This window comes from Rahnella sp. ATs2 (assembly GCF_051851855.1).
GTDB classification, from domain to species: domain Bacteria; phylum Pseudomonadota; class Gammaproteobacteria; order Enterobacterales; family Enterobacteriaceae; genus Rahnella; species Rahnella variigena.
The window spans coordinates 1-54,533 of sequence record NZ_JBLYPL010000022.1 but is presented as its reverse complement, the minus strand read 5'-3'; the positions used below and the strand labels follow the sequence as shown (position 1 = coordinate 54,533).

Genomic DNA, 54,533 nt, shown 5'->3' with positions numbered 1-54,533 from the left:
TTCGGGCATCAAGATACACAGCGCGCGGGTCCTGTTTGTTCATCCAGAACATCCGGGATCCGCAGCACATATCGAGGATTGGTTTGCTGGTTGCCTCAGTCATGGAGTAACCCCTTAACGTTAGCCTTAACGAGTGCACAGGCCTCTGTGGGGCAAACTGAATTACCACAGCGCGCTACCTGGTCTTTCTGGGATATCTTTTCCCCGTCTGGACCGCGATCGATAATGTAGTCAGCCGGGAATCCCTGCGCGTTATACAGTTCTCGCGGGGTAAGCATACGCATACCGATATCGACGATCTGATAATCGACCCCCTCAACCGTGACCAGACCGAACCGGTCATTGGTTGTGACGGTGTGCAAGGGCTCGTTCAGGCTGACGCCTTCTTTTTCATTGCCGTAATACTTGAGCAGAAAAGCCCGCACCTCGCCGATGTGCAGGCCGCCGGCCGTAATGGTCGGGGCTGGTTCGGTGACTGGCTGGCCGTCCTTGCAGGTGCCGCGAAGTTTGATGAGGTTGGAGGTAACCAACGCATGGTGATCGGTAGTAGTGACGGTGTGCACCGGTGCATCCATCGAGGCGCCAGCCCCGGTGTAATTACCGCCGAAGTGTTTTGCGAGGAACGCGGTGCATAACTGGCTTTTACCGCCACCGCCCGCAGTGATAGTGCCGTTTGGTTCATCAGCTGCGTGACCGACGCTGTTGCCAAACTGGCGGGCGATCACTGGTGCCACCAGAAGATGTTCTGCTTTGCTGGTTACAGTGGTCAGCGGTTTGCCAGCTTCATATGCCATGCGATCACCACCGAAACCGGTCTGGCCGATTCGGGCAATGACTGGTGTTATAAGTGCGGAATGTGACTCTTTCATCACCGTGTGAAGCGGGATATCAGCTGCACGCGGTTTCCCCTGATATTCGGAACCACCAGCGCCAGCAATGAAAGGTAACAGAGTTGCCTCAACCATTCCCAGCGCATGCCCATTTCCACCAGGGCGTATTGAACTCCCAGCAGTGATCGTCGGAAGTGGTTCATCGCATTCTTGCCCGGTTGCGCCTGTGCGGAATTTGGTGATGTGCGGTGTGACGAGTGCGTAGCCGTGGGTTTTGGTAATAGTCTGTAATGGCTCATCCAAAGGTTGTCCACGGAAGCAGTTGTAAACTGATTTGGTACTGGTGTGATTACACTTCACGATGAACGGCGTGGGATTATCAATCACGAATCGCTGGATACCACGCGCAATACGTTTCAGTGTGTTTTCGGCCAGCGGTTTTTTGCGCTCGAAAATGCTCGGGCACGGGATTGACCAGTCGATGCATTCGGCAGCTGTGCGCCAGGGTTTCAAATTTCCAGCCGGGAACTCGGCGGATTTCGGATCGCCATATTCAGCCTCAGGCCAAACCACAGAGTGACCATCAGCGCGGGCAATGACGTACAGGCGTTTCCTGATAGTTGGAGCCCCAGACATATAGGCTTTGCGCTCACGGTAATCGACGTTGTACCCCAGCCCGCCAATCAGCTGCGTAGCTTCGGGGCCGTCAATATCGATTTTTAAAAATTCACAACACTCAGCGAGAGCCGGGTGATCGGCCCGAATACCTGCGCCCAGCATGCTGATGAATGCCTGAAATGTTTCCCCCTTGCGTTCAGGGTCAGGGAAGGCTTTTCCATCACGATAAATAAGCGGGCCCCATGTTTTGAATTCTTCGACGTTTTCCAACATCAAGACTTTGGGGTGCGTAGCAAGTGCCCAGCGGATAACAACCCATGCAAGGCCGCGCACCTCTTTTTTAACTGGTGTGCTGCCTTTTGCTTTTGAAAAATGGCGACAATCTGGAGAAAACCATCCAAGGAGAACGGGCAGGCCGCCGGTAGACACGACAGGATCCACACTGAAAATATCCTCAGGGTAGTGAAGCGTCTCAGGATGGTTCATCTTGTGCATTGCCATGGCCGCTTTGTTGTGGTTCATCGCTATATGGGGCGCATAACCCAAAGCTTGCTTGATGCCCTCGCAACTACCGCCGCCGCCAGCAAACCCAACCACTACCAGCCCGTCCTGAATATCAGGATGCGCATCGATGATCGCCTGGCGTCGCGCCCATTGGTGGGCAGTTTTTTGAATATCAGCAGGTTTGAACCGGTTTAAAAACATGCGGTTCATTTTTGCCAGTAAAATTTGCTGCTGTTCGCCTGTCATTGAATGCACAGGAAAAACCGACGATGCACAATGCATCACTTCAGTAGGCCAGATCATCGGCGTTCTCCCTGCTCTGAATTTTTCTGACCGGTAACCTGCTCCCAAGCCTTATCCATAAACTCACGGCTGAAATCCATTTCAGGTGCCTGAACGAAAGCGATATACGCTTCTTCCTGGCAGTTGGTGCAGTACCCGGACCGAATAGCACAACCGCAGTTTTCGCAGTGTTTGCTCATGGAGCCTCCGGTTTCGGGGCGGCGGCAACCATGGCGGCCCAGCACAATTTCGCGCGATGAGCAGCCTGACTGCATCCGCTCATGGCTTTGTACTCTTCCCATACATCACTTGGGCTGAAGAACTTATCAGGCTCGGATTCAAAGCCATTCACGACCATATGTTCTGTCGGCTCAATCGGAACAAGTGCATAACCTTCAGGAATTACTGATGCACTTTCCCCCCCACGTGCCTGAGAGAAGTAGCCGAGGCCTGAATCGGTAAAACTGATCCGGACCTTTTCAGGGTCTCCCTTTTTGACTTCGCCGCCGGAAAAGCAAGCAACAAAACCAGTCCCATATTTTTCTGCATCTTCCTGTGCATTAAGGACCATTACCGCCAGTTCAATTGCCTGCAGGTAGTTTTCCTGCGAGATCGTTATGTCGCCGTTGGCGGCTTTACCTTTCAGAAATTCGAGCAGCTCCTGTGCTTTCTCAAGGGTTAGCTTTTTCATGCTTTGCTCTCCGCTGCCAAGTGACGCATGATTTCGGATTCGGTCGGCAAAGGCGCTCCCGCGCACTTCATGAAGAGTGACTTGCGGGCCGGAGTGCCGCGCTTGAGCAGATGGTTTACGGAGTCTTCAGACATGCAGAGTGCTCGAGCAATTTCCCGATCGGTTTTCCCTGAGAGGTGGAGCTGATAGATCCCCATCGTGACCCGCTTCCCGTAGGAAATTCGGTTGCCGATTTTCACAACCACACCGCTTGCTTTAGCGGCTTCGGTAACCGGTACCGGTTTAACTGCAGGGGTTGCAGGTACGCGGCTGCGTGCCCGCGCGGCGCAATTCCAGCGGTCGATGAATGTTGCTGTGTAATCGCAACCGTCATCCTGCAGCGGACGAACTTCCTGAATCAGATTGTTGGTATCAGACATGGCGCACCGCCTGGGCATTTTGGCGCTGTAGGGAACGAATTGTGGTGCGGAGTTTTTTCAGCCGTTTGGCGTTGGCTTCATGCTTGCGGATCTGTTTGGTCAGATATTCAGGCGTCGGGATATTTAGCGTTAGGAAATCATCAGCTCCCCAGATTACCTTCGGTAGCTCGGTGGTTTCTGTAGCTGGTTGCTCAGCGACTGGTGCCGGTATCACTTCAGCTTTACTGGCACTGGCCATTTTCACCAGACGAGGTTTGGCCGATTTTTTGGTTTTTGCTGGCGCAGCTGTTTCAGGAGAATAATCACGGCCTTTCTCGGTGATTGAGTAAAACCCATTCAGACATATCACATTTCCAGTTTTGACCTGGTTATTCAGCATCGCCACTGCGATCCCTGGTTCCAGCCCCAGAGAATCCGCAACTAGCAGAGCTGTTGCCTTCCCTGTTTCCTGCAGTTCATTCAGTATTTTTTCAACGGTCGTGCTCATTGGTCATACCTCGCTAATTTACTTAGATTTATTTCTGATTACTTCCCGTGCACGTTTACACATTTCAACGTCAAACATTCCGATGTGACACTCGCGGGCTTTAATGCTCAATTCATTTGCAAGCCAAGCGTAAGCCTCTGCTCGGCGCATGGTTCCGTTTTTCCATAGCGGATCAAAAACAGCATGGGTAAGCCGCTTTGAAGTTCTAAGCTCCCCATTTGCTAAGCGACCTAATGGCAAATTGTTACTATCGCGGTGGCAACCGACGTAAGCGCCACATGGGGTGCGCGCCCAAAATTTGAGCGATACCAGATCGCGACGGGATGGGTAAATCTCACGACCTGTCACAAGATCTGCGGGCTGGCAGCAATAATCGCAAAGCACTTCTCTTTGCATTTTCATTCCTCACTGTTGAATTTTAACTTCGCTAACATCTGGCGCCCGGCTGGTGCTTGCAGCAGCTGGCATTCCAGTTCTTCATCCAGCTCGACTGGCCTGCTGGCGTCATCGACTGGTTCAAACTCATTCGACATAACGTTTCCCTGCCGCCATCTGCATGGCCGGTGTCGGGCCCGCTGGCGTTTTGGGTGCGGCAATTTGTCGGCGGATGGGCGGTACCGAATAACCTGCGGCTAACTTCTTTTCCCAACGCGCAAGTTTCACCGCAGCCAGTTTGTCCATTTCAGGCTGAGTCAGTCGGCGCTCTACGCCTTCGCGGCGCATTTCGACGCAGATGTGATACAGAATCGGATTGCGCCACGGGAATTGTTCTGACGTGCCGTAGCGCCATAACTCGGACTTCCAGCGTTTGTATTCAGCGATAACATCGCGAACCGTAAGCCCGACCAGGCCGCCGCCGACCTCAGTGACCAGTGCGATAAATTCAGCGAAGTCTGGCGGCCACGTACTGCCAGCTTCACAACGCTCAATGCAGGCGTTACAGACTCGAGTGATCTGGTCACTCGTCATAATCCCGATCTGTTTCTCCCAGAGGTCCGAGGGACGATTGCCATTCTTGGCTATCCATCGGGTACTGTAGATTTTGATCATGAGCTCCCACAGGCGCCACGCTGGCGAGTCCGCGCTCTCTAGCCCATTGTTCGCGACCAGCTCGTAATTGCCGTTCTGCAATCGATTCGCCGCTGCTGCCGGCATTGCTTGCGATGTTTTTTGCATGGTTCAATCCCCCGGTGTTTACCTGCCAGTCGTTTTCAAAGGCACGCTCTTTGCCGTAAAACCGCTGTGCCTGCATCACGTATTCCGTACCAGCCTGACCGCGTATCTCGCAGTACTGCCGATATCGCCGCGTCCCTTCGAGCATCGCCTCCGCGCTCACCCCTTCCAGCTTTCGGGCTTTCCAGCATGAGTGAGCTTTGTTTTTCGGATTCCCACCTTCGCGCTTTGGGTACTCATGCCAGAGAGTTTCAAATTCTTCAGGGTAAGAACCCGACGCGTTCTTCTTCGTTGGGTGCTGTTTTTTTTCAGCGCCCGACAAAAGGGTTTTATCTTTTAGTTCTTTATCTTCTTCTTCCTCTAACTCTGGTAACGCATTCTGATACGCACCTGTAACGCCACTTGCGTTACATTCAGCGTTACTGTTGCGTTTCTTATCGCGCAATTTTGTAACACGACTATTTGTAAGTGCCCGTTTTTTCGATGTTTCTCCGTTGTGGCGTTCGTGATTTGGGAAAAATAGCCTCCCATCCATTTCTGCAAGCCAACCCACATCGATGAGTGCATTCGCAAAACCTGACACGCAAGTAACGCGATCAAGTACCGAACGTGTAACGCTCGCAGCGTTACCTTTTGCGTTACCGTCTATCGTTTGTTGGTCGGCCCATGCCCAGACACGGATCATCTTTCCGAGAACAGCATCAGGGTCGATATTCAAAATCTCAGCCATCTGAAAAATCTCCGGTTTATCCGGCGTGATGACCTCAATCTTTATCCAACTACTTGCCATGCTTACCAGCCTTGCCTTGCGGCAACTTGCTCAAATGCCCTGCATTGGCGCGCCATCTGCTTTTCGGCGCGCTCTTTGTTGATCTGGCGAACCAATACACGCATGAAGGGCTTTGTTACCGGCATATCGCCATATCGGAATTGCCCTTCTACGCAGCGTAAACATTTCATCGGCGCGCCCTCCCCTGATTACGTTTGATATCCGGCGCGCCCTTGATCCGCTTGGTGGATTTCAGGAACGTTTTTGCGTGTGCGATGCTGCTGATTACCGTCGCGTTAGTGCTATCGCAGTAGTGATCTGCGCCGCGCATTGCCAGTGTCATGGCTACGCCCTTCTCAATGCCTTCACGCACGAAATGCGCGTTAATTTGCTGCTCAATCTGTTCTCTTGAAAATTTGGCCATTGGTCATACCTCGCTTTAATGCAATAAACCGCGAACGCTGTGCTGTAGCGACGCGTATACCCTCTCCCAGGCTTCGCAATCAGAATCAAAATCGGAAAGTGGAGCGCGCAGAAGGACTGAACTGATCAGCTTCTGGTTGGCTTTCATCGCCAGCGTTGCCAGATATTCGACTGAGTTCCCGGCGATTAGGCTGGCGCGCAGTTCTGCGGGCAGCGCGGCAAGGATCGCCGGTAAGAGCTGTTCGACGTTTTGAACTGCGCGGGGACGGTCACTGTCCAGCCAGCGGAAAATCTGCTGCTTGTTGTTGTGGAGTGCGGCGTAATCGACGGTGCCGTCGACATGCTCAACGATTTGAAGAACAGGTGAATGCAGACCGAGATCGAAATACGCTTTCGTTATTTTTATTGCTACCTGGCTTTGTGAGACTTCACCTGCCCAGCTGCGCAGCGCGTCTCTGATGTGGTTGTGTTTGATTTCCATAAATCAGCTCTTAATGTTGAGACGAGTTATCTTTGCTGTACAAATCCATGTCGTAACGGAGAACGCCGCCTGAAGCTAACTCGAGGCGGCGAGCACGGCGTTCTGGAATTAATTCCTTCCAAGCAGATACAGAAGGTGGCTTCACGCCCGCGGCTTTGGCAACGGCAGAGGCGCTCCCAAAAAACTTAATTGCATCTTTTTTAAACATTGCTGAACCCCTTTGTTAGATTTAGTTAACAAATTATGCGTTCAAGATATTTAAGTCAAGAAAATTTAGAATTATCTAACTATGCAAACACTCGGTGACCGCATTAAATCGCGGCGTAAAGACATGAAATACACTCAACGCAGCCTTGCTCAGGTTGTGGGGGTATCGCATGTCACAATTTCGCAGTGGGAAAGCGGGGATAGCACACCAGGTGGTAAGAATTTATTTACCCTTGCAGAAGCTTTACGTTGCACACCAACTTGGATCTTGTTTGGCGACAAGGACCAAACCCCGGAACAAGCAGAAAAACCAAACCCTCCTCTTAGTGAAATTGAAAAAGAACTTCTGAAGCTCTTCAATTCCCTGCCTGAATCAGAAAAAGATCAGCACATGACCAATCTTCGTTTCAAGGTTGAAGGTCTGAATAAGCTTTTTAATGAGCTACTTGAAGCCAGAAAAAATAATCAAATTTAAACCACTTTAAAAACAACTGGTTATATTTCTCACGCACTTTTTGTTAGATTTATTTAACTAAACATCTTGCCACGCCTGTTAGCTTAAGTTAACTTAACGCCATCGACGGCACAGCAGCCTCGGGGTAACAGTTCTGACGGCGGGAAAGAACGCGAGGTATGACCAATGGCGATTTCACTTAATGGGGATGCAAGGATGTCTAAATTAATTAAAGCCACAGTTCGCAAGTCTGGAAACATTGTTTACGTTGGCCGTATTCAGATGGTTCGCGTTTACAAAGAAGAATGGCCAGCCGGTAAAACCTTTTCCTTCTCAAACGGCAACCCTCCGGCGCAGTTAAATACTCGTCAGCGTTACATGCGCATTGCGCAGCTTTCCGTTCAGTGAGTTTACCGCTGCCCTGCATGTCAGGGCGCAACGTAAAGGGCTCTGGCCACGCCGGATCTGGCCGCAACTCATAATGGGTTGCGCGAATAAATTACCAGCTATGGAATCCCAGTGCTCTTTACGTTGTGGTGGTAAGTGGTTGAATGGGTTTTGCCTCGTGAAAGAACGGTCGTAAAAACGACGCCGGAGCGTAACCGGCAAAAACCCACCACAACACTTTTCTTTAAGCAGGTTTTAGAACGGCGTGAATTGCAGCGTTAAAAAGCGCAACTGTGAAGATCAGCGCCACGGCGCGCCGCCCTAAAGCCTACTTATATTAAGTGGACTTTTAATTCAGATATAACGCGTTTAAATATGCGGGTATTTAATTAATCGAATCTAACTATCGAGGTATGACCAATGATTATCGAAGCACATATTACCGTAACGGAAATTTTCAATGGCATTAGAGTTCTTTCTACAAAAGAAAAAGTTATTGGGTATTTAATTGAGGCTTTTTCTAAAGAAGATGCTCCATCTATCGTAACGGCTGATGGTAAAACTCTTGGTGAATATTGTTGTGAAGAACATGCAGTCAAAGCGGCATTTTCGCATGCTCATGGTTTGCCTGAGGAACGAACTTTTGAACGCAGTACACGATTCTCAATTGCTGATTTGTTGCTGGCATCGTTACTAAGAAGCATGGCGCGGCATTAATTTGTAGGCCGGTATATCCGGCCGTATTGAGATGAGCCCTACCAACGCCCCGAAAGTAGGGCTCATCCCAATACAGACGTAAAAAAGCCCGCACGTGGCGGGCCATTCTACCGGCTTAACGTCCCAGCGACGGCGAGTTCGGCGACCAAACCGAACTCAGCGAGGTATGACCAATGGCTTCCACCACTGGACGCCGTGATTATAGTGCGTAACGAGGTGATTATGCAAACGGAGCTACCTGAAACGGTAACTGAAAAGGTATACATCTATGCCAAAAAAGATTTGTGGGATGATAAGTATAAGATTCATCTAATGATCGGAGATATTACCGATCTGCTAGAGGGTTATATTCTTTTGGGTACCAAAGATATAACAGTAAGCATCCCAAGGGTTGATTTAATTAATGGCGCACTATCTTACTTAAATAAAAAGAAAGGTGAGTTACTTGCCAGTAATGAATTAGCCGTTGGTGATATCGACAAAGAAATTAAATCTTTACTCCAAGGTGTTCAAGCTAATAACGAAGCGAGGAAATGACCAATGCCATTCTATGTATGTGCCTTTTATCCAAAGAAATCAGCTGCCACAAATGGCGCTGTCCCCATTGCAACTTGCATTGATTCAAAAAATGCAAAAATTGCAGAAATGAAAGCAACCATGTTGCTGGAGGAATCATTCTCTGATGGCAGTGATAACTTTTTCAAACCCAAAATCTGCGAACTGACCGCCGACATCAACGGGCGCCCTTCTGTTGATGAGTTTGATAACACCTGGCTTGAATGCAACATCTGGAACGATGAAGCGAAGACTTTCGATCACGTTCCCACGGCCCCGAAGGATGAGTTATCCGATCCCCTGGCCAGCGCGCGCGTTATTTTCGACCTGCCAATACACGAACGAATTGCTTATGTGCTGATGTACGGCGCAGAGCCTGCCGAACTGGACGCAGAGCAGCTATCTAATGCAATCGATATTTTGGCGGATGACGAAGCGCCAGATGAAACCCGCGCAATTATCGATGGTCTGGCCGTGGTTCCTGCCATAAAGGCTATGTATCCGGAAAAAGTGGTGACACTGATCGATACTATGCGCGCGCAGCTTCCTCCATTCGATAACGCTGATGATGTGAAAAAGTTTGCTGAGAAATGGGTAGCTAAACCTGACGAGCGTGAACCGGTTAAAACAAATGCTGACCTGCCACGCACCTATGACACGTTGAATTTGGAAGTTGCCCTGCATGTGATGGGTATCAATCCTGATGAAGCAAAAGCCGCTGACATTCGGAGCGCAAAAGAAATCCAACAAAACCGTGACCCTGCATGGCGCGGCTGGGTAACCTCATTACGTGTAGTGCCGGGGATCCTGAATATTCCCCGTGGCGAACTGTGGGCGTTAATGGCCGATGGACACAAAGATTTGAAACTCATTCGGGATGCCGATGCTCGCCGGGATTACGTCAGCAGTAAGCTTCATGGTCACCCGTTGTTACCTGACTACCAGCCGGAAGCCGCAAAAGTTCAGAATCTGGGCGGAGGCGTGTTCTCTGTTGAAGGCTTAGTCGGTAACGGGGCCTCAAGTGAGGGCGAAGAAACGGAAGTAAGTGAAGATAAACCTACCGAGTTGCAGATTCATATCCGGGATCTGGTTACCGGGAAAACCAACGTCGCATCAGCTGATGACATGGCGAAGCTGCTGACAGAGAAAAAACTCGGCGCGCGATTCCTTGTTAAACAGCTTGCTGAAGATTTCGAAATCTCCTGTAACGCAGCCAGCTACCTCAGGGCTGATGAAATCCACCACCTGACGCTCGATGTTGTTGAGTCATGGATCCCTGACATGGCTGATCGGGTCAAATTCATAGCCGAGCGAGTAGATTTCTACATCACTGACCGCACTAACCAAAGTAAATCTGAAAAATCCCAGATCAAAACAAAGCCGGCCGAAACCGCAAAAAACTCACCGGAAACTGAAACAGATCAGGAGAAATCCGTACTTGAAACGGTTAAACCTTCATTACCTGAAAATACTGGGGACGATGCACAAGATGATTTCAAACAGCGCGCCGCTGCATTGGAAAAGGGTCTCTCAGAGAAATCAGAAGAAGAGCTGGAAAACCTGCATATCTGGAAACAAGTCCAGAGTACCGACCCGCGCTATACGAAACCGCTTGAAGGTGCCGGTTTCACAGGCACCAGTATTAATGCGGAATACATGTTCATGCGCGCAACGGAGATCTTCGGACCTGTTGGTACCGGATGGGGCTATGAGATTGTTGAAGATCGCATGATTAACGGCGCGCCTCTCTCCGATGCCATTTACGAGAACAATAAGTTCGTCAGGAGCGTTCTGCTGCGTGATGCCGATGGCACACTCCTTTTTGAACAGAACCATATTTTACGTATCAAGTTCTGGTACACGATTGAGTGTGATGTCCGCGGCGAGCTGGAAGCTTACGGATCCACCCCTTACTTGTACAAGACAAACAATAAAGGGATTAAGACCGATGGAGAGGCACATAAAAAGAGCCTGACGGATGCCATTAAAAAAGCGCTATCTATGCTCGGTTTCTCTGCTGATGTTTGGCTGGGCTGGCACGATATGCCTGAATACCTGGCTGATAACGCGATTGAGCACAGCATCAAAAATGCCAGCGATAAGGCTGAAGATACGGTACGCGTACGTAAAGAACTGGATGAGAAATTTACTGCCAACACCGAAACAATGCGTACGGCAGTCACAGCCAACGAAGTGACCAAAATTGCCTCGTCCCTCACGCGAACAATTGGCGTTCACATCAAAAGCGCCAAAGGGATTAACGATACTGAATATGTCCGTTATCTCGAAAGCCGCTTGAAACGTCTGGAAGAAATCAAAACCGAGTGCCTGAACAAATTCATTGATAAAGGGGAAGCAGCATGAGCACACGCACCATCGATTTAGCCGTTGAAATGAAAAAGCTTCAGGCGCTGGCAGAAGGTGGCGAACTGACTCCGGAAATGATCGCGGACACCCTTGAAGGGTTGGAGGGCATGCTGGGTGACAAATTGGACGCAACAATGGCTGTCGTTCGTGGATTCCTGGGTAACGTTGAAACATGCGACGCGGAAGCCAAACGTCTAGCTGAACGTAAAAAGATGTGGGCCAATCAGGCTGAACTGCTCAAGAAATACATTCTTGATTGCATGATCACCGCGGGCAGTGACAGCGTTAAAACGGCCACCAACACCTTTAGTGCGCGCAAAGGATCACTGCGTCTGGTTGTGGATGATGAAGAGTCACTGCCTGACGATTTTGTTGAGTCGTACACCCAGATCGTAAACAAGGTGAAAAGTGACGAGCTGAAAAAAGCCCTTCAGGCCGGAACCGAGATTAAAGGGGCTCACCTTGAAACCGGTCCCCGCTCTCTTGCCGTCCGCTGATATTGATTTCTGAAAATCAAAACTGTACCGGTCAGCATGCCAATATGTTGACCGGTCAACCTAATGAGGTATGACCAATGGCTAAGTTTCTGACCTTAGAAGAATGGAGCGATGCAAATTACGAAAGCAATAAGCCATCAATCCAGACTCTGTGGCGCTGGGCGCGCGATGGATATATCTATCCGGCCCCGGAAAAGCACGGGCGCCAGTACCGCGTGAAACCAAACGCCATCTACATCAATCCAAAAGATGTGAGGCTCGGCAAAAAAATTAAAGATGCGCAAAGCAGCTCCCCGGCGCGCAGCGCGTTCATGGAGAAAGTAATCAATGACGCGGCGAAGCACAAAGTATGACGCAAACCTCCCGAAGAATCTGACGTACCGCCGCCGCTATAAGTCATATTATTGGCGTAATCCGCTAACCAAGAAAGAATTCTCTCTCGGCCAGATCTCGCGCAGGGATGCGATTTCTCAAGCCATAGAGGCAAATAATTTCATCGAACAAAGCTTTTCCCCCGTCGCCCTTCTGGAACGATTAAAGGGCACCAATGAGTACACGATGAAATCTTGGCTGGAGCGTTACGACGTGTTGTTCAAGCGGCGAAAGTTGGCCGAAAACACATACAAGGTGCGGAAAGGTCAGATTGCAATTATCGAAGAGAAAATGGGGGAAATGGTGTTAGGGAAAATCACGACGCGGCATATCGCTGACTTTCTCGAAATCTGGGTAGCTCAGGACAAAAAAACCATGGCGGCCACAATGCGGTCGGTGCTGTCAGATATTTTCAGAGAGGCAATAGTCGAAGGGCATATTGAGCAGAATCCAGTAGCGTCAACGCGTGCCGCCAAGCCGGTGGTAAGGCGTGAACGGTTAGAGTTAGAGCAATACCTCGCAATAAGACAGAGTGCAAATTTACTGCCCGCATGGTTTGGCCTCTCGATGGATCTGGCACTCATAACCGGCCAGCGCCGGGAGGATATTGCGCTGATGCGCTTTGACCAGGTTGTTGATGGGCGGCTACTCATAGACCAAGGGAAAACCGGTGCGATGATCTCCCTTCCTCTGGATCTTGAACTGCGGAGTGTTGGTTTGCGGTTAGGTACAGTGATCGACCGTTGCCGACTGGCAAGCAGCACGGATTTCATGATCAGCGCAGGGAAAAGGAAAAACAGTCCGGATGGATCGCTTCACCCCGACGGGCTAACGAAAAAATTTGTGACAGCGCGTAGTTCTGCAGGAATTGAGTTCGAAGATAGCCCACCGACTTTTCATGAGATCCGGAGCCTGGCGGGAAGGTTATACGAGAAGGAGAAAGGTAAAGAGTTTGCGAGGAAATTACTGGGGCATAAATCGGAGAAAATGACGGACAAATACCTCGATACGAGGGGCAAGGAGTATGCGATGCTGTAAAAGACCGAATACAGGATTTCGTGTAATTTTCGTGTATTTTCGTTTTTACTCAAAATAATACTTATAGATCAATAAGATAAAAAAAGACCGAATACGATTCCTATATTCGGTCTAGGGAAATGGCTCTTGGGAGAGAGCCGTGCGCTAAAAGTTGGCATTAATGCAGGCGGTTAAGCCGTACAACTTAAAGAATAGACGACAGATGACTAATTTCCACTCAGTTTGAAACATAGTGATAATAACAATGAGGCATTATTTTCATTGTGTGACAACATACGCAAAACATGGGATTAACATCAGCCATTTACCCGCAGCACGGCGCTTCAGCAGAGCGATTCAGCTTTGGCGATAAAAGGTGCAAGACTCATTTTTTGTCCGGGATTCTGCGGGTCATCCAGCCAGATTTTCTCCAGGGGCACCGCCTGAACCTGATGGTTTTTAACCTGCTCTTTTGCCACGTCATTCAGAGGATATTGCGCCAGCGTACTGTCGTTAATCACATACAGCGCATTGCCCGGGCGGCATTGCAGCATGACTTCTTCACGGGTGAAGGCCCAGTCCTTACCGTATTGCAGACGGCTGATGGTCTCCAGTTGCGGTGCGGCAAAACTGCTGGCAGATAAGGTCAGCAGCACGCAGGCTAGCAGTGTTTTCCTCATGATTTTTCCTCGATGATATTAAATTCTTTGTAATCTTCAGATGACCGTTTCAGCGCGGGGCAAGTGTCGCGAACCAACTCACCAGCAATATAACGCTAAGCGCCAGCCCCCATTCAAGCCAGGTCATGGTGATAAAACGGCTCTGCGCCCTCTTCGGGTCTTTACCCATAAGGGGCACCAGCCGGTAACGGTTATAGACAGCCACTGCCGCCATCATCGCGACCAGTATCACTTTGACCACCAGCAGGCACTGATAAAGCGATGTCATATCGGTGGGCCAGCGCTGCAAAACAATGGCGGTATTGATGACACCGGTGATGATCACCAGCGAGACCGCGGCATGTCCCCAGACAGAAAAACGGATAAGCGTCACAATCGCGTAAGGTCTTGCCGAAGGCTCGCGGGTATACAACATGCAGGTGAGTAAAGGCAGTAGTGACCCGAACCAATAGGCTGCGCTGAGCAAATGCACCACGTGGTTAGTCCGCTGTGCCAGTCCCAGTAAGCCCTGATGCATGGCGGCATGGCCAATCAAAGCCTGAGTGACTAGTAAACCCAGCGAGCACAGAAACAGCAGGACATGACGTCCGGGCATCCACTCCATTAACAGAACCAGTAACAGCACAGCGGTCAGTAATAAGTGCCAGCTCCAGACTTCGCCAAATGCGGTGGTTAATACCAGTATCCACACGTTAATGTTGAGGATATCGTCCCAGCCATTGCCCATCAGCGCTGCCTGAATAGCCAGCATTCCGACAGAAGTGACTGCTGCAAGCAGCCCGGACCAAACCATCAGCGTCTGATTTTTACGCTGTAAAATGGCTGAAAATCCGCCAGGCGCCAGCAATGAGCAAAATACGCTCAGTCCGAAGATTTGCATTAATGACACAAAATGCACGAACCGGCACAGGACGAAAAGTGCTGTAAGGCTCATGGCTTATTTAACAGTGAAACTGTACTGACCGTTTGTTTTATGACCATCAACGGAAACCACATTCCACGTCACGACATATTTCCCGGCGGCAAGCGCATCGGTAAGGGGCAGCACGACCTGCGTATTATCGTTCGCAGCCAGGGTCATTTTCCCGGTTTTCATCGTTTTCTGGCTGGCATCTTTCAGGGAAATTTTACTGAAATTTGGCTCGATACCTTCACTGAAACCCAGCGATAATTCGGTCGGACTGGCTGTAAGAACCGCATCCGCCGCCGGAGTTTCCGTTTTGAGGTGAGCATGAGCAGAAGCCTGCTGTGAGATAAATCCGCTCAGCAAAACGGCTGAGACTGCCAGGGCACGGCAAAGAGAAGTGGTTTTATTGAACACGATAATTTCCTTGGCTTGCTTGATGATGAATTTATAACGCCGACACTTTAGCGCAAACGCGCTTAAAACGTTTGTCATAAAAACATAAAAAACGCAGAGGCCGAAGCACTCTGCGTTGTTTGCAAGCTCACACAACTGAAAATTAACCAGCCGGAGCTTGGGCCACCATATTTTTGAGATCTTTATCCACGAAGAACAAACCGTTGCCGGTATTGCTTACCAGTGCCAGTTTATCCAGAACAGATTTGAACAACGTTTCTTCTTCATGCTGCTCTGCAACGTACCATTGCAGGAAGTTGAAGGAAGAATAATCTTTCAGCGTCATGGACAAATCTGCCAGTTCGTTGATTTTCTGAGTGATCAGTTGTTCGTGTTCGTAAGTCTGCTTGAACAAATCGGTCAGCGATTCGAAAGACACCGGCGGAGCAGCAATGGCGCCCAGCAGTGGCAGAGCACCTGTATCGCTGACGTATTTGAACAGACGATGCATGTGATCCATTTCTTCCATTGAATGCTGTTTCAGGAATGCGGCAGCACCTTCGTAGCCTTTATCGCTGCACCATGCACTCATCTGCAAATATAAATTGGCAGAATAAAACTCGAGGTTCAGCTGTTCGTTAAGCTGATCAATCATTTCTTTTTTAAGCATGGTACGGCTCCGGATTTAAATTACGGCAGGTGGGCTGAATTATTTACCCGCATTATGCCCGCATCAACACAAAATAAAAACACCCGATTCACATTAATATTCACCGAAATAACAAATATATTTAAGGCAATGATTTATATGAGTATTTTATTCCCATAAATATACAACAATGATAATCATTAACATATAGATGAATATTAAAAAGAATCATTCTTATTCAGGATATTAATTAGCGAGTTCTTATTGAAGTTAATTATCACTTCAGATTTGTGAATGGTTCTTATTTACTCTTAATATTAACCTGCCAATTCTCTTCTTAGGGATAGTGTAAAAGTAAAATCACAACATTCACGATGGCGTCTGCCTCGGGTACAATGAGGCAAAACGGATCACCAGGAAGCAGCAATGAGTATCAATCTGGCTGAAATCAGCAAAGACGAAATGGATCGCATTAACGTCGATCTTGCCGCCTCAGCGGTGGCTTTCAAAGAACGCTACAACATGCCGGTTGTCGCGGAGATAGCAGAACGCGAGCAGCCTGCGCATTTGCGCACTTATTTTCGTGAACGGGTGATGTTTTATCGCGGGGAATCACATAAGTTCTCCCGCTTACCTTACGAGCCTAAACAAAAGTAAGCGGGAAAGCAGGAAACGTTAGCGCCGGGCGGCGAAACGCTGGTTGGTGCGGATTAACTGATCGAGAATGCCCGGCTCATCAAAAGAATGCCCTGCACCTTCGATAATGTGCAATTCTGCTTCCGGCCAGGCCTGCGCCAGATCCCAGGCGTTTTGCACCTGACAGGCCATATCGTAGCGGCCGTGAACAATCACTGCCGGAATATGGCGGATGCGTTCCACATTTTTCAGCAACTGGTCATCAGTTTCTAAAAAGCCCATATACGTGAAGTAGTGATTTTCAATGCGGGCAAAAGCCAGCGCGAAATTATCTTCGCCAAACGATGCCGCTCCTTCCGCTGGCATCAACGTCACGGTCTCCCCTTCCCACAAACTCCAGATCTTAGCCGCTTCAAGCTGAACGGCGCGGTCATCGGAGGTCAGACGGGCGCGATAGGAAGCAATTACGTCTTTGCGTTCTTCCTCAGACAGGATCGACAAAATACGCTGCCATTTCTCAGGGAAGAAACGGGAGGCGCCGTCCTGGTAATACCAGGTCAGTTCCTGTTTGCGCAGAGTGAAAATGCCCCGCAGTACCATCTCGCTGACGTGCTCAGGGTGAGTCTGGGCGTATGCCAGCGCCAGCGTCGAGCCCCACGAACCACCAAATACCAGCCATTTATCGACACCGGCCATTTTGCGCAAACGTTCAATATCATCGACCAGATGCCAGGTTGTATTATTGTCGAGACTGGCGTGAGGTTTAGAGCGTCCGCAGCCACGCTGGTCAAACAGCATGACGTCATAATCTTTAGGATCGAACAACTGACGGTGAACCGATGAACAGCCACCGCCAGGCCCGCCATGAAGAAATACTGCCGGTTTGCCCGCCGGGTTTCCGCTGCGCTCCCAGTAAATCTGGTGACCATCGCCCGTATCAAGCATGCCACTGGCATAGGCTTCCAGCGGTGGATACAACCCTTTTAATTTAGGCATGACATTTCCTGTTCTATTCGGCCAGTATATTGATAAATGTGCTTACATCTTAATAACAGCGCATTGGCCCACTTACAACAAGTGGTTATCTCCAAAAACCGTTGTTTTGTATGCCGTTCGCATACTTATCGCGCAATTTGATTGCATCACATGCCAGCTGATGAAATATCACTCCTCTGTAAAGTATTGTGGGAAACGCGAAGGTGCTTGCAACTGACCCGAATTAAGCAGTAAATAGGTGAGCAACCCAATCCACCCGCTTTAAGAGAGGCAATTATGAGTAAAGGAATGGATAGCAAAAAGAATGCGAAGAAAAAACCATTGAAAACACCGGCCGAAAAAAAGGCTGATAAAAAAGCCAAGAAAGCTTCTGCTTAACAATGTACTTCGTAGATCAAACCCGCCGAGAGCGGGTTTTTTTATGTCCCCGTCATACTTCAAATTGCAGGTGCGTTGGCTGCGTTTACTCACCCGAATCACTGCCCTATGTCAGCTCATCGGGATTCGCTCAGTTGCCGCCTGCCTGCCATTCGAATTATTTAGGGGAAAGCCTGATACTCAGTTTTTCGTCGCCAGCGACAGTACAAAAGCGTATTCCAGCGCGATATCTTCATAGGCTTTAAAGCGGCCGGATTTACCACCGTGCCCGGAATCCATATCGGTGTGCATCAGCAACTGGTTATCATCGGTTTTAAGCTCGCGTAATTTCGCCACCCATTTTGCCGGCTCCCAGTATTGCACCTGCGAATCATGTAAACCGGTGGTGACCAGCATATGCGGATAGGCCTGCGCGCGGACCTGATCGTACGGGCTGTATTGCAGCATATAGTCATAACTGGCTTTGTCGTTCGGATTGCCCCACTCGTCGTATTCACCGGTTGTCAGCGGAATCGACTCATCGAGCATAGTTGTCACGACATCAACGAACGGAACCTGCGCCACGATGCCGTGATACAACTCCGGCGCCTGATTAATGATTGCGCCCATCAGTAAGCCGCCCGCACTCCCTCCCATCGCATACACCTGTCCGGCATCGCCGTAGCCTTCAGCCACCAGCTCTTTGGTCACATCGATGAAATCATGGAAAGTGTTGAGTTTATTGAACAGCTTACCGTCGTCGTACCATTGCTGCCCCAGCTCTGCCCCGCCGCGAATATGCGCCAGTGCAAAAACAAAACCGCGATCCAGCAAGCTCAGGCGACTGCCGCTGAATGCCGGATCCATGCTGCTGCCATAAGAACCGTAGCCGTACACCAGCAACGGATTTTCATTCGGCTTAAACAACTCACGACGATACACCAGCGACACCGGCACTTTCACACCATCGCGCGCCGTAACCCAGACACGTTCGCTGCGATAATTGTCTGCATCGAAATCTTTTACTTCCTGCTGTTTAAGCAAGGTACGTTCATGCGTATCGAGATCCAGTTCAAACAACGAGCTCGGCATAGTCATCGAGGAATAGCCATAACGCAGTAAGGACGTATCCGGTTCCGGATTGTATGCCAGCCAGGTGGTATACGTCGGATCGTCGAACGCCAGTGATTTTTCCTCACCGGATTTCCAGTGGATCTGACGCAACTGCGTGAGCCCCTGATGACGCTCTTCCACCACCAGCCAGTCACGGAACAGACTGAAGCCTTCCAGCATCACTTCAATGCGCGGTGCAATCAGCGTCTGCCAGTTGGCTTCCACGCCATCTCCACTCTTATAAAGTCCGAAGTTTTTGCCGTCTTTATTGGAACGGATGTAGAAATGCCCAAGGTAATGATCGAGGGCGTATTCATGATCTTTACGACGTGAAAGAAATACCTGCGGTTTGGCCTGCGGATCATCGGCATCCAGCAGCAGGATCTCGGAAGTCGTGGTGCTGTCGAGGTGGATCAGAATGTATTTTTCAGACGTGGTTTTATCCAGTCCGACGTAAAACGTGTCGTCTTTTTCTTCGTACACCAGCTTGTCGGTTTTCGGATCCGTGCCGACCACGTGGCGATAAACCTGATACGGCAGCAACGTTTTCTTGTGTTTGCGCACGTAATACAGCGTCTGAGAATCGTTAGCCCATTCGCTGCTGCCGGAGGTGTTTTTTAACAGATCGTCTGTCCAGGTTTCGTCATCGAGTTTTTTGATACGGATATCGTACTGACGGCGGGAAAGAAAATCTTCCGCCACGGCCATGAGTCGATTATCAGGACTGATATCCAGACCACCCAGCGTGTAAAACTCACTGTCTTTGGCGCGCTCATTGCCATCAATCAGTGTACTCCAGTTTTCTTGTCCGGCGGCAGGCTGGCGCAGATAGATGGCGTATTCGTTGCCCGGCTCATAACGGGTCTGATAGCGATAACCGTGTTTCACGTAAGGAACAGAATGATCCTGCTGCGCAATTCGCGCCACCATTTCGCCGTACAGCGTTTCACGCAATGCCTGCTGTGGCTGCATGGCCTGTTCAGTAAATTCATTTTCAGCCGTGAGATAGGCCAGAACCTGAGGATCGGCGCGGTCATCGTCACGCAGCCAGTAATAATTATCGACACGGTCATCACCGTGAATACTCAGGGTTTGCGGGCGTTTTTCAGCCTTTGGAGGTGTCATCATCTCGGGATCTCTTTGTCCTCTTTGCGGTGTGACAAGAGTGACAGGTTTAGACAGGGAAACCAAGAGACGTCAATGCGGGGGAAATAATGCGTCCGCTAAGGAGTTAACGGACGCAGTCGGTGCTTATAACGGCGCGCTGTAGCTGATTTCGCCAATCTGACAGTTGAGGGTCACCTGATAGGTTTTATCGGTGTGATCACCACGCACTTTCAGCGGGATATCCCATTTCGCATTACTGCCGCTGATACTGTCGGTCACCACCCACGCGACCGGCGTGGAAGTGCCGAGCACTTTTTTATCCGCATCCCAGCGCGGAATACGATTTTGCAGGAAATCACGTTTTACCAGCGCGGCCACGTCATCTTTGGTGGCCGTGGCGCACGGTGTCACCGTTGCCGTTCTCACTTCGGGTTCATCAGCCTGTGCGACCTGGCTCAGGCTGCTCATTCCTGCAACGGCCATCACAACGCCCAAGATTAACTTTTTCATCGTTCGTCTTCCCAGTCTTTGTCGTTCATCCAGTTGACCTTGCCGGAGCCGTGGACCTTAAAAATAATAGCCCTACCAATTGCAAGGTCATCGCTTGCGTTAGATAATATAATCCTCAACAAGGCAATAACACAACATTAACAACATGACGTTCGATTCAAAGATAAGCCGGTAGCGAAAAGTTATCAGCGCAAACCTTTATCGTAAAATGATGGCCTTACAGTTTTTGCCTTTGATTTTCCCTTCCTGCAAACGCTGCAATGCTTTCTTCGCGCTTTTCTGGCGGATCGCCACATAGGCGTGAACCGGGAACATATCGATTTTACCGACTTCAGCAGCGGTCAGCCCAGCATCGCCGGTCAGCGCACCGAGAATGTCGCCGGGACGGATTTTGGCTTTGCGGCCGCCATCAATACACAATGTCGCCATTTCAGGATCCAGCGCCACCGGCGTTGCGGCCAGCGCCTGAGCAGCAGGCTGCCAGGTGAAACGCTGACGGGTATAATCTTCCAGCGCGGTCACACGCGGCATTTCCTGCGGCGTCACCAGGCTGACGGCCAGACCGCTCGTTCCTGCACGGCCGGTACGCCCCACGCGGTGAACGTGAACTTCCGGATCGAAAGACAGCTCGTAGTTGATCACCAGTCCCAGCTGTTTAATGTCCAGCCCGCGCGCGGCCACGTCTGTCGCTACCAGCACACGGCAACTGCCGTTGGAGAAACGTACCAGCACGCGATCGCGATCACGCTGTTCAAGGTCGCCATTCAGCGCCAGCGCGCTGATGCCTTTCGCTTTCAGGTCATCACAAACATCCTGACAGTCACGCTTGGTATTACAGAACACCACGCAGGACGTTGGCTGATACTGATACAGCACCGCAGCCAGCAGGGATAAACGCTGTTGCTTACCGGCTTCAATGAAGATTTGCTGAATATCGGCAATGTCATCTTCACCTTCGATTTCAACCTTCAGCGGCTGACGCTGGAATTTGGAACTGATGCGCTCAATGCCGTCCGGATAGGTCGCGGAGAACAGCAACGTCTGGCGGTCCTGCGGCGTATAGCTGACGACATCCTCGATATCTTCACTAAAGCCCATGTCCAGCATGCGGTCAGCTTCATCCAGCACCAGCACTTTCAGCTCGTCGAGCTTGAGCGTGCCTTTACGCAGGTGTTCCTGAATACGGCCCGGCGTACCCACCACAATGTGCGGCGGATGGACCAGGGATTCGAGCTGGGGCCCGATCGCCTGGCCGCCACACAGGGTCAGAATTTTGATGTTCTGGGTAAATCGCGCCAGACGACGTAACTCTTTACTGACCTGATCGGCCAGTTCACGAGTCGGACACAGCACCAGCGCCTGAGCAACAAACTGTGAAACGGTAATGCTGTTCAGCAAACCAATACCAAAGGCGGCCGTTTTACCGCTGCCGGTTTTGGCTTTAGCGCGAACGTCCTGACCTTGCAGAATGGCAGGCAAAGAGGCTTCCTGAATCGGGGTCATTTCGGTGTAACCCAGTTCATTCAGGTTGGAAAGTTGCTCAGCGGGCAATGTCAGGGCAGAAAAGGAATGCGTGCTCAAGGCGATAACTCTTTATGTGAGGCAAAAATCGGGGCAGCGGCAGGAAGCCTGACGCCATGGTTTGGCTAAATGATAACAGAGACGCTCACCGGCTGCCTTAAACAGCAGAAAACAGGCTGAAAAAAATCCTGTAAAACACATTTTTGTTGCACAGAGAATTTTACCTGACGTGCCGCGCAATCGTTTTCGTCGCCGTTTATTTCAGATATACTGCGCGCCGAAATTCCTGTTTTCACTCATCACAGATCTGGGTACGAAGCTATGTTAACCATTGGTACTGCACTGCGCACCGGCGCCACCCGCGTCATGTTATTAGGCTCTGGCGAGCTGGGTAAAGAAGTGGCCATCGAATGTCAGCGTCTTGGCCTGGAAGTGATCGCCGTTGACCGCTACGCCGATGCACCGGCGATGCAGGTCGCTCATCGCAGTCATGTGATTAACATGCTTGACGGCGACGCGTTGAAAGCAGTTATCGAAAGTGAACGCCCTGATTTTATCGTGCCTGAAATCGAAGCCATCGCAACCAGCATGCTGGTTGAGCTGGAAAAACAGGGCCACAACGTGGTGCCTTGCGCCGAAGCGACCCGGCTCACCATGAACCGCGAAGGCATTCGCCGTCTGGCCGCTGAAACCCTGGAATTACCGACATCGACGTATCAGTTCGCTGATAATGAAGCGGCTTTCCGTCAGGCCGTCGATGCCATCGGTTATCCGTGCATTATCAAGCCGGTCATGAGTTCTTCCGGTAAAGGCCAGAGCCTGATCCGCAGCGCCGATCAGTTGCAGACCGCATGGGATTACGCGCAGCAAGGCGGCCGTGCAGGCGGCGGACGCGTGATTGTTGAAGGACTGGTGAAGTTTGATTTCGAAATCACTTTACTGACCATCAGCGCTGTTGATGGCATTCATTTCTGCGCGCCAATCGGACACCGTCAGGAAGACGGCGATTACCGCGAATCCTGGCAGCCACAGCAGATGACTGAGCTGGCATTGCAGCGTGCAAAAGACATCGCGGAGAAAGTGGTGAAAGCGCTGGGCGGCAAAGGCCTGTTCGGCGTTGAGCTGTTCGTGTGCGGAGACGAAGTGATTTTCAGCGAAGTCTCCCCTCGCCCGCACGACACCGGTATGGTGACGCTGATTTCTCAGGATCTGTCCGAGTTTGCGCTGCATGTGCGCGCGTTCCTCGGCCTACCTGTGGGTAAAATCCGCCAGTTCGGCCCTTCTGCATCTGCCGTGATTCTGCCGGAACTGACCAGCAATAACGTCACGTTCAGCGGTCTGGAAAATGCGCTGACGGGCTACAATCAGGTTCGTCTGTTCGGCAAGCCGGAAATCAGCGGTAAGCGTCGTCTGGGCGTGGCGCTGGCGATTGCAGACAATGTTGAAGACGCCGTGGAACAGGCGAAAAAAGCGGCCGCTGCGGTGGTTGTTAAAGGCTAGACGATTCAGAACGCTGAGACGAAAAAAAACCGGACGCCTGAAAAGGGTCCGGTTTTTCTTTGTCATGACGTAAGCAGTGACGCAAACCGTCAGTCAGTTTTATTCGTCTTCGTCATCAAAAATGACGGTTACGCGGTCGCCTTTATGCGTTTCGCGAATTTCTTCTGCAACGGTCGCAATGGCTTCGCCGCTGCTCATGCCGTTTTCCATTAACTGGCGGATACGATCGGCGGCCTGTTCTTGTTCATGATGTGATAATGAAGGCATACCTGTCAGCATGGGAGTGTCCTGTTGTACTGGTGATAAATAAAGCCCGCGCAAGGCGGGGTTGCACAGTATACGCCTAAATAAGGCAAATCGCCTGCGCTGCTTTCAGCCCCTCAGTTCTGTGTTAGGATCGGCCTAAAATACGTCATCGCGCCAGAGAAGCTTATACCAGCCATGCAAGCCACCCAGTCCGTTGTTTTTCACTCCTTACCTTATCATCAAGATGCACTGACAGAGCGCTTCACACCGCTTTCCGCCCTGCCCTGGGCAATGCTTTTGCACTCAGGTGCAGCACAGCATCAGCATAACCGTTTCGATATTCTGGTGGCGGATCCGCTGATAACATTGACCACCCGTGGCGGGCTGACGCAGATTGAAAAAAATGGCGTGGAACAATGCCGGCAGGACGATCCCTTCGCCTTGCTTGAGGAGCAGCTGACTGCTTGCGGATTACACGCAGAAAGCTCGCCTGACTTTCCGTTTCTCGGTGGCGCTCTCGGGCTGTTCGGCTATGATTTAGGGCGTCGCGTTGAGGATCTGCCGCAAATCGCGATACGCGATATTGAGTTGCCCGATATGGCTGTCGGGATTTATAACTGGGCGCTGATCGCCGATCATCATTTGCAGCGTTTGACATTGATTTGTCATGGCGATATTTCTGCACGTTTACACTGGCTTGATGAGCATCAGAAAATCCGCTCTGCATCAGCGCCTTTCCGGCTGAATGCGCCGTGGCAGGCGAATATGAGCCGCGAAGAATACGGTCAAAAGTTCAGGCAGATTCAGGAATATATCCGCGACGGCGATTGTTATCAGATCAATCTGGCGCAACGCTTTTCAACGGATTACAGCGGGGATGAATGGCAGGCTTTTCTGCGTCTGAATCAGGCCAACCGCGCGCCTTTTTCTGCGTTTTTACGTCTGCCGGAAAACACCGTTCTCAGTCTGTCGCCGGAACGTTTTATCTGGCTTAAAGAAAACCAGATCCAGACGCGGCCAATTAAAGGTACCCTCCCACGCTGTGAAGATCCGACAGAAGATGCACGACAGGCAGAAAGGCTGGCAGGATCGGAGAAAGATCGTGCCGAGAACCTGATGATTGTCGATTTGCTGCGTAATGATATCGGGCGCGTCGCCGTGCCTGGCAGCGTGCGCGTGCCGGAACTGTTTGTGGTTGAACCGTTCCCAGCGGTGCATCATCTGGTCAGCACCATCACTGCGCAGTTACCGCAAGATTGCCATCCTGCGGCCTTGTTACGCGTCTGTTTCCCCGGCGGTTCCATTACCGGCGCACCGAAAGTGCGTGCAATGGAAATCATCGAAGAGCTCGAGCCACATCGCCGCAACGGCTATTGTGGCAGCATCGCGTATATCAGCTGTTGCGGCACCATGGACAGCAACATTACCATCCGCACGTTACTCACGTCGCAGGGAAAAATTCATTGCTGGGCAGGCGGCGGGATTGTGGCGGACAGTGAGGAACAGGCAGAATATCAGGAAACCTTTGATAAGATTGCCCGTATTCTGCCTCAGTTAGGAGAAGCATCATCGTGACTTTGCTGGAACAACATGCGCCAATTCAGACACTTTCCCCGGCTGTTGAAGATTTCATATTGCGCTTTCAGTTGCAGCAACCTCGCCAGCCCGCACCAGCGCTGCGCGGAACCCGTCACGCTGCGGTGCTGATCCCGATCATTTGCCGCCCTGAACCTACGCTGTTACTGACACGACGCTCCGACCAGCTGCGCAAACACGCGGGACAAGTCGCCTTTCCCGGCGGCGCGGCGGATGCTTGTGATGCGTCGATTATCGCCACGGCCTTGCGTGAAGCGCAGGAAGAAGTCGCCATTCCGCCTGAACAGGTTTATGTATTAGGCACACTTTCGCCGCAGGATAGCAGCAGCGGTTTCCGGGTCACACCGGTAGTGGGGCTGTTACCCGTCGATGTGCCGCTGCATCCGGCTGAAGATGAAGTCGCCGAGTTGTTTGAAATGCCGCTGCGTGAAGCTTTTGATCTGGCACGTTATCACCCTCTGGATATTCATCGCCGGGGCATTCATCACCGCGTTTATTTGTCCTGGTATCAGCAGCAATTTGTCTGGGGTCTCACCGCCGCTATCATCCGTCAGCTCGCCGGACAGGTCGAAGTCTGAGCGCTCTGATTACATAGCGATCACACTTTTGCATCAAATAAGTTTATTTCATGCGAAAAATGAAACTTTTGCCTCTCAGCCCTTTTAAACTATAAGTCTATCCATAAGAACAAGAGAGCCGTCCATAAAGACGAAATCTCGCTGTCGTTCATTTATGGAAGCCAGGGATCCCGTTCCCTGCCGCAATCTATTACAGGAGTATTCGACGTGATTAGCGTTTTCGACATGTTCAAGGTCGGGATTGGCCCTTCCAGTTCCCATACTTTGGGCCCGATGAAAGCCGGTAAACAGTTCGCTGATGACCTGCTGGAAAAGGGCATGATGCCTGCCGTTACGCGTGTCGCCGTGGACGTTTTTGGTTCTTTGTCTCTGACAGGCAAAGGCCACCACACAGATATCGCCATTATTCTAGGCCTGGCCGGTAATCAGCCAGACACCGTCGACATTGACGGAATTCCCCACTTTATCCGCGACGTTGAGCAACGTGAGCGTCTGCCGCTGGGCACCACTCAGCATGAAGTAGATTTCCCGCGTGATACCGGCATGGTGTTCCGCGGTGAGAATTTGCCACGCCATGAGAACGCCATGCAAATCCATGCGTTTGCTGGCGATAAAATGATTTACAGCAAAACGTATTATTCCGTCGGCGGCGGTTTTATTGTCGATGACGAACACTTCGGTCAGCCGGTTCTCGACGAAGTTACGGTGCCTTACAGCTTTAATTCGGCCAGTGAAATGCTGGCGAAATGTAAGGAAACCGGCCTGTCATTATCCGGGCTGGTGATGAAGAACGAGCTGGCGCAACACAGTAAGCAGGAGATCGACCAGTATTTCGAGAAGATCTGGCACACCATGCAGGTGTGTATCGATCGTGGTCTGAACACCGAAGGCGTGTTGCCGGGGCCGCTGCGGGTACCGCGCCGTGCGTCTGCCCTGCGCCGGATGCTGGTGTCAAACGACAAGCTTTCCAGTGATCCGATGAACGTGATCGACTGGGTGAATATGTTTGCGCTGGCGGTTAACGAAGAAAATGCCGCTGGCGGACGCGTAGTGACTGCGCCAACCAACGGTGCGTGCGGCATTGTGCCGGCGGTACTGGCCTATTATGACCAGTTTATTCAGTCGGTCAGCCCTGACATTTACCTGCGCTATTTCCTGACCTCCGGCGCTATCGGCATTTTGTATAAAATGAATGCGTCGATTTCTGGTGCAGAAGTCGGTTGTCAGGGCGAAGTGGGCGTAGCCTGTTCGATGGCGGCAGCAGGTCTGACGGAATTGCTGGGCGGCAGCCCTGAGCAGGTGTGTGTCGCTGCCGAAATTGGTATGGAACACAACCTCGGTCTGACTTGTGATCCGGTAGCCGGACAGGTTCAGGTGCCGTGCATTGAGCGTAATGCCATTGCATCGGTGAAAGCGATTAACGCTGCCCGGATGGCACTGCGCCGCACCAGCGAGCCAAGAGTGTCTCTGGATAAAGTGATCGAAACCATGTACGAAACCGGTAAAGATATGAATTCAAAATACCGTGAAACGTCGCGTGGTGGTCTGGCGATTAAGGTTCAGTGCGACTGATTTTACTTTCGCATTGGTAGTTTCCTGCGGTTCTTCAGCTGAAGCGTTTTTAGCCGGGTTACCGCAGGAAATACCATCTGGACCAAAGCTGGCAGCAATAAAACCTTCGTTAATGACAACCTGTTGTATTATCGAAACATAATGGATGTGTCACTTGCATTATACCCCGCCGGTACGGCATGCTGTTTTCCGCCTGATTTTCCCGATCGTTGAGTCTCTTAATACAGAAAAATACAGGCCAGGTTCCTCGGGGAAAATATAAGTGACAACGTCACTTAGGCTGACTTTCTTTAATTTCCACTCAGAAACTGAGTGTATTTTCCGCAACTCAGGCTGAGCATCCGACGATTTACAGCTACTATCAATAAAAACACACTGGCTGTTACGCATCGGTAAACCTTTAAAAAAATAATTTGAGCCTGCAATTAACACGGGATAAAAAGGATTAGAACGATGCTGTTCTCCCAGACCGGACTTGCGAAGTATCGCTACTATCGCATTGCGCTTGCCTGCGCGATGGGGATATGTACTTTGCTTCTGACTCTTGGCATTCGTATTTACGAACAAGCACAGGTCATCGCAGAAGACCAGCAACGTGTCGCGCTGCACACCGTTCAGAAGCTGGAAAAACTACTCGAACCGGCGTCACCTGCCGGAAAATCAACGCCTCTGGATCAGACGCTTGGCTGCAGCGTCCTGCAATCGTTACTTCAGCAAAAAGTCGCCCGGCTGCAGACATTACGCTCTATCAGCCTGGTCAGTGACGGTAAAATCACCTGTTCAAGTCTGGTCGGTGCGCTGGATCTCAGCCTCAACGACATTTTGCCGTCATTTTCTCAGGGCCTGACGCAACTTGAACTGCGGGCTTCGAAATGGAGCCGTGTCGATACCCCGACACTGGTTCTCTGGAATCCCTCAACACCGGATAACCGTAACGGCGAACTGTTTGTTTATAATATTGGCATATTGTCGAATTTCCTGCTCGAACCGCAACCGCCCTATGCCAGCCATATCGTTTTGAACGTTGGTAAGCAATATCTCGAGTATGGCAAAAAGGACATCATCAGCAGCGACGATCTTCCGTACCCTCCTCTGCTGAGTGAGAGATCGCAAAAATATGATTTCTCTGTCTCCATCTTCGGAGAAAAAGCCAGCGAACTGGCCTGGAATGAACTCCCCTCACATTTACCGCTTTCGGTGTTAATCAGTTTACTGACGGCCACCGCGGTTTATCTGCTTTCCGGCAGCAGGATCAGTCTGGCCTATCCGATCAGCCACGGCATTTCACACCGCGAATTTAAGGTCTATTGCCAGCCGATTATTAACAGCGATGACGGCCGCTGTATTGGTGTGGAAACGCTGATGCGCTGGAAAAACCGCAGGCAGGAATGGGTGTCGCCTGATGTATTTATTCCGCTGGCAGAACAGCACGGGTTAATCATCTCACTTACCCGCTATCTGATTAAAACCGTTGCCGATAATCTGGCGGTCTTCCCGGCGACTCCAGGCTTTTATGTCAGCATTAACGTAGCAGCGCAGCATTTCAATAATATGGAAATTGTGGATGATATCCGCAAGCTGTGGCTTCCGGCTCAGCCTTCTGTCTCACTGATGCTTGAACTGACCGAGCGCACGCGTCTTCAGGAACTGCGTGCCGCGGAAATTTCGCAGCTCAAGGAAATGGGAATTCTGCTGGCTATTGATGATTTTGGTACCGGCCACAGTTCACTGAGTTATCTCAAAACGCTGAATCCGGATGTGCTGAAGATTGACCAGGCATTCACAGCATCCATCGGAACCGATGCTATCAACGCGACGGTCACGGACACCATTATTACGCTGGCGCAGCGGCTGAATTTAAAGCTGATTGCTGAAGGGGTGGAAACCCGCGAACAGGTTGATTATCTGCGTAAACGCAGAGTGGATTCTTTGCAGGGCTACTACTTTGCACGCCCGATGCCGGTAGAAGTTTTCCCCGTCTGGCTGGAGCGTTATCAGAAATCGACCCAAAATATGGAACCTCAGGACGTTCAGGGTTCCGACTGACCCCAAGTATTCACACTATTTCAGGCATAAAAAACGGCGACCGGAGTCGCCGTTTTACCTTCAGGCATTGCGCCAGATTTAGTGGCTTTCGTCCCACTGATCTTCTGACTTAATCCGGGTGATGCGGACACGCTCGATGCGATAGTCTGTCACCTCAAGGATCTCAAAGTGCAGCGACGCCATTTCAATCACTTCACCGGCAACCGGCATCTGGCCTGATTTCGACAGCAGCAATCCGGCCAGCGAAGCAAAATCATCATCCGCATTTACCAGATTGTTCACGTCGAGAACTTGCTGAAGAAGGTGTAAGTCTGTCCCGCCTTTCGCAATCCATGACTCACCGTCAGCAATCACATCCGGCATTTCATCTTCGTCCGGGAACTCACCGGCAATGGCTTCCAGCACGTCCAGCGGCGTGACAAGCCCCTGAATCACACCAAACTCATTGTTTACGACCACCAGACGCCCCCTGGCTTTACGTAATACCGCCAGCAGATTGATCACATCCATGGTCTCCGGCACCACAATCGGCGGCGTTTTTTCGGCGAAAGCCACGATGTTTTCGCCGTTCTCCAGCGCCACCAGCAGGTCTTTCGCACGTACTACACCGATGACATCATCCAGAGAATGACGGCAGATCGGGAACAAACTGTGCGGCGTATCCAGCAGCTGACTGCGGATTTCAGCCGGTGACTTTTCGCAGTCCACCCATGAAATCTCGGTGCGCGGCGTCATAATAGTACGCAATGTACGCGATGCCAGCGTCAGAACGCCCGTTATCATATGGCGCTCTTCTTCTGCAAAAGCTTCTGATGCAGGCAGTACATCACCGACTGGCTCATCTTCATTCTGATGCTGACGTTTCCCGCCCATCAGGCGCTGAATGGCCTCGGCGGTGCGCTCACGCATCGGACGGTTAGACTGGCTTTTCAGGAAGTTACGGCGTGCAATCTGGTTGAACAGTTCAATCAGAATGGAGAAGCCGATCGCCGCGTACAGGTAGCCCTTAGGAATATGGAAGCCAAAACCTTCCGCTATCAGGCTCAGACCAATCATCAGCAGGAAGCTGAGACACAGCACCACTACCGTCGGATGATTGTTCACAAAACGCGTCAGCGATTTAGACGCAAGCAGCATCACACCCATGGCGATCACCACGGCGGTCATCATCACAGCCAGATTATTCACCATACCGACTGCAGTTATCACGGCATCCAGCGAGAAGACAGCGTCGAGCACCACAATCTGCGCCACAACCGACCAGAAACTGGCATAGCCGCGGTTCGGTGTTCCCTGTTCGTCATGCCCTTCCAGCCGCTCATGCAGCTCGGTGGTGGCTTTAAATAACAGGAACAGACCACCGACCAGCAGGATCAGATCCCGCCCCGAGAAACTGAACTGCGCAATGCTGAACAGCGGCGTGGTCAGTTTGACCATCCACGAAATCAGCGACAGCAGGCCCAGACGCATAATCAGCGCCAGCGAAAGGCCGATAATACGGGCCTTATCGCGCTGCTTAGGCGGCAGTTTATCCGCAAGAATGGCAATAAAAACAAGGTTGTCGATACCCAGAACAATTTCCAGGACAACAAGCGTCAGCAAACCGACCCAAATTGAAGGGTCCATCAAAAATTCCATGTCAGACTCCGCAATGAGTTAAAGAAAAATGACGCAAAGAAACGCGTGACGTCCGGCGGTCAGAAGACATGCCAGAGGCGGTCACGATAAAAATCTCAGATGAAAGCGGTTTCAGTGCGGCAGTAATCAGGCCCAGTGGGGCGTATTTGCCGGTAAGAATGAGGTGATAGTGCGAAGAATAGTGACGTCGGTGACAGTCCATAGGGAGGGCTGAGGCCCGGTACTCCTGTTCAATGATTCGGAAAATCACTCTATCAGGAATGATTATTTGAATAAAGTGTGATTTTTTACGATCCGCATCATTTTGAAACATCTATGCTGTTTTAATGTGCAATGTGAAAACGTATTCACAATACGTCGTTCAATAACGGACAACCGTCACAAAAATTATTTTTTCGCACACTAAAATAAATCACGTCGCACAACCTGTTGAGGTTCTGCAATTTTACTGTTTTGCAGTCTTATCAGAAATTAAGGAACGTTAGTACGCAGGGAATGCCCTGTCCGCCTCAGGAATAAAAACGGGCGGATATCATCAGCACCATTACTTATGTGCATAACTCTTTTCAAGAGTTAACAGAGGAGGTAGCGAGTGAGTATTGCTATTATCATCGGCACGCACGGGTCAGCAGCTGAGCAGCTGCTGAAAACAGCGGAAATGATTTTAGGTGAACAAGATAATGTCGCCTATATCGATTTCGTTCCCGGCGAGAACGCCGAAACCCTGATCGAAAAGTACACGGCAAAGTTGGGTAGTTTAGACACCAGCAGCGGCGTCCTTTTCCTGGTCGACACCTGGGGGGGCAGCCCGTTCAATGCCGCCAGCCGTATTGTTGTCGATAAAGAAAATTACGAAGTTGTCACCGGTGTCAATATCCCAATGCTGGCAGAGACTTTCATGGCTCGCGATGACAACCCTTCTTTCGCAGAACTGGTTGCCATTGCAGTAGAAACAGGTCGTATCGGCGTGAAAGCGCTTAAAGCCCCTGAACCTGCTGCCCAGGCCCCTGCTGCCGCACCTGCGCCAAAAGCAGCCGCCCCGGCTAAACCTGCCGGTCCGAACGACCATATGAAGATCGGCCTTGCCCGTATCGATGACCGTTTGATTCATGGTCAGGTCGCGACCCGCTGGACCAAAGAAACCAACGTAACCCGCATTATTGTTGTCAGCGACGAAGTGGCTGCCGATACCGTGCGTAAAACGTTGCTGACTCAGGTTGCTCCTCCTGGTGTTACTGCACACGTTGTTGACGTCGCAAAAGCCATCCGTGTCTGGGATAACCCAAAATACGCTGGCGATCGCGTGATGTTGTTATTCACTAACCCGACTGACGTTCTGCGTTTAGTTGAGGGTGGCGTGAAAATTACCTCCGTAAACATCGGTGGTATGGCTTTCCGTCAGGGTAAAACTCAGGTGAATAACGCAGTGTCTGTCGACGAAAAAGATATCGAAGCGTTCAAGAAATTGAATGAAAAAGGTATCGAACTTGAAGTGCGTAAAGTTTCTACAGACTCTCGCCTCAAGATGATGGATCTCATTAATAAGATGAATTAATAAGCACATCGCGAATGTGCAGATTCCCTCAACGTTATCTGCCTGATGTGCCTGTTTATACTCAGCGTCCTTTGGTCATAGGAGAAGTGCAATGGAGATCACCACACTACAAATTGTGCTGATATTTATTGTTGCATGTATTGCCGGGATGGGTTCGATCCTGGATGAATTTCAGTTTCACCGCCCGTTAGTTGCCTGTACTTTGATTGGTTTTGTTCTTGGTGATGTTAAAACCGGGATCATCATCGGCGGTACGTTGGAAATGATTGCACTTGGCTGGATGAACATCGGTGCTGCTGTTGCGCCGGATGCCGCCCTCGCCTCTATCATCTCTACCATTCTGGTTATCGCAGGCGGACAGTCTGTCGGTGCCGGTATCGCACTGGCTATCCCGCTGGCGGCTGCCGGTCAGGTATTAACCATTATCGTTCGTACTATCACTGTTGCCTTCCAGCACGCAGCGGATAAAGCGGCTGAGAAAGGTAACCTGAACGCCATTACCTGGATCCACGTTTCCGCGCTGATCCTCCAGGCAATGCGTATCGCAATCCCTGCTGTGATTGTTGCTGTGTCTGTGGGTACTGCGATTGTTCACGACCTGCTGGCTTCAATCCCTGAAGTGGTCACCAACGGTCTGAACATTGCCGGTGGTATGATCGTTGTGGTTGGTTACGCCATGGTTATCAACATGATGCGTGCTGGCTACCTGATGCCATTCTTCTACCTTGGTTTCGTTACTGCCGCATTCACCAACTTCAACCTGGTTGCACTGGGTGTGATTGGTGTGGTGATGGCTGTTCTTTACATCCAGTTGAGCCCGAAATACAACAAGTCTGCGCAGGCAGCGGCTGCACCGGGTGTTAACGATCTCGACAACGAATTGGATTAAGGGTGAAGGACATGGTTGATCAAACTGCAGTTAAAAAACTCACGGCCAGCGATATTCGCGGTGTGTTTATGCGCTCCAACCTTTTCCAGGGGTCATGGAACTTCGAACGTATGCAGGCTCTGGGCTTCTGCTTCTGTATGGTGCCTGCCATCCGTCGTCTCTACCCTGAAAATAACGACGATCGCAAAGCGGCTATCAAACGCCATCTGGAATTCTTTAACACCCATCCTTACGTTGCAGCCCCTGTACTGGGTGTTACGCTGGCGATGGAAGAACAGCGTGCCAACGGCGCACCTATTGACGACGCGGCCATCAACGGCCTTAAAGTCGGTCTGATGGGGCCTCTGGCTGGTGTGGGTGACCCGATCTTCTGGGGTACTGTTCGTCCGGTGTTTGCTGCACTGGGTGCGGGTATCGCGATGACCGGTAGCCTGCTGGGGCCGTTGCTGTTCTTCATTCTGTTTAACCTTGTACGTCTGCTGACCCGCTACTACGGCGTGTCTTATGGCTACAAAAAAGGTGTCGATATCGTTAACGATATGGGCGGCGGTTTCCTGCAGAAACTGACCGAGGGGGCGTCAATTCTCGGCCTCTTTGTCATGGGCGCCCTGGTTAACAAGTGGACGCACGTTAACATTCCACTGGTGGTATCAAAAATCACCGACCAGACAGGCCATACCACGGTCACCACTGTCCAGACGATTCTGGATCAGCTGATGCCAGGCCTGGTGCCATTACTGCTGACCTTCGGTTGTATGTGGCTGCTGCGTAAGAAAGTGAACGCCTTGTGGATCATCGTTGGCTTCTTCGCCATCGGTATCTTCGGTTACTGGATTGGCCTGTTAGGTCTCTGATAACCACTCAACCGGGGGGTCATTCCCCCGGTTTTTTTATGACCTGATTTTGCTGTTTTTAATTTGCCTTTTGTGGCCGTAAGCTGGAGTTTTCATGTCTGTTACCGATATTGTCCTCGCGCTCTTCATCCTCCTGTTGCTGGCCTACGCCATCTACGATGAGTTCATCATGGGAACTAAAAATGGTGAAACGCGCCTGCGTGTGAATCTAAGACGCCGCAATAAACTGGATTCCATTATTTTCATCGGTCTGCTGGCGATCCTGCTTTATAACAATATCCATGCTAATGGTACTGTCCTAACGAATTATCTGTTAATTGGTCTTGGCCTGATTGCTTTCTACCTCTCGTTCATCCGCTGGCCAAAGATGCTGTTCAAACCGAAGGGTTTTTATTTTGCCAATACCTTCATCACTTATGACAGGATCCGTAGCATGAACCTTTCAGAAGATGGTGTCCTGGTATTTGAACTAGAACAGAAAAAGTTATTAATTCGCGTTAATGAACTTGATGACCTGGAAAGAATTTACAAGTTAATGGTTGAAAATCAATAATTTATAAAACTAACACAAGACTATCAGTTATAGCCATAGGTATATTTATGGCTTTACTTCTTAAGCTTATCTCTAATATTCCCGCACTAACCTGATTGTTATTTAACCCTACATTTAAAATCCCTTTTATCTGCAAATATTAATTCACTCCAGAATATAAAACCCCTTATTTATTTGGTGTTGTTCTGCATAAAAATATCATGATAAGGTTGCGCCGTTATTTGGGGGGTATACTCGTGAACTTATCCGCAACGCTTATTTTGGCTTTTGGCATGTCGATGGATGCCTTTGCCGCGTCCATTGGTAAAGGTGCTGTCCTTCATCGCCCTTGCCTGCGTGAAGCTCTCCGTACTGGCCTGATTTTCGGTGTAATAGAAGCAATTACACCGCTAATTGGCTGGGGGCTGGGCTTATTTGCCAGTCAATACATCATGCAATGGAGTCATTGGGTCGCCTTTATCCTGCTGTCCATTCTTGGCACACGAATGATTGTTGAAGGGCTGAAAGATAAACCGGATGACGTCCACACAACTGCAACACGCCATAGTTTCTGGATCCTGGCTGCCACGGCGGTTGGCACAAGTCTGGATGCGCTGGCAATTGGCGTAGGATTAGCGTTACTGGAAGTGAACATCATCCATACCGCGCTCTTTATCGGTATGGCAACCCTGCTGATGTCCACGTTGGGAATTATGGTCGGGCGCTTTATCGGCCCGCTTTTAGGCAATTGGGCCGAAGTTTTAGGGGGCGTGGTGCTGATCGGAACAGGACTGAATATCCTGCTCGAGCATCTGGGCTATTTAAGCTAAGACGCGCTGATGTATTCTGATGAGAAAATCTGTTTCACACTCAAAGGCCGTCTGAGCTTTTAAGTCAGCCATCACTTCCTCTGTTGCCCGCCATGCAAAAGGCGTCATCTGCAACAAATCAAATGCCTGTGCGCCCGAAAGACTCATGTTATACGCCAGCGCTTCGGTGCTGATCCGCTCAAAACCATCCAGTTGCTCATCCAGGTCGGCATGCAATTGTACATCCTGATAAATCAGCCCCTTCAGCTGGTATAAGTGACGCGGCCCCGGCGCGACTGTCACCACCAAACCACCGGGTTTGATGGCCCGGTAAAGCTCCTGAGCCTTACACGGCGCATAAATGCGAATGACCGCGTCCAGAGAGCTGTCGGCAAAGGGCAAGCGGTGGCTGGAAGCCACACAAAATGACACGTCGTGATAGCGTTTGGCAGCATAACGGATAGCCACTTTAGCCACGTCCAGACCATAGACTTTCAGCGCGCGGTGCTGCATTAACCGGTCCGCGAAAGCCGCGGTGTAATACCCTTCCCCGCAGCCGATATCCAGTAATGCCTGGGCATCTTCCGGAATGACTTCATCGAGGATATCCGACAGACGGTCCCGTAAAGGCTGATAATGACCAGCATCAAGAAATGCACGACGGGATATCATCATTTCCGGACTGTCACCTGGTTGCTTCGAGCGTTTGTGCTGTACGGGCATCAGATTCACGTAACCCTCTTTGGCATGATCAAACTGATGATTGGCCGGGCAACACCATTGCTGACCTGTCAGCGTAAGCGGCTGGAAACAAAGCGGGCACTGATACGTCATGAAGAAAACCTGCAAGGAAAGTCTGAGGAGGCGAAAGTTCGCAATAGAGGTAAGTCTAAAGAAGGTGCACTGAGGTTGCAACTGCTGGAAAATCCGCATAAAAGGCAGCTACACTGAAGCGATATCATTTTCCTGACCGAGACACGAGATGAGTGACAGCTCAGTTTTACTCAGCCATATCCCCGGCATTTCACATGGCTTCGGCGATAAAGAATCCTTGCTCCCTGCTCATCTGAAAGCCTTTGAAGCCACACGACCGGAAAAGAAACAGGTTCATGGCACCCGGATTGTGGATGTAACTCAGCCCGGACAGGATTGCGGCGAAGCTGACGGGTTTATCACCTCCGTACCCGGTATTCTGCTGGCCGTCTTTACCGCGGACTGCCTGCCGGTGATTTTTTGCCGCAAAGATGGCAAGGAAGTGGCCGCGGTTCACGCGGGCTGGCGGGGACTTATCGACGGTATTCTGGAGGAAATGGCGCAACGGATTAATCAGTCGGGTGATACCCGTGACTGGGTTGTGGCCATCGGTCCTGCAGCGCAGTCTTGCTGTTACGAAGTCAGTCAGGAACTTGTGGATACATTTATGCAACAACTCGACTTCCCCCCTGCCCTGATTTCGCCGCGTCATCGTCACCTTGATCTGGCTGCGATTGCAGAAGCTAAACTACAGGCTTTGGGATTTGCAGGAATTGACCACGCTGGCAGCTGCACGATTTGTACAACGGCAGGGAGTACAACGGAGGGGGCAGCATTCAAATACACCAGCTTCCGGCGTAACAGTCATCAGCGGGCAAAAGACCCTTCACATCCGGGCATCAGCGGGCGAAATCAGCAATCTGGCATTATGATCTTGCGATAGAGTGATCTTGCAATAACAGCTCAACATGCTGAAAAAAGACACAAAAAAACCCGCCTTGGCGGGTTTTTTTACAGCTGACGCTGCTTAGATTGCAGTTACGTTAACTGCTGACGGGCCTTTCTGGCCGTCTTGGATTTCGAACTCTACGTTCTGGCCTTCAGCCAGAGTTTTGAAGCCGTTACCCTGGATTGCAGAGAAGTGTACGAACACGTCTTTGCTGCCGTCAGCAGGAGTAATGAAACCGAAACCTTTAGACTCGTTGAACCACTTAACTTGACCTTTGATCTTTGCCATCTTGAGTATTTCCTTTGGATTGTTTAAACCGCCCGTAGGCGTTACATAGACAAACTAGAGTCGTTACTGCTTGAGGCACTAAGATTAGAATCGGCAGAGAAGCGGTATTCAACGTGAACGTCTTTACTCAGAACTTCTATACTGAAAATGCCACACATATACAGAACTGTACCTCGTTTTACCCAGATGCGTTATCACATACTCTGAATTCGATGGCAAGCCATTTTTAATCAGTGATGGACATGTCGCACATATTTGAGCCGGTTAAAGGCACTTCGTGTTCAGTTATGCTGAAATATGTTGATAGACATGCTTTTTTCTGCTTTGCAGTTTCACCTGCATATCAAACAAAACAATAACGACCTGTTTTTGATTATTGATCATTTAATGCAGAACAGTAAGCGTAAAACACACCTTTATTTGAATTTTTATTGTCAAGATCGGCCAAAACCTTTTCCTGATGGCCTGATAAGGCGCGGTAAAGCAACACCCCGGGTCAGGTCAGGTTCGGGTGACAGCGGGTCTGTCGGGCAAGGTGCTCACTTGTACAACAGAACGGGCAACCGGTTAAAGACATAGCCAGACAATATGACTGGTTATGCAATAATCAATTACGCTAGGGAAGGATAAAATGGTGCAAAACAAAACGCAGACCGCAATAAATGCACCTAAACTGTGCGCCTTCGGCGTGTAGCCGATAATACATAACATCACTCAACGCCTTCGGTGTTTCAATTCTAAACCCCTCGCTCTTCTAATACAGTTTTCTTATCATCTCGTTTTTGACATTATAATGAATTAAAGTTTGCGAGTTGGTTAAATTGGTATAACACTTGCGCAAACTTTTAAAACTCACTTATTCATATAAAAAATATCGTTATAAAAATTTATTATTAAATACCGTGATCGGAATCTCAAATCATCATTATCGTGCTCTGGGAAAACGGGCGCGCAATGGGTGCTGCGACGGCATGACTGGCAAGGACCTTACGACAGCGCAATCAGCATAATGCACTGTATATCAATAAATTTCAGGGATAACGCTCCATCAGCTGATTTTTACGTTTACCGATACGAATAATTATTCCACGCGCAAAATATCTGATAAGGGAACATTATCCTTCCATGGATATCAATTAACAAATCAATAACCCCTTCATTTTGTAAGTCATCATAAATGCAAAGCTTTAATTGATAATACTTCTCATTTAACAAGCCCTAAATTGCACTTTATAATCCCTCTGCAACGGGAAAATGATATTCAATCTTTAGAAATGCTCGCACCAATTTTTAAGGGTTTAAATTCCATTTCAGGCGAGTCACTTTGAGATATAGCTTCCGCTAATTCGTTTAATGGTTGATCCAGCGAATCATCAGCTAATTCAAAAACCCCCCAGTGGATCGGCACGGCTTTCTGACAACGTAGTTGCGAAAAGACCGTCACAGCCTGCTGCGGATCCATATGCTGCGCGCTCATGAACCATCTTGGTGCATAGGCGCCGATGGGAATGGCGGCTAAATCGAATGGCCCGAGACGCTGACCGATCAGTTCAAACTGATTGCTATAACCACTGTCCCCGGAAAAATAGAAGCGCAAATCAGTGTTTCTGACGACCCAGCCACACCACAGGGACTGATTGCGATCCCAAAATGTCCGCATACTCCAGTGGCGCGCTGGCACGGCTGAAAAAGTCAGATCACCAAACTGATGTTCCTGCCACCAGTCAAGTTCTTCGATATACCGCGCTCCGCGCCGCTCAAGCCAAGGTTTCATGCCCAAAGGCACCATAAACTGCACGTCAGGGAAACGTCGCAACAGCTTGCGCACGGTCGCGCGATCAAGATGGTCATAGTGATTATGGGAAAATAACACGACGTCAATAGGTGGCAGTTTCTCAACCGGTGCAGCAACGGGCGTTTTACGCTTAGGCCCGTAGAAGCTCAGCGGCGAGGCGCGAGCCGACAACGCGGGATCCATAAGAACGTAACGTCCCGCCACGCGCAGCAATAAACAGGCGTGACCTAAAAACCATACACGATCATCTGTTCCGCTAAAATCCGCCTCCTGCCACCACTGGCTGATGAAATGTTGGTAGCCTTTCTCTGGCGGTGCAGGCAATTGCTGGGCTTTACGTTCCTTTCTCCAGCGTTTGAAATCCCCCTCCTGGCGGTTCTGCGGTTCAACATTGGTAAAACCGTCAGGCGTATGATGAGACTTTGAAGGATCGTAATAGGGATTTTTACCAGGCATAGGACTCCATGGGAAAACTTTCCTGTTTGAACGAAAATGTGAACACATCATTTTAAGTAGCATATTTGTTAATCACACTACAGGGAGAAAGTGAAAAAATATGTGCCAATTCAGCAGCTATCAACGGTTAAGAAAATCTTAATAACTGTGTGTTTTACTGAGGACGTTCAAAAAGGAGAAAATTTATGACCAGGAACACCAATCAACGCCGACGCTCATTTACTGCGCGACTGACGCATATCATGCAGATTCAGACCCAGTACGGCCGCCTGTGGCTCAGCTCACGCTTTCGCCGAATCAAAGTCCCTGCTTCACTCAAAGTCATCGCCTTCGCCATTCTGACGCTGATGGTTCTGGCGATAACCGGGACAATGTTGCTGGTGCTTGACCTGATCAGCCTGATTTCAGGGCTGCTGAAGCGCCCTTTCCGCCGGGGAAATGTTTACCGGCGCCAGCTGATGAGAAAGCCTGTATAAAACAAAACCGTGTCGGTTTAACGACACGGTTTGAGATTACGGGAATGTATTCCTGATTTTCAGGCAGGCATACCGCAAAGTTTGGTCAGATTTCTGGCGCCGATCATGAGGGTTGCAACATAGGATTGTCTGCGGGTGACGACTTCGACCGCTACACGCGCATCTTTATACTTAATGAGATAGGTTGAAGGCCAGCCCTGCCGGCGTTTGCCATAGGCTTTTTCATGACTGTCGATAGCTGCATGAGCAACCACCAGATGGGAAAGAGTTTTATCACCTTTAATGATGCGCTTCATAATGGACTCCGCCTTAGACACAACTGTCAAAATGAGGAAACATTAATCACTTGATACGCATCGCTTTATGCGACGCTTATTCGAATCACTTCTTTGCAAAACTTTGTCACAACCTGAGTATCTCTGCGCTTTTGCTTATGCGCAAGTCTTACTAAGCAGGAAACATACCATAGCGGCACGAAGAGGCCGTTTGCTCTGCGCCTGCCACTGGCCATGAGGACTGCTTATCTCAGCCAGCCAGAGGGGATCGCTCTGCAACTCTTTAAAATTGATGCTGATTTTGTTGGCGCAAATAATCGGCCACGCGTCGGAGGGGTTGTTGCAATAATCTTTGCCCTTCATACCGCCGTAGGGATACCACTTCTCAGGTTCCTCTCCCGTCAGTAAAGCAATGTTGTGGTTTACTTCGCTATCGTTTTCTTCCGACCATTTGATCATCAGTTCATCCATCCAGCAGGGCACATGCGTGGAGACTACCGGAAGAATAAGACAGATTTATGAAGGAGTAACAAAAGCAAAAACCCGCCGAAGCGGGTTTACGATGTAAAATTATCGTTCAGGAATAAAACCACGCAGACTGAGAGCAGAATCATCCTCTGCTTCAACAGGAGGCGCTTTGCCTCGTGCCTGTGCAGCGAGAACCTTGAGTAACTCGGTTTGCTGGCGTTGTTGCTCAGCTATCTCGTGCAACAAAGCGATGTGTTCATTTGCCCTGACACTGGCCCGGCTGATAAAAAACCACACCAGCAAAAATAACAAAGCTGAGAGTGCGAACAGCACCAATGAAGCCAGGCTGTTTTGGCCCATTGCGAAATCAAACATTGACTACCCTACCACTGAATGTTCAGAGCCTTCATCTTACCATCACCGGCTGATCAGGGAAGTCATTCACAAATCCATTAACGAAAAAACAGGCTTTTCTTACTGCCGGGCTGGTGGCAGACAGAATTTCTGGCAGAGATCCCCTAAAAAGGGATAAATGAAGTGATCGCACAAGCGCCCAGATCAAAGTTCCCGCCCTGATCGCAATAGCTGTTAAGCGCAAGCAGGTAAAGACCTATGCAGATGAGCAGGAAAAGAACGAACATCACGATCCTCCTGACATTGAAAACAGGCTTTTTCAATTTGATGGCAGGTCTCTTTTGGTTTAAACAGCGTCTATCAGGGCTCAAGGCGACGTCCAACGGATGAATGAACAGACACACATACTACGATGAAAATCTTAAACAACGATATAACAAAGCGTCGGCTTTTAACGGGCAAACATCCTGCAATAATCACATACGTAAATCATAAATAAAAATGTATTCACTTTATCTATATATACTAACCAGGCAAGAGTTGACCTGCGTCAAATAAAACCAATTATTCATTCTGTCTTTAAAAATAACATCTCCCTTTCGAATTTCTTAAAAATGAATTTTGCAGACCCTGTAATAATACATTACATATTGAAATTATAGAAACCGGAGGAAGCCATTAACTTCATGAAAGACCATATCTCAACATAATTCCAATATGATAAATAACCGCCTGAACCGAAAGCACGCATCCTGGCTCGCATCAGACCAGGTTTAATCAGCCTGTTCTGCTTACCCATAAAAGACATTTATTTAGAAACTATGAAGCAACAATTAAAACATTAATAGAAATGCAAAACTAAAAACACGGCAATTATTAAATATAAATTTTCAAATTTGATGAACTTTCACTGGAACTTCCTTGTTGAATTAAACCATGCATTAAAATATCATCCCGCCGTCGAACAGTTCTTCTGTCTCTTCTGTTATATAAATGAAAGCATAATAGCTGAATTATTTTCAGCTTACTCATGCTGACTATTTTTTGTTGAGGGATTAATAAATGCATGCATGGAATAAAAAGTTCTTCGTTTCTAAAATAGCGCTGGCCTGCGCTGTTGCAGTTACAGCACCTGCGGCGATATCAGCTGATATATCTGGCACCGTATATGACACGTTCTATCATGACTCTACTCTGGCGGGTCATATCGGCTATCGTGGATATGCAGATGATGACGGTGCAGATAACGGCTACGTTGGCGGAGACATCTACTCTTCAATCAATAACGCTGTAGTCAATGGTGTTATTTCCACTCACTATCTGGGCTTTGATAACAACAGTAGCAACACGCTGAATATTACCAACACCACTGTCAACGGCATGATCACTTCTGAGTGTATGTCGACCGATTGCGGCGATGCGCGTAATGATTATGATCAGTCACCTTTGCAACTGACCATTGATAATTCCACTATTAACGATACTTACGAACACTTCGATTACGACGTAACCGATGCTAATAATGTGCGTGATCATGAAACCCTGAATACCTACGATATGGGTGTTGCGGTGACATTGGATCAGGAAAGTGACATCGTTATTAAGAATAACTCTCACGTCGCTGGCATTGCGCTGACCCAAGGCTACGAGTGGGCTGATACTGACGTTAATAACGGCAATACGTTTGATAATACGCTGACAGTTAATGACTCCGCGCTGACTTCTGGTTCTTACACAGAATTGCAGACCACCGGTTTCTACGGCCAGTCCGATAAGCCAAGCGATTACGGCAATAATAGTGCCGCAGGTACCCCGGCCGACGACGTTGCATTATCTGTTGTTGCAAGTGCAACAGCTGATAACGCAATGAAAACCAATGCCGTATTCAATAATTCAACTATTACCGGTGACGTGGCTTTTGTCAGCACCTTCGACGAAAACTATTACGTCGGTGGTTATGACAGCAATGCAGATGGTGTGCTGGATACCAATGGCTGGGATGACACAGACGAACTGAACCTGACACTGGACAATGGCAGCAAATGGGTTGGCGCAGCCACTTCAGATGTTCAGATGGATTCAGCACTGTATAACCGCAGCACCAACAGCATCTGGCCGGGTTCTGTTTTCAGCAGCACCAATGGCTATCTGGTTGGCGATGATGTTTATCAAAGCGGTCTGTTTAATGTCGCGCTGAACAACGGTTCCGAGTGGGACACAACCAAATCATCAAACATTGATGATCTAACCGTCAATAACGGTTCTCAGGTGAATGTTGCTGAATCGGAACTATTGGCAGATCATATATCTCTGACCAATGCGTCAACCCTGAAAATTGCCGCACATGGCGATGTTAAGACTGATGTATTGAGCCTGAACTCAGGCAGTCAGGCATCATTAACCGAAGAAACTGCGTCTCTTTACGCCAACACCATCACAGTGGGCAGCGGTTCTGAACTGAACTTAGGTCTGGGTCAGGTTGATACGCATAATATGGTTCTGACTGATAACGGTACTTTCGATATCGGTAGCCGTGAATATGTTCTTAACTCTGACATGAACAACGCACGCGACAAAACTGCCGCCGACTATGTTTATGATCAGGGCACTATCGGTATCAATTCTGACGGTCATCTGTCCGTCAATGGCGTGACCAACGGTAATTATCAGGTACGTATTGATAACGCGACAGGCGAAGGCCAGGTTGCTGATTATGAGAATAAAGAGCTGATCCGCATCTACGGCGGCAATGCGACCTTTACTCATGCTAACACCGCTGATCTGGGCGCCTATCAATATCAGGCTGAACAGTATGACGATACTGTAGTGCTGGCTAAACAAGGCATTACCTCTACCGCCAATGCAGCACTGAGCCTGCCTTCTTCCAATGCAGCAACCTGGCATATGGAACAAGACACCTTAGAAAACCGCATGAACAGTTCACGTCACACCCAGGGCAATGACAAAGGTGGTGTGTGGGTTAACTACTTTGGCGGTCAGCAAAATGGTGACAACGGCGTAATTGATTACGATCAGGACGTTAATGGCATTATGGTTGGTCTGGATAAAGTCACCGAAGGCGGTGGCGAACGCCAGTGGCTGGTCGGTATGGCAGCAAGCTTCGCCAAATCAAGCCTGTCTATGGATGATGCGGATGCGGATACTGACAACCAGTCAGCACGCGTTTACTCCAGCCTGAACTTCAACAATGGCGCATTCTTTGATTCTTCTCTGAGCTACAGCCATTTCAGCAACTCTACTGACAGCACCATGAGCAACGGTCAGCAAGTATCAGGTGACAGCACTACTGATGCATGGGGCTTTGGTCTGAAACTGGGTTACGACTGGAAATTCGCTCCACAGGCTTATCTGACTCCATATGCAAGCATTACTGGTGTGTTTATTGGCGATGACGATTACAGCATGACCAACAACATGCATGTTAGCGATCAGGCTTATGACAGCATGCGTTATGAGTTGGGGGGTAACCTGGGTTATACCTTCGATCTGGGTGCAGATCAGGCAATCAGTCCTTACGCAACTCTGGCGTATGTGTATGAAGATGCTGAAAACGATGCAAACATCAACGGCGACCGTATCGATAACGGCGTTGATGGTTCTGCTGTCCGCCTTGGTTTAGGGGGTCAGTTCGACATGAACAAAAACTTCACGGTTTACACAGGTGTCAACTACCTCGGCGGCAGCGATGTTGACCAGCCTTGGGCAGCAAACCTAGGTATGAAATACCGCTGGTAATTTGTCTGTCTGATAACACTCTTCAGTAACGTATTGGCCCCTTTACGGGGCCAATTTTTTTGACATCTTCAGGGCTGTGATGATTAGGAATCTGCTGCAATGACATTTGCTGAAAAGTAACTTCTACTATGCTGATCAATATCCTGAATAGTTCAGGAGCAGATATTTAGGGAGTTTCAGAATGGGTATCGTTAAGACGATTATTGTACTGGCTGTGATTTACGCTATTTTTCTATTTTCAGGATACGGCGTGACGGTCGGAAGCAGCGAGAATGCAGCGGGATTAGGCCTGAAATGCCAGTACTTAACGGCCAGAGGGATTGTCAGCTCTCAGTACATTCATTCTGACAGCGGAGTCATTGGTGTCGCGAACTGTCCGATCTTCAAAAAAGTCGGCGAAGTGGTCGATAATAAATAAGACACTTTTTTGGCTTGTCATGCCCGTTAGCACGGGCATGACAATAATTCTTAGCTGTCGTGCTTAGTGAATTTCAGTTCAATCAATGAAATCGCTTTTTCAATTGCACGTTTAGTTACCGGATCGGCACCTGCCGGATGCTTGCTGAAATCAATGCTTTTCAGCTGATGGGACATCTTTTCGCGTACTTCTGCTGGCGCAATAATTTCAATCACATCCAGAATTTGCTTAATCACCAGCTGGCATGCAACCAGATCAGATTCGATTTCTTGTTCTCTATTTAAAGATTCGGACATGAGCTGCTCCTTCCATTACGTCATTCATAAAAATTATGGTCGCGAGGATATCATGCCCTTTATGGAAATTCTCTTTTCTGCCATTTCTGCCCTTACCCCCTCTTTTCAACCGGACAAATATGCAGCAAACGCGCGCTATTACATTTTTTTACGGACACATTAGTTCTATGCTTAATCTGATGACAAAGAAGGAGACGCGCTATGTTCGCTCTAGTTTTGACCATTTGTTATCTGGGCGGAGGATGTGAGGACCTGGTGGTAGATGCCTTTAATACTCAGAAACAATGCACCGTTGCAATGCACCAGCAGGGCTTGCGGCAGGCCGGCTGCTATCCTATCGAAGATTTTATTGATGGCTATTGGATCCCGGCGCACGAAAACGCTGATTTCTAATCCACTGTGTTGCCTTTCACAGAGTAATAACAAAAGTCTCATAAAGATTGCTAAAGTGACCGAACAAAGGTATGAATACCCTGTTACTCATTGATATTTAACCATATTGACAGGGCAGGAAATGGCAATGACGATACGTAAAACTTATGGAAGCTTTAAAAAAATACCTCTCGCGCTTCTTCTCTCCACCACCTTTATTGCCTCTTACACCACTTACGCTGCGACCGTTCCCGCAGGTGTAGAGCTGGCGGCCAAACAGGAAATTACCCGCAACAATGGCAGTGAACCCGCTTCTCTTGATCCGCATAAAGTGGAAAGCGATGTGGAGTTCAACATCCTCAGCGATTTGTTTGCCGGATTAGTCACTACCGACAGCAAGGGTGATGCACAGCCTTCCCTGGCTGGTAGCTGGGAAACTAAAGATAACAAAACCTGGGTTTTCCATTTACGTCCCGGCATTGTCTGGTCAGATGGCTCACCGATTACCGCGCAAGATGTGGTCTTCAGCTGGCAACGTCTGATCGACCCGAAAACAGCCTCACCTTATGAAAGCTATCTCGGCAGCATGCATGTGCTGAACGCCGCTGATATCATTGACGGCAAAAAGCCCGCCGATCAGTTAGGGATCAAAGCGCTCGATAAACAAACGCTGGAAATTACTCTCGACCAGCCGCTTTCCTACTTCCTCGGCATGCTGGCACACCCTTCCCTTTCGCCAATCAGCCAGGCAGATGTTGAAAAATACGGGGATAAGTGGACTCAACCTGGAAATCTGGTCAGCAGCGGTCCTTTCAAGCTCGATACCTGGACAGTCAACGAACGCATCACCGCTGTCCGCAATCCGAACTACTGGGACAACTCGCATACCGTCATTAACAAAGTAACGTATTTGCCGATCGCTTCAGGCACTGCGGATGTTAACCGCTATAAAGCCGGTGAAATCGACATCACCTATACCGTACCTTCTCCGTTGTTTGCCTCGCTGAAAAAAGAGCTGGGCTCGCAGGTTCACGTCAGCCCTTATCTCGCCGTCTATTACTATGCGATGAACACACAAAAGCCGCCGTTTAACGATGTGCGCGTGCGTAAAGCGCTGAATCTGGCCATTGATAAGTCGATCATTGCCGATAAAGTGTTAGGTCAGGGGCAAACCCCGGCATGGCATTTATCGCCAGATAACACGGGGGGTTTTACTTTCGCTAAACCAAAAGAAGCCAGCCTGACGCAGGAACAGCGTAACGCAGAAGCCAAAAAGCTGCTGACCGAAGCCGGTTTTGGTCCGAACCATCCGCTGAAATTCAATCTGCTGTACAACACTTCTGAATCGCATCAGCGCATTGCGATTGCCGCCGCGTCAATGTGGAAAAAGAATCTCGGTGTGGATGCTGTTTTACAGAATCAGGAATGGAAAACAATGCTTGATACCATGCATCAGGGGACGTATGAAGTCGTGCGTTATGCCTGGATTGCTGACTATAACGAGCCTTCGACTTTCCTGAATACGCTGCGCACAGGCAACAGCGAGAACACGCCGAAGTTCAGTAATGCAGCCTATGATCAGGCACTGAATGATGCCCTGAAAGCCACGGATAAAGCCGACGTTGGCAAAGCCTATCAGCAGGCGGAGCAGGTACTGACTGAACAATCTCCGGTTATTCCGCTGTATCATTATGTCAGCGCACGTCTGGTTAAACCGTATGTGGGTGGTTTCAACGACAGCCTGCTTAATTACATTTACACCAAAGACTTGTACGTAATTAAACACTAATGCTGCCTGCCTTTCCTTACGGCGTTTGACTGCGTAAGGAAAGGCACTTCAAATCCCTCGCGCCCTCACCTTCTTTCCGCTAACCCACTTGCCACACGCCACTCAGATGGTAGATTGTACGTAAATCACACATCGGGAGCTGTTATGAAATTCTCGGAAAGTGAGATCCAACCGCTTTGGGACGAAGTTGCACGTATTATCGGTGATGGCGTGATTCAGATGCGCCACAGAGGTGAGCCGTTGAGTGCCGATGCGCTGATTGGGTATCTCGATGAACAACTGGTCACGGCGACCGGCGTCCAGCGCCGTATCTTGCTCGGTGCAGCGATTAATCTGCTTAAAGCTGATCGCCGCTCCTGATCTCAAGACAAACAAAAACCCCGCAACCTTTTCGGGTAACGAGTTGTTTATCCATCATCAGCCTGCCGTTATTTAGATTGCGCCGCTCGCCCCTGAGCAAATAAGAAAATGCGCTGCGTAATGTCATCTGCGCCGAGAATGTTTCCCTTCTGCTCCAGACTGGCTTTGGCATAAGCCATATCATGCGCCTGATCAACCATGCTGATCACCCGGTCACGAGTTGTTTTATCCACGATCCCCAGCAAGGTCGTCAGAATGGCCTGATAGGCATTTGAGGCATAAGTCAGTTGTCTTTCACGTTGTTCCAGCGCGTCAATGCGAACCATCAGGGCCTGCAATTGCTCTTGATGCGTCATAGCGGCATCCTTCTTCACGGGTGGAAAATAACCGGAAACAGCGAAGTAGAAAGATCTTCGCCGGTTACTGACGTTAAGTTTAGCAGAGTTAAAGAAAGTAAAATGTTGCCCGCTGCGGGCAGGCAATATAAACCGTTGTTCAATGAGCCATTAAACGCCTGTGCAGTTGTAACTGTTGTTTAACTCAAACGACCCGCGGCACGGGGCTTCTCACCACGTGATGCGTAACAGCGGCAGTACCTGCTTACAGATAGCAAAATGACAGCTGGATACCTGATGTGACATTTTCTGCCACAGCATTATTTGTTCATTTTGGGAGAGATCAGGTGAAAAATACAGTTCTGGGTTTAGCAATGGCGGGTACACTTTTAGTCAGTTCACTGGCGCAGGCAGAAGGCTGTCTGAAAGGTGCGGTGGTAGGCGGAGTTGCAGGTCATCTGAAGCATCACGCTGTCATCGGGGCTGTGGCAGGATGCGCCATCGGGCATCATCTGGCGGCTCAGGCAAAGAAACAGCAAGCTGCTACCGGTAAATAACTCAGTCAGGGCAAACAATGCCCTGACTGAGCAAAACGTTATTCAGGTACGACAACCACGCGGTTACGCCCTTCCTGCTTGGCTTTGTATAACGCCTCATCGGCTCGTTTCAGTGACGTCTCCGGTTCGCCCATTTGCTGATTCCAGTAAGAAACACCTAATGAAATCGTAATCGGGCGGATCCCCGGCAGCACCAATATTTCCACATTCTGCCGCAGACGTTCAGCAATCATTTCTGCTTCTGCCAGCGTCGTGTCAGGCAGCAACACCAGAAACTCTTCCCCGCCCACGCGGCACAGAATGTCACTTTCACGGGCGTTATGCCGGATTTGCTCGGCCAGTGTTCTGATCACTTCATCACCGGTGTCATGCCCGTAAGAATCATTAATCGTCTTGAAGTGGTCGATATCCAACGTAATCGCAGAAAACTGCTGACGCATTTGCACTACCGATTCCAGAGCCATCGCCAGCCCGCGCCGGTTGAACAGACCCGTCATCGGGTCGGTCTGCGTTTCGAATTTAAGTTTGCCGATTTTCTTCTGCAATAAATTAATGCCAATCAGCAAAGCACGCTTGAGCTGGTTCGACTCGAAATACCAGGAAGGGATTTCACGGATGTTGCTGGAAATATCAGGTTTATCCATTTCGTTAGCACTGCGCGCCAGTAACCAGAGCGGGCGGGCTATCATTCTGGAGAACAGCCAGACACAAAGCAGCGTCAACAGCGCCAGCGGCGTCAGATGTTTCAGTACTTTGACCATCAGCCCTTCCAGTGGCTTAAGCGTCGAATTAGTCGGCCGCTGAGTAATAATTTCCCAGCCCGACGAAGGAACAACGGCGTAACCGGCCAGCATGTTCTGCCCCGCCAGATTAGTGACCATCAGGCTGCCATTGGATTCTTTTCTGACAGCTTCAGTCAGCGGACGGGGCTTCACCACTTCTCCGATGCGATAGGCATCAGGGTGATAGAGAATACGGCGCTCTTTATCCAGCACCGCAATATAAGAACCGTCGCGATAATAATGCTCGCCAAGCAGCTCATTCAAAATGCTCTTCTGGCGCAGGTAAATAGTGCCTGCGATGTACCCGAGGTATTTACCTTCAGCGGTAAAAATCGGAGTCGAAATCACGACCACCAGATTCTGCGCGACAGAGGTATAAGGTTTACTGATCAGCGGCCGGCGTTCTTCCAATGCTTCAAGCGCACCCGGCGTTTTCAGAATATGACCGACCAGTTGCAGACTGTCAGGAGACGTCGCCAGGATTTTGCCTTGTGCATTGGTTAGCACGACAGAATTAAAACTGTCGGTCTGGTATTTCAGACGCGCGGTTTCAGATTGCAGAACGGCAGGATCGTCAAAATTTCTCGCCGCGATCACACTGCTGTAGGCAAGCTGTTTCTGCATACTTTTTAGAAACTGTTCGGTGCTGGCGGCCAGTTTCGTCGCGTAAACGCGGTTCTCTTCGAGCGTATTGTCGATAAGTAACTGGCGCTGAACACGATAGCTGGCATAAAAGCTGTTGGCGAGCGTCACAAAGGCGCTCATCACGGCTAAAATCAGGATCAGGCGTCGCAGATCAATACGGAACAGAGAGCTTGAAAGGAGTGAGCGCAACAAAAAGTCATTCCTGTGGTAAAAAGTGGCTCATATGTAACACCGCTGCCCCCGATGCACAATAAGGCCGAAAAAATAAACTATTATCCGTCTGAATCCCCAACAAAAAATTGTACTTAGCCTCAACAGACTTAACTCAAATTATTGATATTGAAATTTTTTATGAAACATTGCCCTTGTTCAGAGACATTTATCAGTTAATCGCGGACATAAAAAAACGGAGGCATTAAGCCTCCGCTGATTCTTCAACAATTTGGCAATTACATATTTGCGATCATGTCGTCGGCGAACTCGCTACATTTACGCAGCTTAGCGCCTTCCATCAGACGTTCGAAATCGTAAGTCACGGTTTTGTTAGCGATAGCGCCTTCCATGCCTTTGACGATCAGGTCTGCGGCTTCGAACCATTCCATATGACGCAGCAGCAGAGCGAAGTAAATAATTTAATCTATTGATTAGAATAGAAAATACCGCCATTAAGACATGTCTTTATCTGCAAAAAACGGTGTTTGTAACTACATGAATTTACGAAGAATAAATTTAGTTTTGCAGAAGGTATTTTACAGGCTTTCCCATTTCTAAGCATCGCGGGGTTGGCATCAGCGTCGGGGGGGTTCAAATCCCCCCAGCTCCACCAATTTAGATAGGACAGTGCAGGGACAAACTCATATAAACCAGTAATTTATGGGTAATGTTAGGACTGAGCACTGACACCATCTGGACAGAAAAGGATACGTAAAAGATACGCGGCTCCTTCTGTTGAGAGAACCTCCGTCACCAACGGAGGTTTTTTTTCGCATGTATCAAACCATTTCCATAAAATTTATTGTCTTACTCTCCCCTGATATATTCCCAGTATTTGCGCTCTTACGCGTTACGTTTATGATGGAATCCGTAAGAATCTTAAGGCCGGGATGTCGTCATATCTGATGATCTACAGAACTTAACTGAGAAATCTTGATGAATCTGAAGTTTATTCCCCCAATTATAGTGCTAGTCGGTGCGGTTGGATTCATGGTGTGGTTCGTTGCAAGCGGTGCAGCAATGCCTAGTGGGTAAGATTTGTTCGGATAAGGTCGCAGCGTGCGGCCTGAAGTTTTGCGGCAATTGCAGATGAAGTACACACAGCGCGAATCCGGCGGTAGATCGGGTCGTTTTTTAGTTTCCAGGGTTACTTTAGGGACAAATAATGCGTCCAGATGAAAACCAAGAAGATTTGACTCTCGCCGTTTATAAAGTTGGTGAAACTTTAGTTAATATAAAGATACATAATCAATCAAAAGATATTTGGGTTACATCTCGCGATATAGCAGCATTATATGATGTCGATGAAACCAGTATAATCAGGCACATATCCAACATTTTCAATGATGGGGAACTTGATGAAAAGTCAACTACTGCACTTTTTGCAGTAGTTCGAAGTGAGGGTTTACGCTCAGTTCGCAGAACAATCAACCATTTCAATATGGATGTCATCATTAGCGTTGGTTTTAGAGTCAATGCTAAGAAGGCAATTGCTTTTCGCCAGTGGGGTTCGCAAATAGTTAAGACATACCTTGAACAAGGTTTTGTCATCAATGAAAAGGCTCTCCGAGAATCTCCCGAAAAAGTAGACGAACTAGCGGCAAAAGTTCGCGCAATAAGGTCAGAAGAAAAACAGGTTTATGCTAAGGTTCGAGATTGCTTCAAAATTAGTTCTTCAGACTACGACCCAAAGTCACCAGAAGTGCGCAGTTTTTACGCTCTTCTACAGGATAAATTTCATCATGCAATCACCGGCATGACTAGTTCAAAACTCATATTAGATCGTGCTGACCACTCAGTAGAGAATATGGGGGTATTTTCCATGGAAGGTACATTCCCCACCAAAAAAGAAGTTCTCGCGGGCAAAAACTATCTAAAGCCTGACGAGTTATATCGCCTACATCTTCTTTCTGAGCAATTCCTGTTATTCGCTGAATCCACAGCACTATCAGGGAAAACTATGACTATGAAGTCCCTGCACGCTCAATTGGATCGTCTGCTTACATTAAATGACTATGCTGTATTCTCCGGCTATACAGATTACATCAAGGATGAGGCACTAGATCATGCCAGCATAGAATTTGAACTTTATAAAAAGCGAAAGTATATCGAGAGTAAAGGCTACATTTTCGATGAAGAACTTTTCGCTCTTGGAGAGTTTGATCACCTTTTTGAAGATTAATCAAAAAAATCCCGGCTTTTAGCCGGGATTTATATTAAGTAACCAACTTCATGTCGAAATCATCTTGAGCGATTAGCAAGATTCGCCTGGTAAATATTTATGGCTTCATCGACTATAGCAATCGGATAGTAAGCATTCTGAGCTATGCCAGACGGGCATCTTATTTTTTCTGCTCCTTTTTCACTTCTTAATTTTTCACACCAATGCCACAATTCATCTACTGCCAAGTTCGTTAATTCAAGCTCAAGAAGTCTTTGTGAAACAGTTCTAAACTTTGACAAATCTCTGAGGCTTTCTAGCGAATTCACCTTAACCTCAACCTCTTCTACACGAGCTTCAAGAACTTCTCGCCTTTCAATTTCCATCGCTAACAAACTAACTGTTTGTTGTAAACCATGTGCCAAAGCACTAATCTCTGACCGAGCTTTAACTATTGGCGGGGGATATGTTTTATATTCTCTTATAGATGGCAATACTTTATGAAAAAGCCATCTTTGAAATTTTTTACCAGCTGCAGTGGTATCCTGAGCCAAAACACGATACAACCCCGGTTCTGCGAGAAATGTTTCTGTAGATTCAACTCCGTCAATGATGAGTGGAACATTCTTGAATTCATCGCCATCTAAGGTCTTAATGACGGCATTTAACAGCGTAGTCATGCGAGCAGAAGGTTTACCATCAATCTTGCGGTTTTCGGCCGAAAGCGTACGAACTACATCAGAGAGTGATACATACAGTTGACCATTTTCGTTCATGCTTCGAATGTAACTTTCGCCACATTCTCCTTCATAACAAAGCTGTAATAAGTTCTTTTCCATTTTAAGCCCTCGTTTTTTTTTCGATTATACCTCACCCGAAAGTGTTGTCATGAAATCCACGAGGGTTAAAACAAATGCAACCCGACCACCGAGCCGTTTGTGCCTGTCGAAAAGTTAAATGCATGGGGTGTCATCAAACACATCATTCCTGGCATCGTAGATGATGTGTGTAACCACGCCCTCAATCACCAACTCGTCGTCAGTAAACGCATCACCAAACTCAATGAAAACGCTCGAATCGGCCAGCGACTCCAGCCCGTGA

General features: G+C 49.2%; 65 protein-coding genes and 1 pseudogene (1 of these 66 running past the window's edge). 29 read left to right on the top strand and 37 right to left on the bottom strand.

All coding sequences use genetic code 11. The annotated features are described in order from the left end of the window. The 14 genes in view from ACJY2G_RS20805 to ACJY2G_RS20740 are tightly spaced (at most 18 nt apart) and all read right to left on the bottom strand, a layout consistent with a single transcriptional unit that may run on beyond the window. Positions 1-103, bottom strand: the 5' end (the start) of a protein-coding gene (locus ACJY2G_RS20805; RefSeq protein WP_439292065.1) for an SAM-dependent methyltransferase. 401 nt of this gene lie to the left of the window's left edge; only the first 103 of its 504 coding nucleotides appear in the window; the start codon lies at positions 101-103; its stop codon lies beyond the left edge, outside the window. Continuing rightward, positions 96-2,255, bottom strand: a complete 2,160-nt coding sequence (locus tag ACJY2G_RS20800) for a DNA cytosine methyltransferase (protein ID WP_439292064.1) — start codon at positions 2,253-2,255, stop codon at positions 96-98. Before ACJY2G_RS20800 ends, ACJY2G_RS20805 begins: the two co-directional genes overlap by 8 nt. Further along, positions 2,252-2,434 carry a hypothetical protein gene (locus ACJY2G_RS20795; protein WP_439292062.1) on the bottom strand — a complete coding sequence of 61 codons (183 nt, stop codon included), beginning with the start codon at positions 2,432-2,434 and terminating at the stop codon, positions 2,252-2,254. Before ACJY2G_RS20795 ends, ACJY2G_RS20800 begins: the two co-directional genes overlap by 4 nt. Continuing rightward, a complete protein-coding gene (locus ACJY2G_RS20790; RefSeq protein ID WP_439292061.1) occupies positions 2,431-2,925 on the bottom strand; it encodes a hypothetical protein in 495 nt (164 codons plus the stop codon). Before ACJY2G_RS20790 ends, ACJY2G_RS20795 begins: the two co-directional genes overlap by 4 nt. Beyond that, the gene (locus ACJY2G_RS20785) at positions 2,922-3,344 is read right to left on the bottom strand and encodes a helix-turn-helix transcriptional regulator (protein ID WP_439292060.1); all 423 of its coding nucleotides are present in this window, start codon (positions 3,342-3,344) and stop codon (positions 2,922-2,924) included. Before ACJY2G_RS20785 ends, ACJY2G_RS20790 begins: the two co-directional genes overlap by 4 nt. Continuing rightward, complete coding sequence (locus tag ACJY2G_RS20780; protein WP_439292059.1) at positions 3,337-3,831, bottom strand: hypothetical protein; 495 nt, start codon at positions 3,829-3,831, stop codon at positions 3,337-3,339. Before ACJY2G_RS20780 ends, ACJY2G_RS20785 begins: the two co-directional genes overlap by 8 nt. Before the next feature lie 18 nt (positions 3,832-3,849). Continuing rightward, positions 3,850-4,227, bottom strand: a complete 378-nt coding sequence (locus ACJY2G_RS20775; protein ID WP_439292058.1) for a zinc-finger-containing protein — start codon at positions 4,225-4,227, stop codon at positions 3,850-3,852. A 2-nt stretch (positions 4,228-4,229) separates the two neighbouring features. Further along, on the bottom strand, positions 4,230-4,364 hold the full coding sequence (locus ACJY2G_RS20770) for a hypothetical protein (protein WP_439292057.1): 135 nt from the start codon (positions 4,362-4,364) through the stop codon (positions 4,230-4,232). After that, complete coding sequence (locus ACJY2G_RS20765; protein WP_439292056.1) at positions 4,354-4,800, bottom strand: replication protein P; 447 nt, start codon at positions 4,798-4,800, stop codon at positions 4,354-4,356. Before ACJY2G_RS20765 ends, ACJY2G_RS20770 begins: the two co-directional genes overlap by 11 nt. After that, positions 4,790-5,794, bottom strand: coding sequence for a hypothetical protein (locus tag ACJY2G_RS20760; protein WP_439292055.1), 1,005 nt, complete (start codon positions 5,792-5,794; stop codon positions 4,790-4,792). The genes ACJY2G_RS20765 and ACJY2G_RS20760 overlap by 11 nt, the downstream gene beginning before the upstream one ends. Before the next feature lie 2 nt (positions 5,795-5,796). Beyond that, entirely contained in the window at positions 5,797-5,964 is a 168-nt protein-coding gene (locus ACJY2G_RS20755) for a hypothetical protein (RefSeq protein ID WP_439292054.1), read from the bottom strand. Then, a complete protein-coding gene (locus ACJY2G_RS20750; protein WP_439292053.1) occupies positions 5,961-6,197 on the bottom strand; it encodes a cell envelope biogenesis protein OmpA in 237 nt (78 codons plus the stop codon). The genes ACJY2G_RS20755 and ACJY2G_RS20750 overlap by 4 nt, the downstream gene beginning before the upstream one ends. 15 nt (positions 6,198-6,212) lie before the next feature. Then, a complete protein-coding gene (locus ACJY2G_RS20745; RefSeq protein WP_439292052.1) occupies positions 6,213-6,677 on the bottom strand; it encodes a toxin YdaT family protein in 465 nt (154 codons plus the stop codon). A 10-nt stretch (positions 6,678-6,687) separates the two neighbouring features. After that, complete coding sequence (locus tag ACJY2G_RS20740; RefSeq protein ID WP_439292051.1) at positions 6,688-6,885, bottom strand: Cro/CI family transcriptional regulator; 198 nt, start codon at positions 6,883-6,885, stop codon at positions 6,688-6,690. An 81-nt stretch (positions 6,886-6,966) separates the two neighbouring features. Here ACJY2G_RS20740 and ACJY2G_RS20735 point away from each other — a divergent pair, with 81 nt between their 5' ends. The 8 genes from ACJY2G_RS20735 (at position 6,967) to ACJY2G_RS20700 (ending at position 13,271) form a co-directional block, all read left to right on the top strand. Then, positions 6,967-7,359 (top strand): helix-turn-helix domain-containing protein, encoded by a 393-nt coding sequence (locus tag ACJY2G_RS20735; protein ID WP_439292050.1) that lies wholly within the window; start codon positions 6,967-6,969, stop codon positions 7,357-7,359. Positions 7,360-7,554: 195 nt separating this feature from the next. Continuing rightward, on the top strand, positions 7,555-7,746 hold the full coding sequence (locus ACJY2G_RS20730; RefSeq protein WP_439292049.1) for a hypothetical protein: 192 nt from the start codon (positions 7,555-7,557) through the stop codon (positions 7,744-7,746). 399 nt (positions 7,747-8,145) lie between these two features. Continuing rightward, positions 8,146-8,442, top strand: coding sequence for a hypothetical protein (locus ACJY2G_RS20725; protein WP_439292048.1), 297 nt, complete (start codon positions 8,146-8,148; stop codon positions 8,440-8,442). Between the two features lie 222 nt (positions 8,443-8,664). Next, a complete protein-coding gene (locus ACJY2G_RS20720; RefSeq protein ID WP_439292047.1) occupies positions 8,665-8,979 on the top strand; it encodes a hypothetical protein in 315 nt (104 codons plus the stop codon). Positions 8,980-8,982: 3 nt separating this feature from the next. Next, positions 8,983-11,361, top strand: a complete 2,379-nt coding sequence (locus tag ACJY2G_RS20715) for a hypothetical protein (protein WP_439292046.1) — start codon at positions 8,983-8,985, stop codon at positions 11,359-11,361. Then, complete coding sequence (locus ACJY2G_RS20710; RefSeq protein ID WP_439292045.1) at positions 11,358-11,861, top strand: siphovirus Gp157 family protein; 504 nt, start codon at positions 11,358-11,360, stop codon at positions 11,859-11,861. Before ACJY2G_RS20715 ends, ACJY2G_RS20710 begins: the two co-directional genes overlap by 4 nt. A gap of 77 nt (positions 11,862-11,938) precedes the next feature. Further along, positions 11,939-12,214: an excisionase gene (locus ACJY2G_RS20705; RefSeq protein WP_439292044.1), complete on the top strand. Its 276-nt coding sequence runs from the start codon at positions 11,939-11,941 to the stop codon at positions 12,212-12,214. Next, entirely contained in the window at positions 12,189-13,271 is a 1,083-nt protein-coding gene (locus ACJY2G_RS20700) for a tyrosine-type recombinase/integrase (RefSeq protein WP_439292043.1), read from the top strand. The genes ACJY2G_RS20705 and ACJY2G_RS20700 overlap by 26 nt, the downstream gene beginning before the upstream one ends. A 323-nt stretch (positions 13,272-13,594) precedes the next feature. On the opposite strand, the gene ACJY2G_RS20695 is transcribed toward ACJY2G_RS20700, so the two are convergent. The 4 genes from ACJY2G_RS20695 to ftnA form a co-directional block, all read right to left on the bottom strand. Beyond that, positions 13,595-13,933, bottom strand: a complete 339-nt coding sequence (locus ACJY2G_RS20695; RefSeq protein WP_232829845.1) for a YebY family protein — start codon at positions 13,931-13,933, stop codon at positions 13,595-13,597. Positions 13,934-13,979: 46 nt separating this feature from the next. After that, a complete protein-coding gene (gene copD / locus ACJY2G_RS20690) occupies positions 13,980-14,864 on the bottom strand; it encodes a copper homeostasis membrane protein CopD (RefSeq protein WP_430319094.1) in 885 nt (294 codons plus the stop codon). A gap of 3 nt (positions 14,865-14,867) precedes the next feature. Beyond that, positions 14,868-15,254, bottom strand: coding sequence for a copper homeostasis periplasmic binding protein CopC (gene copC, locus ACJY2G_RS20685; protein ID WP_430319117.1), 387 nt, complete (start codon positions 15,252-15,254; stop codon positions 14,868-14,870). Between the two features lie 139 nt (positions 15,255-15,393). Further along, the gene (gene ftnA, locus ACJY2G_RS20680; protein WP_095921401.1) at positions 15,394-15,900 is read right to left on the bottom strand and encodes a non-heme ferritin; all 507 of its coding nucleotides are present in this window, start codon (positions 15,898-15,900) and stop codon (positions 15,394-15,396) included. A 405-nt stretch (positions 15,901-16,305) separates the two neighbouring features. Here ftnA and ACJY2G_RS20675 point away from each other — a divergent pair, with 405 nt between their 5' ends. Beyond that, a complete protein-coding gene (locus tag ACJY2G_RS20675; RefSeq protein WP_112291033.1) occupies positions 16,306-16,536 on the top strand; it encodes a DNA polymerase III subunit theta in 231 nt (76 codons plus the stop codon). A gap of 18 nt (positions 16,537-16,554) precedes the next feature. Here the strand turns inward: ACJY2G_RS20675 and pip are convergent, their stop codons facing one another. The 4 genes from pip to dbpA form a co-directional block, all read right to left on the bottom strand. After that, entirely contained in the window at positions 16,555-17,511 is a 957-nt protein-coding gene (pip, locus tag ACJY2G_RS20670; RefSeq protein ID WP_112291035.1) for a prolyl aminopeptidase, read from the bottom strand. Positions 17,512-18,069: 558 nt separating this feature from the next. Continuing rightward, positions 18,070-20,109, bottom strand: coding sequence for a S9 family peptidase (locus ACJY2G_RS20665; RefSeq protein ID WP_439292042.1), 2,040 nt, complete (start codon positions 20,107-20,109; stop codon positions 18,070-18,072). A 123-nt stretch (positions 20,110-20,232) separates the two neighbouring features. Continuing rightward, positions 20,233-20,598, bottom strand: coding sequence for a protein YebF (gene yebF / locus ACJY2G_RS20660; protein WP_430319092.1), 366 nt, complete (start codon positions 20,596-20,598; stop codon positions 20,233-20,235). Between the two features lie 198 nt (positions 20,599-20,796). Next, complete coding sequence (gene dbpA, locus ACJY2G_RS20655; RefSeq protein WP_120160697.1) at positions 20,797-22,179, bottom strand: ATP-dependent RNA helicase DbpA; 1,383 nt, start codon at positions 22,177-22,179, stop codon at positions 20,797-20,799. Positions 22,180-22,440: 261 nt separating this feature from the next. On the opposite strand from dbpA, the gene purT reads away from it, so the two are divergent. Next, positions 22,441-23,619: a formate-dependent phosphoribosylglycinamide formyltransferase gene (gene purT, locus ACJY2G_RS20650; protein WP_430319091.1), complete on the top strand. Its 1,179-nt coding sequence runs from the start codon at positions 22,441-22,443 to the stop codon at positions 23,617-23,619. A 99-nt stretch (positions 23,620-23,718) separates the two neighbouring features. Here purT and ACJY2G_RS20645 read toward each other — a convergent pair whose 3' ends face one another. Continuing rightward, complete coding sequence (locus tag ACJY2G_RS20645) at positions 23,719-23,898, bottom strand: YoaH family protein (RefSeq protein WP_112291045.1); 180 nt, start codon at positions 23,896-23,898, stop codon at positions 23,719-23,721. A gap of 162 nt (positions 23,899-24,060) precedes the next feature. Here ACJY2G_RS20645 and pabB point away from each other — a divergent pair, with 162 nt between their 5' ends. The 4 genes from pabB (at position 24,061) to ACJY2G_RS20625 (ending at position 29,657) form a co-directional block, all read left to right on the top strand. Then, positions 24,061-25,440, top strand: a complete 1,380-nt coding sequence (pabB, locus tag ACJY2G_RS20640) for an aminodeoxychorismate synthase component 1 (RefSeq protein ID WP_439292041.1) — start codon at positions 24,061-24,063, stop codon at positions 25,438-25,440. Further along, positions 25,437-26,039, top strand: a complete 603-nt coding sequence (locus ACJY2G_RS20635; RefSeq protein WP_430319089.1) for a CoA pyrophosphatase — start codon at positions 25,437-25,439, stop codon at positions 26,037-26,039. Before pabB ends, ACJY2G_RS20635 begins: the two co-directional genes overlap by 4 nt. Before the next feature lie 207 nt (positions 26,040-26,246). Beyond that, the gene (locus ACJY2G_RS20630) at positions 26,247-27,611 is read left to right on the top strand and encodes an L-serine ammonia-lyase (protein WP_430319088.1); all 1,365 of its coding nucleotides are present in this window, start codon (positions 26,247-26,249) and stop codon (positions 27,609-27,611) included. Positions 27,612-28,064: 453 nt separating this feature from the next. After that, positions 28,065-29,657: an EAL domain-containing protein gene (locus ACJY2G_RS20625; RefSeq protein ID WP_430319087.1), complete on the top strand. Its 1,593-nt coding sequence runs from the start codon at positions 28,065-28,067 to the stop codon at positions 29,655-29,657. 78 nt (positions 29,658-29,735) lie between these two features. Here ACJY2G_RS20625 and ACJY2G_RS20620 read toward each other — a convergent pair whose 3' ends face one another. Continuing rightward, the gene (locus tag ACJY2G_RS20620; protein WP_120160685.1) at positions 29,736-31,295 is read right to left on the bottom strand and encodes a TerC family protein; all 1,560 of its coding nucleotides are present in this window, start codon (positions 31,293-31,295) and stop codon (positions 29,736-29,738) included. Between the two features lie 592 nt (positions 31,296-31,887). Here ACJY2G_RS20620 and manX point away from each other — a divergent pair. The 5 genes from manX (at position 31,888) to mntP (ending at position 35,955) form a co-directional block, all read left to right on the top strand. Further along, positions 31,888-32,850, top strand: a complete 963-nt coding sequence (gene manX / locus ACJY2G_RS20615; RefSeq protein ID WP_120160684.1) for a PTS mannose transporter subunit IIAB — start codon at positions 31,888-31,890, stop codon at positions 32,848-32,850. Positions 32,851-32,941: 91 nt separating this feature from the next. Then, the gene (locus ACJY2G_RS20610) at positions 32,942-33,739 is read left to right on the top strand and encodes a PTS mannose/fructose/sorbose transporter subunit IIC (protein ID WP_112291058.1); all 798 of its coding nucleotides are present in this window, start codon (positions 32,942-32,944) and stop codon (positions 33,737-33,739) included. An 11-nt stretch (positions 33,740-33,750) separates the two neighbouring features. Next, the gene (locus tag ACJY2G_RS20605) at positions 33,751-34,593 is read left to right on the top strand and encodes a PTS mannose transporter subunit IID (protein WP_112291060.1); all 843 of its coding nucleotides are present in this window, start codon (positions 33,751-33,753) and stop codon (positions 34,591-34,593) included. A 94-nt stretch (positions 34,594-34,687) separates the two neighbouring features. Next, positions 34,688-35,146, top strand: a complete 459-nt coding sequence (locus tag ACJY2G_RS20600; RefSeq protein WP_430319086.1) for a DUF986 family protein — start codon at positions 34,688-34,690, stop codon at positions 35,144-35,146. Between the two features lie 236 nt (positions 35,147-35,382). Then, complete coding sequence (mntP, locus tag ACJY2G_RS20595; RefSeq protein WP_430319085.1) at positions 35,383-35,955, top strand: manganese efflux pump MntP; 573 nt, start codon at positions 35,383-35,385, stop codon at positions 35,953-35,955. On the opposite strand, the gene rlmA is transcribed toward mntP, so the two are convergent. Continuing rightward, on the bottom strand, positions 35,947-36,768 hold the full coding sequence (gene rlmA, locus ACJY2G_RS20590) for a 23S rRNA (guanine(745)-N(1))-methyltransferase (RefSeq protein WP_279919412.1): 822 nt from the start codon (positions 36,766-36,768) through the stop codon (positions 35,947-35,949). The two genes, mntP and rlmA, sit on opposite strands and share 9 nt — an antisense overlap. Before the next feature lie 148 nt (positions 36,769-36,916). Here rlmA and pgeF point away from each other — a divergent pair, with 148 nt between their 5' ends. After that, entirely contained in the window at positions 36,917-37,630 is a 714-nt protein-coding gene (gene pgeF, locus ACJY2G_RS20585; protein ID WP_439292040.1) for a peptidoglycan editing factor PgeF, read from the top strand. An 84-nt stretch (positions 37,631-37,714) separates the two neighbouring features. Here pgeF and cspE read toward each other — a convergent pair whose 3' ends face one another. The 3 genes from cspE to ACJY2G_RS20570 all read right to left on the bottom strand — a co-directional run bounded on the left by cspE (position 37,715) and on the right by ACJY2G_RS20570 (position 40,175). Further along, a complete protein-coding gene (cspE, locus tag ACJY2G_RS20580) occupies positions 37,715-37,924 on the bottom strand; it encodes a transcription antiterminator/RNA stability regulator CspE (RefSeq protein WP_002221949.1) in 210 nt (69 codons plus the stop codon). A gap of 41 nt (positions 37,925-37,965) precedes the next feature. Next, on the bottom strand, positions 37,966-38,082 hold the full coding sequence (locus ACJY2G_RS20575; RefSeq protein ID WP_071823629.1) for a DUF2627 domain-containing protein: 117 nt from the start codon (positions 38,080-38,082) through the stop codon (positions 37,966-37,968). Positions 38,083-39,185: 1,103 nt separating this feature from the next. Beyond that, the gene (locus tag ACJY2G_RS20570) at positions 39,186-40,175 is read right to left on the bottom strand and encodes an MBL fold metallo-hydrolase (protein WP_120160675.1); all 990 of its coding nucleotides are present in this window, start codon (positions 40,173-40,175) and stop codon (positions 39,186-39,188) included. Positions 40,176-40,360: 185 nt separating this feature from the next. On the opposite strand from ACJY2G_RS20570, the gene ACJY2G_RS20565 reads away from it, so the two are divergent. After that, positions 40,361-40,651 carry a hypothetical protein gene (locus tag ACJY2G_RS20565; protein WP_120160673.1) on the top strand — a complete coding sequence of 97 codons (291 nt, stop codon included), beginning with the start codon at positions 40,361-40,363 and terminating at the stop codon, positions 40,649-40,651. Between the two features lie 59 nt (positions 40,652-40,710). Here the strand turns inward: ACJY2G_RS20565 and ACJY2G_RS20560 are convergent, their stop codons facing one another. The 4 genes from ACJY2G_RS20560 to mgrB all read right to left on the bottom strand — a co-directional run bounded on the left by ACJY2G_RS20560 (position 40,711) and on the right by mgrB (position 42,035). Further along, entirely contained in the window at positions 40,711-40,947 is a 237-nt protein-coding gene (locus ACJY2G_RS20560) for a DUF4060 family protein (RefSeq protein WP_013576199.1), read from the bottom strand. A 135-nt stretch (positions 40,948-41,082) separates the two neighbouring features. Further along, entirely contained in the window at positions 41,083-41,385 is a 303-nt protein-coding gene (locus tag ACJY2G_RS20555; RefSeq protein WP_112291072.1) for a phage protein NinX family protein, read from the bottom strand. 111 nt (positions 41,386-41,496) lie between these two features. Next, positions 41,497-41,769 (bottom strand): YebO family protein, encoded by a 273-nt coding sequence (locus ACJY2G_RS20550; RefSeq protein ID WP_120160671.1) that lies wholly within the window; start codon positions 41,767-41,769, stop codon positions 41,497-41,499. A 143-nt stretch (positions 41,770-41,912) separates the two neighbouring features. Continuing rightward, a complete protein-coding gene (mgrB, locus tag ACJY2G_RS20545) occupies positions 41,913-42,035 on the bottom strand; it encodes a PhoP/PhoQ regulator MgrB (RefSeq protein WP_430319083.1) in 123 nt (40 codons plus the stop codon). Positions 42,036-42,810: 775 nt separating this feature from the next. Between mgrB and ACJY2G_RS20540 the strand changes: the two genes are divergently transcribed. Both ACJY2G_RS20540 and ACJY2G_RS20535 read left to right on the top strand, forming a co-directional pair. Continuing rightward, positions 42,811-45,504 (top strand): autotransporter outer membrane beta-barrel domain-containing protein, encoded by a 2,694-nt coding sequence (locus ACJY2G_RS20540; protein ID WP_430319082.1) that lies wholly within the window; start codon positions 42,811-42,813, stop codon positions 45,502-45,504. Positions 45,505-45,685: 181 nt separating this feature from the next. Then, positions 45,686-45,922: a YobH family protein gene (locus tag ACJY2G_RS20535; protein WP_112291078.1), complete on the top strand. Its 237-nt coding sequence runs from the start codon at positions 45,686-45,688 to the stop codon at positions 45,920-45,922. 50 nt (positions 45,923-45,972) lie between these two features. Here ACJY2G_RS20535 and ACJY2G_RS20530 read toward each other — a convergent pair whose 3' ends face one another. After that, a complete protein-coding gene (locus ACJY2G_RS20530; protein ID WP_015697897.1) occupies positions 45,973-46,218 on the bottom strand; it encodes a DUF2766 family protein in 246 nt (81 codons plus the stop codon). Positions 46,219-46,419: 201 nt separating this feature from the next. Here ACJY2G_RS20530 and ACJY2G_RS20525 point away from each other — a divergent pair, with 201 nt between their 5' ends. The 3 genes from ACJY2G_RS20525 to ACJY2G_RS20515 all read left to right on the top strand — a co-directional run bounded on the left by ACJY2G_RS20525 (position 46,420) and on the right by ACJY2G_RS20515 (position 48,739). Next, positions 46,420-46,611, top strand: a complete 192-nt coding sequence (locus ACJY2G_RS20525; protein ID WP_095921376.1) for a YebW family protein — start codon at positions 46,420-46,422, stop codon at positions 46,609-46,611. A 127-nt stretch (positions 46,612-46,738) separates the two neighbouring features. Beyond that, positions 46,739-48,379, top strand: coding sequence for an ABC transporter substrate-binding protein (locus ACJY2G_RS20520; protein ID WP_430319081.1), 1,641 nt, complete (start codon positions 46,739-46,741; stop codon positions 48,377-48,379). A 144-nt stretch (positions 48,380-48,523) separates the two neighbouring features. After that, positions 48,524-48,739: a hypothetical protein gene (locus ACJY2G_RS20515; RefSeq protein ID WP_112291082.1), complete on the top strand. Its 216-nt coding sequence runs from the start codon at positions 48,524-48,526 to the stop codon at positions 48,737-48,739. A gap of 68 nt (positions 48,740-48,807) precedes the next feature. Here the strand turns inward: ACJY2G_RS20515 and ACJY2G_RS20510 are convergent, their stop codons facing one another. Continuing rightward, positions 48,808-49,095 carry a hypothetical protein gene (locus ACJY2G_RS20510; protein ID WP_112291083.1) on the bottom strand — a complete coding sequence of 96 codons (288 nt, stop codon included), beginning with the start codon at positions 49,093-49,095 and terminating at the stop codon, positions 48,808-48,810. A 326-nt stretch (positions 49,096-49,421) separates the two neighbouring features. Here ACJY2G_RS20510 and ACJY2G_RS20505 point away from each other — a divergent pair, with 326 nt between their 5' ends. Beyond that, positions 49,422-49,631: a hypothetical protein gene (locus tag ACJY2G_RS20505; protein ID WP_430319080.1), complete on the top strand. Its 210-nt coding sequence runs from the start codon at positions 49,422-49,424 to the stop codon at positions 49,629-49,631. A 38-nt stretch (positions 49,632-49,669) separates the two neighbouring features. Here ACJY2G_RS20505 and ACJY2G_RS20500 read toward each other — a convergent pair whose 3' ends face one another. Both ACJY2G_RS20500 and ACJY2G_RS20495 read right to left on the bottom strand, forming a co-directional pair. After that, positions 49,670-51,178, bottom strand: a complete 1,509-nt coding sequence (locus ACJY2G_RS20500) for a sensor domain-containing diguanylate cyclase (protein WP_120160743.1) — start codon at positions 51,176-51,178, stop codon at positions 49,670-49,672. A gap of 329 nt (positions 51,179-51,507) precedes the next feature. Beyond that, positions 51,508-51,672: pseudogene (locus tag ACJY2G_RS20495) on the bottom strand (NADP-dependent isocitrate dehydrogenase); the annotation flags it as partial. 535 nt (positions 51,673-52,207) lie between these two features. Between ACJY2G_RS20495 and ACJY2G_RS20490 the strand changes: the two are divergent. Together ACJY2G_RS20490 and rhuM are read left to right on the top strand one after the other, a co-directional pair. Then, positions 52,208-52,306: a YoaK family small membrane protein gene (locus ACJY2G_RS20490; RefSeq protein ID WP_439292038.1), complete on the top strand. Its 99-nt coding sequence runs from the start codon at positions 52,208-52,210 to the stop codon at positions 52,304-52,306. A gap of 130 nt (positions 52,307-52,436) precedes the next feature. Continuing rightward, positions 52,437-53,453, top strand: a complete 1,017-nt coding sequence (rhuM, locus tag ACJY2G_RS20485; protein ID WP_439292037.1) for a RhuM family protein — start codon at positions 52,437-52,439, stop codon at positions 53,451-53,453. A gap of 59 nt (positions 53,454-53,512) precedes the next feature. Here the strand turns inward: rhuM and ACJY2G_RS20480 are convergent, their stop codons facing one another. Beyond that, positions 53,513-54,271 carry a BRO-N domain-containing protein gene (locus tag ACJY2G_RS20480; RefSeq protein ID WP_439292036.1) on the bottom strand — a complete coding sequence of 253 codons (759 nt, stop codon included), beginning with the start codon at positions 54,269-54,271 and terminating at the stop codon, positions 53,513-53,515. Between the last annotated feature and the right edge of the window lie 262 nt (positions 54,272-54,533).

Excerpts from the sequence above, each read along its gene's own strand:
- ACJY2G_RS20745 (WP_439292052.1), bottom strand. The coding sequence starts at position 6,677 with ATGGAAATCAAACACAACCACATCAGAGACGCGCTGCGCAGCTGGGCA.
- ACJY2G_RS20535 (WP_112291078.1), top strand. The coding sequence starts at position 45,686 with ATGGGTATCGTTAAGACGATTATTGTACTGGCTGTGATTTACGCTATT.
- ACJY2G_RS20735 (WP_439292050.1), top strand. The coding sequence starts at position 6,967 with ATGCAAACACTCGGTGACCGCATTAAATCGCGGCGTAAAGACATGAAA.
- ACJY2G_RS20560 (WP_013576199.1), bottom strand. The coding sequence starts at position 40,947 with ATGAAGCGCATCATTAAAGGTGATAAAACTCTTTCCCATCTGGTGGTT.
- ACJY2G_RS20715 (WP_439292046.1), top strand. The coding sequence starts at position 8,983 with ATGCCATTCTATGTATGTGCCTTTTATCCAAAGAAATCAGCTGCCACA.
- ACJY2G_RS20665 (WP_439292042.1), bottom strand. The coding sequence starts at position 20,109 with ATGATGACACCTCCAAAGGCTGAAAAACGCCCGCAAACCCTGAGTATT.
- ACJY2G_RS20700 (WP_439292043.1), top strand. The coding sequence starts at position 12,189 with ATGACGCGGCGAAGCACAAAGTATGACGCAAACCTCCCGAAGAATCTG.
- ACJY2G_RS20625 (WP_430319087.1), top strand. The coding sequence starts at position 28,065 with ATGCTGTTCTCCCAGACCGGACTTGCGAAGTATCGCTACTATCGCATT.
- ACJY2G_RS20480 (WP_439292036.1), bottom strand. The coding sequence starts at position 54,271 with ATGGAAAAGAACTTATTACAGCTTTGTTATGAAGGAGAATGTGGCGAA.
- ACJY2G_RS20605 (WP_112291060.1), top strand. The coding sequence starts at position 33,751 with ATGGTTGATCAAACTGCAGTTAAAAAACTCACGGCCAGCGATATTCGC.
- ACJY2G_RS20800 (WP_439292064.1), bottom strand. The coding sequence starts at position 2,255 with ATGATCTGGCCTACTGAAGTGATGCATTGTGCATCGTCGGTTTTTCCT.
- ACJY2G_RS20575 (WP_071823629.1), bottom strand. The coding sequence starts at position 38,082 with ATGTGTGGCATTTTCAGTATAGAAGTTCTGAGTAAAGACGTTCACGTT.
- ACJY2G_RS20740 (WP_439292051.1), bottom strand. The coding sequence starts at position 6,885 with ATGTTTAAAAAAGATGCAATTAAGTTTTTTGGGAGCGCCTCTGCCGTT.
- ACJY2G_RS20730 (WP_439292049.1), top strand. The coding sequence starts at position 7,555 with ATGTCTAAATTAATTAAAGCCACAGTTCGCAAGTCTGGAAACATTGTT.
- mgrB (WP_430319083.1), bottom strand. The coding sequence starts at position 42,035 with ATGTTCGTTCTTTTCCTGCTCATCTGCATAGGTCTTTACCTGCTTGCG.
- ACJY2G_RS20645 (WP_112291045.1), bottom strand. The coding sequence starts at position 23,898 with ATGCTGACAGGTATGCCTTCATTATCACATCATGAACAAGAACAGGCC.
- ACJY2G_RS20525 (WP_095921376.1), top strand. The coding sequence starts at position 46,420 with ATGTTCGCTCTAGTTTTGACCATTTGTTATCTGGGCGGAGGATGTGAG.
- ACJY2G_RS20490 (WP_439292038.1), top strand. The coding sequence starts at position 52,208 with ATGAATCTGAAGTTTATTCCCCCAATTATAGTGCTAGTCGGTGCGGTT.
- pabB (WP_439292041.1), top strand. The coding sequence starts at position 24,061 with ATGCAAGCCACCCAGTCCGTTGTTTTTCACTCCTTACCTTATCATCAA.
- ACJY2G_RS20750 (WP_439292053.1), bottom strand. The coding sequence starts at position 6,197 with ATGGCCAAATTTTCAAGAGAACAGATTGAGCAGCAAATTAACGCGCAT.
- ACJY2G_RS20710 (WP_439292045.1), top strand. The coding sequence starts at position 11,358 with ATGAGCACACGCACCATCGATTTAGCCGTTGAAATGAAAAAGCTTCAG.
- copD (WP_430319094.1), bottom strand. The coding sequence starts at position 14,864 with ATGAGCCTTACAGCACTTTTCGTCCTGTGCCGGTTCGTGCATTTTGTG.
- ACJY2G_RS20780 (WP_439292059.1), bottom strand. The coding sequence starts at position 3,831 with ATGAGCACGACCGTTGAAAAAATACTGAATGAACTGCAGGAAACAGGG.
- ACJY2G_RS20675 (WP_112291033.1), top strand. The coding sequence starts at position 16,306 with ATGAGTATCAATCTGGCTGAAATCAGCAAAGACGAAATGGATCGCATT.
- ACJY2G_RS20705 (WP_439292044.1), top strand. The coding sequence starts at position 11,939 with ATGGCTAAGTTTCTGACCTTAGAAGAATGGAGCGATGCAAATTACGAA.
- ACJY2G_RS20500 (WP_120160743.1), bottom strand. The coding sequence starts at position 51,178 with ATGAGCGCCTTTGTGACGCTCGCCAACAGCTTTTATGCCAGCTATCGT.
- ACJY2G_RS20765 (WP_439292056.1), bottom strand. The coding sequence starts at position 4,800 with ATGACGAGTGACCAGATCACTCGAGTCTGTAACGCCTGCATTGAGCGT.
- ACJY2G_RS20515 (WP_112291082.1), top strand. The coding sequence starts at position 48,524 with ATGAAATTCTCGGAAAGTGAGATCCAACCGCTTTGGGACGAAGTTGCA.
- ACJY2G_RS20600 (WP_430319086.1), top strand. The coding sequence starts at position 34,688 with ATGTCTGTTACCGATATTGTCCTCGCGCTCTTCATCCTCCTGTTGCTG.
- rhuM (WP_439292037.1), top strand. The coding sequence starts at position 52,437 with ATGCGTCCAGATGAAAACCAAGAAGATTTGACTCTCGCCGTTTATAAA.
- ACJY2G_RS20720 (WP_439292047.1), top strand. The coding sequence starts at position 8,665 with ATGCAAACGGAGCTACCTGAAACGGTAACTGAAAAGGTATACATCTAT.
- pgeF (WP_439292040.1), top strand. The coding sequence starts at position 36,917 with ATGAGTGACAGCTCAGTTTTACTCAGCCATATCCCCGGCATTTCACAT.
- ACJY2G_RS20755 (WP_439292054.1), bottom strand. The coding sequence starts at position 5,964 with ATGAAATGTTTACGCTGCGTAGAAGGGCAATTCCGATATGGCGATATG.
- ACJY2G_RS20555 (WP_112291072.1), bottom strand. The coding sequence starts at position 41,385 with ATGATCAAATGGTCGGAAGAAAACGATAGCGAAGTAAACCACAACATT.
- ACJY2G_RS20725 (WP_439292048.1), top strand. The coding sequence starts at position 8,146 with ATGATTATCGAAGCACATATTACCGTAACGGAAATTTTCAATGGCATT.
- ACJY2G_RS20510 (WP_112291083.1), bottom strand. The coding sequence starts at position 49,095 with ATGACGCATCAAGAGCAATTGCAGGCCCTGATGGTTCGCATTGACGCG.
- ftnA (WP_095921401.1), bottom strand. The coding sequence starts at position 15,900 with ATGCTTAAAAAAGAAATGATTGATCAGCTTAACGAACAGCTGAACCTC.
- ACJY2G_RS20770 (WP_439292057.1), bottom strand. The coding sequence starts at position 4,364 with ATGTCGAATGAGTTTGAACCAGTCGATGACGCCAGCAGGCCAGTCGAG.
- rlmA (WP_279919412.1), bottom strand. The coding sequence starts at position 36,768 with ATGACGTATCAGTGCCCGCTTTGTTTCCAGCCGCTTACGCTGACAGGT.
- ACJY2G_RS20775 (WP_439292058.1), bottom strand. The coding sequence starts at position 4,227 with ATGCAAAGAGAAGTGCTTTGCGATTATTGCTGCCAGCCCGCAGATCTT.
- ACJY2G_RS20785 (WP_439292060.1), bottom strand. The coding sequence starts at position 3,344 with ATGTCTGATACCAACAATCTGATTCAGGAAGTTCGTCCGCTGCAGGAT.
- purT (WP_430319091.1), top strand. The coding sequence starts at position 22,441 with ATGTTAACCATTGGTACTGCACTGCGCACCGGCGCCACCCGCGTCATG.
- ACJY2G_RS20570 (WP_120160675.1), bottom strand. The coding sequence starts at position 40,175 with ATGCCTGGTAAAAATCCCTATTACGATCCTTCAAAGTCTCATCATACG.
- ACJY2G_RS20795 (WP_439292062.1), bottom strand. The coding sequence starts at position 2,434 with ATGAGCAAACACTGCGAAAACTGCGGTTGTGCTATTCGGTCCGGGTAC.
- ACJY2G_RS20760 (WP_439292055.1), bottom strand. The coding sequence starts at position 5,794 with ATGGCAAGTAGTTGGATAAAGATTGAGGTCATCACGCCGGATAAACCG.
- ACJY2G_RS20520 (WP_430319081.1), top strand. The coding sequence starts at position 46,739 with ATGACGATACGTAAAACTTATGGAAGCTTTAAAAAAATACCTCTCGCG.
- ACJY2G_RS20610 (WP_112291058.1), top strand. The coding sequence starts at position 32,942 with ATGGAGATCACCACACTACAAATTGTGCTGATATTTATTGTTGCATGT.
- ACJY2G_RS20550 (WP_120160671.1), bottom strand. The coding sequence starts at position 41,769 with ATGTTTGATTTCGCAATGGGCCAAAACAGCCTGGCTTCATTGGTGCTG.
- ACJY2G_RS20565 (WP_120160673.1), top strand. The coding sequence starts at position 40,361 with ATGACCAGGAACACCAATCAACGCCGACGCTCATTTACTGCGCGACTG.
- yebF (WP_430319092.1), bottom strand. The coding sequence starts at position 20,598 with ATGAAAAAGTTAATCTTGGGCGTTGTGATGGCCGTTGCAGGAATGAGC.
- ACJY2G_RS20790 (WP_439292061.1), bottom strand. The coding sequence starts at position 2,925 with ATGAAAAAGCTAACCCTTGAGAAAGCACAGGAGCTGCTCGAATTTCTG.
- ACJY2G_RS20540 (WP_430319082.1), top strand. The coding sequence starts at position 42,811 with ATGCATGCATGGAATAAAAAGTTCTTCGTTTCTAAAATAGCGCTGGCC.
- ACJY2G_RS20530 (WP_015697897.1), bottom strand. The coding sequence starts at position 46,218 with ATGTCCGAATCTTTAAATAGAGAACAAGAAATCGAATCTGATCTGGTT.
- cspE (WP_002221949.1), bottom strand. The coding sequence starts at position 37,924 with ATGGCAAAGATCAAAGGTCAAGTTAAGTGGTTCAACGAGTCTAAAGGT.
- pip (WP_112291035.1), bottom strand. The coding sequence starts at position 17,511 with ATGCCTAAATTAAAAGGGTTGTATCCACCGCTGGAAGCCTATGCCAGT.
- ACJY2G_RS20620 (WP_120160685.1), bottom strand. The coding sequence starts at position 31,295 with ATGGAATTTTTGATGGACCCTTCAATTTGGGTCGGTTTGCTGACGCTT.